Genomic DNA, 57,671 nt, shown 5'->3' on the forward strand with positions numbered 1-57,671 from the left:
GGAAATCAATATTTGACAGCAATTGTTGGTAGTCGCCTGTTTCAGGCCCGGTCCAGGCGTCCCCTCCGAAGTTGCCCGACAACAGGTCTGAACCATCACCGTCGGATTGGAATTCGACGCCGTTGATTGTGAGTGGGTTTGTCACAGCCGTGGCGGAACCGTTGAGAGCCGTGTGCGTCACGCCAGTACTGACGACATCAGTGTCGCCTGAAATGGAAGCTACGCTCCAGGTGATTGTGGCAGCTCCAGCGTGGGCGGAGATGAGGCTCAATGCCAGAAGAACGCTAATCGAGGGGTTTTTCATAATAGGGGTTTTGGTTAGAGTTTGGGTTTGGGGTTTGGGTTCGTACCAACTGCGATAATGAGGGATCCGGAGCCTTGGCGTCTGTCCTCCTTTTCGAGGACAGACGCTCTCAGAGCCATTTGATCGATGATTGGGTGATGTTGGGTTCGATGCCGGTCATTTTTCCACCACGGCCATTCGGCCAAAGAGTTTGCCGTCGACGGCGAGGCTCTTGCTGAGGGTCACTGTGATCGTCTGAAGACCCGCCGAAGGCGTTCCCAGACTGACTTCCGGCGCCCCGGTATCGAGGGGGATGTCGCCGCCATCGCTGAAGGAGAGGTCGGTGCTGTATTGGAAGGTCTGGACTGTGTCCGTGGCGGATTCCACCCGGCGGGTAAGGCTGAAGACGAAATTGGCGCCCGAAACGTCCACGGCGGGCAAGTTCGGATTGTCCAGATCGGCCACGGTCGGATTTCCGTCGAAGACGTATTCGAGCAGGTTGACAATCCCATCCCGATCATCGTCTCCATCAGTGGAAGCATCGGAGATACCCGGGTAGCTTGAAATCCAGGTCACATAGCCCTCGGTAGGCGCACCCGCCGACAGGCTGATGGCTGCACGCAAGGCGGTCTCATCGCCACCGAAATTCCCATTGCTTCCCACCACGAAACTGAGCGTGTCGCCTGCAGAAACCGCGATGCCGGTCAGATCGAAGCTGCCGTCCACCTCTAAAAGTCGGCCTTCAGCACCCGTGGTGCTGAAGAGGTTCGTTCCATTGAGGTAGATCTCGGCCACAACCGAATTCCCGCCTCCTCCGGTCGTGCCACCGGAAAGATCACGGAAGGTTCCCGAAACCCTGGCGGTGGAACCGAAGCTCGTAATGTCGGCACCGTCGAAAGTGTAGCGGGCGATGACGTGGTCATTGGTCTCGGCACTTCCCGGGTGGAGCAGCAGGTCGACGCCGACGAGCGCGGCATGGCCCGGCGCGCTCGCATTGCCCTCCTGACCATCTGAGAAGATCTCGAAGTCCGCGCCTCCCTCGATAGACCCAAGAACCCCGGGCACGTCAAAGTTTCCTACGGCGTCAGCGTGTCCCGCGTTTCCACCGTTGCCGGTCACCGTCGAAGGAGTCAGAGCATACTCGGTTCCACCGCTTGCCTCATTGGAGGCAAGATAAACCCATTGGGCCGGCAAGTTCGCCGCATCGGCATAGTCGAATGCGGCATCGCCCACGACAGTCGAGGGAACCGCCACGACATCGACGGTCACCGTCACGGTCGTCGTGACGAAGCCATCACTCACATCGACATTGAATGTGTCATCGGTGGCCGTGCTGTCTGGGACCGGGAAGTAGGCGAGCTTGGAGCCATTGAATCGGATTGTCGCGCCGCCGACGCTGATCGCGTCGGCATTGGTGATGGTGAGTGGGTCCGCATCACCGTCGGTGGCCAGATCATCGACTTCCAGAGTGAGTGTCACATTCTGATTGGTCATCACATGCGGAGCGCTGGAAATCGGCGCATCATTCGTCCTCACCGTGATCGTGGCCGGGATGCTGAATACGTCACCGGCGCTGTTGCTCACATAACAGTCGTAAACCCCGGCGTCATCCAGGACCACCGAGGGGATGGTGAAGGTGTCGCTGTCCGCCCCGGGAATTTCGGCAAAATTCTTGGCCCACTGGTAGGTGAGGGGCGCGGTGCCCTCGGCAGTGACACTCAGGTTCAGGGTGTCTCCGACAGTCAGTGTCTGGGAGGCGGGATGGGTCGTCACGGTAGGCGCTTCGATACTGACCGTTATCGTGGCCGCGGCACTGGCATCCGACCCGAAGGCATTGGTGACCACGCAATCATAATCACCCGCGTCCGCCTCCCCGAGTGATGGAATGTTGAACGATGAACTCGTCGCTCCCATGATATCGACCATGCCCTTGCGCCACTGATAGGTGAATGGCGGCGTGCCGCTCACGTTGACGCTCAGGGCCAGGGCCTCGCCGACGAAGAGGTCCTGACTCACCGGGTCAGTCGTCACCGAGGGCGGCACGCTGACCGGAGCGGCCCCGATGTCGATCGAGGCCTGGAGTGCGGTTTCATCACTGGAGAAATTTCCATTCCTGAAAACCACGAAACTGACCGTGTCTCCTTCCGCAGCGAGAGTCTCCAGACTGAAGACACCGCTTGGAAGCGATCCGTCCGCATAGAGTCTGCTGAATTCGCCCGTCGCGGAGAATAACTCGGTTCCGTTCAGAAGTACCGAGGCGACAATCGAGTTGTTGCTGCCCGCATTATTCGCCCCCTGAAGATCCCTGAAGCTCCCTGTGATGGTGGCATAGTCGCCGTTGGTCATGTCGGCGGCGGAGAGCGTATAGCGGGCGATGATATACTCGGTAGCGGCGTTGTTGCCGGGGTGTAGCACGAGATCGGTGCCCACCACGCCCGCGTGACCGAAGCCACTGAAGAGCCCGAGATCGGTTCCCGTGCCCGCGATGCTTCCCAGCACGTTGGGTGTTCCCGAGCCGCCCGCCGTACTGCCGAATCCCCTGTTTCCGATATTGCCGACGGCGGAATCGGCGCTCAGAGCCACTTCGGTTCCTCCGGTGGCTGCGTTGGAGTAGACATATTCCCACCCGGACGGTGGTGCAGTGGGAGCGGTGCCTGCCCCGATGCCGGGAGCTGTCTGATAGTCAGCCGCCGCATTCGCGACTTCGACGGCTTGAGCTGAAGGGCAAATGACCCCTGCAATGAACAGGGAGAGGACGGGAATTGTTCTCATTTTCGGGCAGTGGGTTCTTGGGTTGGAGGGAAGGGTTGCTGGATGCGCCATGATCCTTCGAAAACAGCGATCGATCTGTTTTCAGGGTCGTAGAATTGGGAAGTCGGACTCGCATGGGTATCCTCCTTTTGGGGGACAATTTCGCTTCGGGAATCGAACTCATCCTGAAGACCGGGCTAGGAGTGATTGAATCACTGGAGGTCTGACATTGCCTCAAGCCAAAGCAGTCATGCCCATCTAGCTTGAACCTGCGGAACCTTCAGGTTCTTGGAAATGGACTTGAACAGGACGGGTCCGTGCGAGGGTTCAGATCGTTGTGGCGGCTGCCGGTGAGGACATGCCGACGGTCAAATCTGGAAGGCCAGTTGGGCCGGTTCGTCGCCCGGCTTTTCGAGCGCTATCGTCCCGACTCTCGGCTTCGCCGCATCTGATGTGCTCAGGTGGGATGAAGGAGTTGAAGACTCCGTCTCCCTATTCAGCGGCCGTTCCAAGTGAGGGATTCGCCCTGGGCGAGTTCCTTGTCGACGACGGTCTGGCCATACCGAAGTTGCAAGGGCTTACCGCTGAGCGAGTGAATCTTCGCCTCGCTGAACTCGCCGTCTTTCCAGGTGATATCGACCTCGAAGCCACCGCGGGCGCGCAGGCCTTTCACCGAGCCGTTAGGCCAGTCTTTTGGCAGGGCGGGGAGCAGGTGGATCTCGCCGTTGTGGCTCTGGAGCAGCATTTCGGCGATGCCGGCGGTGGCGCCGAAGTTGGCGTCGATCTGGAACTTCTCGCTGCCATTGAAGAGGTTGGTGGCGAAGCGCGGCATGACGTTCTCTGTTAGAGATTTCAGTGCCTTGTCGCCGTCGCCGACGCGGGCCCAGAGGGCGATCCGCCAAGCGCCGGACCAGCCGCCGGAAAAGCCGCGCTGGATCAGCGAGGTGGTGGCAGCCTTGAAAAGCTTGGGAGTGTCGTAAGGGTTGATCTGGGCGCTGGGAAAAAGGCCGTAGAGGTGGGAGACGTGGCTGTGCTGGTCCTCGGGGTTGTCCCAATCGACGAGCCACTCCTGAAGCTGGCCGTGCCGGCCGATCTGCATTGGCTGGAGGCGCTTGCGGGTCGCGGCGACCTTCTCGCGGAAATCCTCGTCGACTCCGAGTGTTTCAGAAGCCGCGATGGTGTTGGCGAAGAGGTCGTTGAGGAGTTGCAGGTCCATCGTTGGGCCTTCGCAGAGCGAGGTGCCGTCGCGGCCGACGCTGAGGCCGTCCTTGGTGCCGCCGCCGTGGCTGTGCTCGGGGGAAAGCGAGGGCGAGGTGATCAGGTAGCCCTTCTCGTTTTCGATCAGCACGTCGAGGTAGTACTCCACGGCGCCCTTGAGAATCGGGTAGCTTTCTTCGAGGTGCTCGCGTTTGCCGGTGTAAAGATAGTGTTCCCAGAGGTGCTGGCAAAGCCAGGCGCCGCCCATCGGCCACATGCCCCACTGGGGGCCGTCGACCGGGGCGGTGCCGCGCCACAGGTCGGTGTTGTGGTGGGTCATCCAGCCGCCGGCGCGGTAGTGGGCTTCGGCGGTTTTCTTGCCGGGTTCCTGCAGCTCGGCGGCCATCCTCAGCAGGGGTTCGTGGCACTCGCTGAGGTTGCCGACCTCGGCGACCCAGTAGTTCATCTCGATGTTGATGTTGATGGTGTACTTGCTCGACCACGGTGGGCTCATCTCATTGTTCCAGATGCCCTGCAAATTGAGCGGCTGGGTGCCGGGACGGGAGCCGGCAATCATCAGGTAGCGACCGTATTGAAAGACGAGTGCCGCGAGGCCGGGGTCGTGCTGGCCGTCGCGGGCGTGCTTGAAGCGTTCGTCAGTGGGCAAGCTGTTAGGCTTGCTGCCGAGATCGATCGAGACGCGTTCAAAGAGCGAGCTGTGGTCATCGAGGTGAGCCTTGAGGACGTCGTTGAAAGGCTTGTTGCCGATGCTTGTTAGATCGCGGCGGGCTTTGGCGATGGCGTCGCCGCTGACGTCCTGATAGTTCACGAAGCTGGTCGCGGCGCAGTAGTAGAGCGTGACTGCGTCGGCGTTCCTGACGGTGAGTTGGTCACCATTGGCGGTGAGGGATCCACCTTCGGTTTGGACCTTGGTGGTGGCCGCGAATTTGGTGCCCGGCGTGTCCCAGTCGGCGGTGAGACCGTGTGAGCCACCTGCTCTTTTCCCGGTTCGCGGGGCGATCTGGCCGCTCATGCTCAAGGTGCCATCTGCGCTGGCCTGCGACTCGAAGGGATGAGGGCTGGAGTTGGTTAGGTCGAAGCTGATCCGGCCGGGCTGGCTGCATTCGAGACGGATGACCACCGTCTGGTCGGGGTGGGAGGCGAAGATCCGGCGGGTGAACTCGGCGTCGCCGACCTGATAGGTAACACTGGCGATGCCGCTTTCGAAGTCGAGTTCGCGACGGTAGTTGCTGGCTTCGCCCTGGTGCTGGAATTTCAGGTGAAGGTCGCCGAAGGGCTGATAGGCGGCCTGGTGGATCGGCACGCCCATCATCTTGCCGGCGAGTTTCTCGGCGTCGGCATACTTGCCTTGCCGCAGGAGTTTGCGGACCTCGGCGAGGTGTTGGTACGCCTCGGGGTTGTCGTAGCAATGCGGGCCACCACTCCACAGCGTGTCCTCGTTGAGTTGCAGGCGTTCGTTTTCGATCCCGCCATAGACCATCGCGCCGAGACGGCCATTGCCGATCGGAACGGCATCAGTCCATTCCACGGCAGGTTGGGCATACCAGAGAGTGGTGTTGTTGGCTTCCGCAACGAGGACAGTGGCGGCAAGGGCGAGCAGGATTTTCATGAGTGTCTGGCGTTGGGATGGATCACTTCGGGTGTACTTGGATAGACGAATTCGCGGGGGACCCCTGACGTCTTACAATATTCGAGCAGTTTCTGTCCAAAATCGATGGAGTGGGTGAGGTCCGGCTCCCCGCCGTTGTCTCAGCCCGTCGCCTGGGCCGTGCAGTCATGATCGAGGACCGGGAATTTCAGGACCCGCTTCATCAAGACCGGTCGTGCGTGGCAAAAGGCCTGTACCGAAAGCGGCAACTTCCGATTCCTCGACGGGTTTTCTCAAGCTGCGGATCCTCGGGCGGTGCTTCACGACGAATGAAAATTCGACGTCGAGGGCTTTTCCGCGTATTCCTCGGGTTATGTGGCGTCTTCTGGTGCTCCTTTTTTGTCTCAGTGCCACCATCGAGGCGGTCGGTCTGCGAGTCGTGAGTTTCAATATTGGCGCTCATTTCACCTCGGGCGGCTATCCTGACTATTCGCTTGGAGGTGTTGAGACGATCGACTTCACCAGCGTGCGGGATGTGCTGGGACGGATCGATGCGGACGTGGTGGCACTGCAGGAAGTCCATTCTTCGGATGTCTCCGGGAATCCGGATGATCTCGATGCCCTTGCTGCGCTGCTTGGTCTGCCCCACATTTATATGGCGTCGACTTCTGGTTCGTTCGACACGTCATTGCGGGTGGTTTTCCTTTCCCGCTATCCGTTCATTTCGACCGATGATGTGCGTTCGCCCAGTGGCGCGAAGGAAATCACGCGGCACTTTCCGGTGGTGAAGGTGGACGTGCCGGGCACCAGCAATGACCCTCTGCTGATCTCCGGTCACTTGAAGGCCGGGACGGGATTGGATGATCGATTCCGGCGCGCGGTCGAGATGAAGCGTTTGGCGAAATATCTGGATGATCAGGGACTTCAGGCCTCGGATAACTTCATCATCCTTGGCGACTTCAATCCATCGAGTGTCGACCGCACCTTTACGGCGCCGCCCTCGGGTTTGCCTTCGACCTATGTGCTGGGAGACGATTTCAGCTTTCCGATCAGCTATTCGACGAATCTGCTTTCCTATTTTTCGGGAGTGGTGCCGACCCAGCTGGACCCCCGACAGCTGAATGGAGACGACGGGACCTTTCAGTATGGTCAAAGGCTCGATCTGATACTGGTGTCACCGGCGCTTGCCGGAAGGCCTCATGCTTCCGAGATCTATCGCTCGACGCTTGATACCTCGAATACGAGTGGCTTGGTGAAGACGGGGCAAGCTCTGGCTAACAATGCGAGTTTGGAGGCATCGGATCACTATGCGGTTTTTGCCGACTTCGAGCTGGATCAGGACTTCTCTGAACTCGGACTGGCGATTTCGGCACCCTCGGTGGTCGAGGGCGATGACTCCGGCACCGTACGGTTGACGGTGAGCCTTCCAATGCCCCAGGGTTATGAGATCCATGTCCAATTTGCCACTGACGATCCAGCGGTCGCTCCATTGCAAGGAGTGCTGACGATTCCACCCGGGCAAAGCAGTGCGACCACCAGCGTGCAGACCACGAGAAATTACCTCGTCGATGGCAATCGCAGGGTGACCTTCACGGCGATGGCGCCGGGCTACGATCCGGCATCGGTGATGTTAGATGTCATCGACGCCGACGGCGCCTATGTCTTCGAGGCGGTCGAGGAAACGATTGTAGAACGCTTCGATGGATTCAATGGAGCTCATTCTCCTGCTCCATGGATTTCGAATGCGAGTGCTTGGATCGGTCCTGATGATGGATCATTCGAAGCCGTTGGAGGGCGATCTTATGGCATGGGGGGTGAGCACGCGCTTGGTTTCCTCGCTGGTTCCCAGGCACTTGAGTCCAGGGCTGTCTTCAAGAATGAATCGGGCGAAACCCTGAGCATCCTGGATATCGCCTACACGGCCGAGCAATGGCGTGCGGTGACTGGAGGCAGAGCCGATCAGCTGAGGGTTGAGCTTGAAAGCGGAGGCGTGATTAATGAGCTAAGCCCATTGGGCTTTGTCGCACGCACGGACCTTGCAAGTGGGCCCTCAAACCATTCAGAGAGGAAGTCGCTGCGAATTTCGGGCTTATCCATACCGAACGCTGACGAGTTCACGCTAACCTTCACCTTGGTACCGGGAGCAGCGGCGGGAGTGCCTCCGGATGAGGTGTTCATCAATGAATTCCACTACGACAATGAGAGCAGCGATACCGGCGAGTTTGTGGAGATTGTCGTGGGTCCCGGATATCATGGGGAACTCACGGACATTCTCCTCGTGTTCTACAATGGAAGTAGCGGCAAAGAGGGTAGTCGTCATGGGCTCGAGTCATTCACCCCGGGTGAAATAACGAGTTCCGGTCACCGGATCTTCTCCAAATGGATCCCAGGCATTCAGAATGGAGGGGATGATCCGGACGGCATGGCCCTGGTGGTGGGAGAGTCCGTCGAGAGCTTTCTTTCCTATGAAGGTTCCTTTCTGGCCATCGACGGCCCGGCAAATGGTCGGACTTCAATCGACGTCGGCGTGTCTCAAGGGACCAGCGAGCCGGTCGGGATGAATGCGCTCGGGTTGATCGGAGCGGGAGGCTCGCCAGGTGACTTCGTCTGGGAAAAAATCCCGGGGCCCCACAGTCCCGGTGTGGTGAATGCCGGGCAAATGCTCGAGGTGCCCACTTTGTTGCCTCAGGGCCTGGCGATTGACGACTTGATGGTGAGCTTTATTGCCGACAGCGATGGCGACGGAATTGGAGACGATGAAGACCCGGACGATGACAACGATGGGCAAAGCGACGAGTTTGAATTGGCATTTGGATCCGACCCATTGAACGCGGGCTCGGTTTTCAAGGCGAGACTGAGTGCAATACAGGAAGGCTATCAGCTTTCGTTCCCTGGAGCAGAAGGCGTGCTCTATCAGGTGCAGATCAGCCATGACCTGAAAATCTGGGCACCGCTCTCAAGTCATCTGGGAGAGGGTGCCGATCTTCACGTGGCACTGCCATCGGATGGAGAAGGAAGTTTCTTCAGGGTCAAGGTCGACGAGTGATCATGGGGGATGGAAGGGAGCTGTTGGAGCGACCGGGAGGAGAGGCTATGACAGTCCTAAGGAGTGTTGAGTCGATTTGTCCTATGAGGAAATAAGTGTTCGGTGACGATTCCGAGAAATGATCCAATAAGACGATTTGTGTGACGAAGATGTTATCTTCGTCTTCGTTACGTAAGCGTTGCATTGCATCTCTCGTCGCAGGTGCCGGGATCGCTTGTTCTCCCGGCGTCATGAGAAAAAATATCATAACCGCCTCAATGGCGGGAGTTTGTTTAACCGGAGGGCTTTCCGCGTTGGAATTCGGGAAGCTCGACGTTACGCAGCTCAATACAACTAATAACCCACTGGATGACCCCAACCCTGCGGTTTCCATCTCGGTCGCTCCTGGAAGTTCCCCGAAATTCGCGGTATTTGGAGCGAATCGTGGTGATTATAATGTGGATTTCGGAACGCCTGATGACCTGCTGAGCGGTGCGATGATTACAGCCGTTAGAGAGAACGGTCGCGACAACTCGGCTGGCGGTGAAGAGCCAGGACTGGTTTACGCCACATCATTTTCTGAAAGAGGCGGAGATGGACGCTTTTATATTCCGATTCAGCCGACTCCCCTGGGCGCGGGAGAATTCAACATCAACGTGGCTGCCGTGCATTTTCCTTTTGCTGAAGAGTGGCTGGCCGGGCATTCACGGAATTCATCCGGCACCAATGCAGGCGTGCAGAACGAACTGGTTGCGACACCGGGGATCAGCATTGGTGAACAATTCAAGGACGATGGCGGTGGAGTCTTCACGCTGGACCTTACCGGGATCACGAACTTCGGCAGCCTGGCGACTTCTCAAAACGGAGTGCTGCTGGTGACGGGGCACAAGAACGAAGACAACTTCGCACTTTCCTCCGCCAATGACGACGGCACCTTCACCATAAAGCTCAAGGATAACGGCTCGAATGGTTCGGGCACTGAACGTGATCCGGTGGCTTTCGCCTACGTTCCGGTATCCAAGGTGGGTCCGGACCTGGTGAGCGCTCTGGGCCGCATCCTGAGCGATGGTTCAGCTGAGGTTAGTGGAGGCAATTTCACGGTGACCAAACTCGAAGGGCCGATCGGTAGTGACAATCAGGTCACCGCGCGTCAAACGACGGGAACATTCACCGCCAATGCGAAGGTCATCACCACGGCGGTCATCAACGAGACCGCCAGTGATATCGAAGTGGCGGATGCCACGGGCATCGAGTCCGGTCAGCGGGTCAGTGGCCCGGGCATCCCCGATGGCACGAACGTTGAGTTTGTTTCGGGTAAGCTGGTCGGACTCAGTGCGGCGGTCACCGAATCGGGCACTGATGTTGAGCTGACGTTCACCGCGACAAGTGCTGATGATGTGCATGTGACGGTGGCACAAGCCGACGGCATTCAGGTCGGACAAAAAGTTTCCGGAAGCGGAATCGCAGAAGGTACCACCGTGACATCGGTGGACGGAACAAGCATCGGCATCAATCAAGCGGTCACGGAAAGTGGCACGGATGTCTCACTTGGATTTGCAACTCCTGGACGCTGGTTGTTGCAGGTCGCTGGGAAGACCGATGAAAAAGGGACCTTGATCGTATCTCCTTCAACGGGCGGTGTGAACAATGAGGACAACGTGATTTCCTATGAGTGGAATGAAGCGCTTGCAGGCTGGGTCATTGAAAGCCGGGACATTTCTCCTGGAAATGGACCGCTCACTCTGGAGGACGGAGCGGTAGCGGATGAGGAGATGTTCAGCTTCGTGTTCTTCACGACCGAACCTGACAACGCGCAGCCTGTGGTGTCGGTGTCATCGCCGGCGTTCGGAGCCGCGGTGACACGGGGTAGCAGTGTGACGATCACGGTGGATGCCAGCGATGCCGCTCCAGGCAGCATTGCTCAGGTTGAAATTTACCTCAATGGCGAGTTGGTGGCGACGGATACCGAAGCCCCTTACGAATATACCACGTCATCCTATGATTCCCTTGTGAACGTCACGGTGGAAGCCATTGCCCAGGACAATGAAGGAGCTCGTACGACCTCCTCACAGACCTACTATTCCATCGTTCCTCCTGCAGGTTCGGGCGGAATGTATTTCAACGGAGTCGATGACTATGTTGAGTTGGGTGATCCTGACGCTCTCGATCTATCGACCTTCACTCTGGAGACCTGGTTTCACCGGGTTGGCCAGGGGACCCCAACCGGCACCGGCGGCTACTCCGTCATTCCTCTCGTGACCAAGGGGCGTGGTGAGTCGGATCAGTCGAATGTCGATATGAACTACTTCCTCGGCATTGATGCCGAAACCGGAGTGCTGGTAGCAGACTTCGAAGATATCAATCTTGGGACGAATATTCCCATCGCCGGCAGGACACCTGTGGCGATGGATGAGTGGCAGCATGCGGCCGTCACATACGACGGGGTTGAATGGCGTCTTTATCTGAATGGCAACCTTGAAGGGGTGCTCGCGACCGATGGTCTGCAGCCACGTTTCGATAGCATTCAGCCTGGTGCTCTGGGCTCGGCACTGAATTCCGAAAATGAACCAGCGGGCTTTTTCCACGGTTACCTTGATGAAGTCCGGATCTGGGATTCGGCGCGGAGTCAGACCGAACTGCGTGCGGGTGTGAACTTCGAGATCCCTGCTGAAGAAGGCCTCGTGGCCCGCTGGGGAATGACCGAAGGAAGTGGCACGAGCTTGACCAGCACGGCGAGCGGATCGCTGGTTGGAACCCTGATCAGTGAGCCGGTTTGGGCCGCAGGCAAGGGCTTCAACAGCAATATGAAACCGGCGGTGGACATCACGTCTCCCCTCGGTGGTGAGCGCTTCCTTTTCGGAGATTCGATTGCCCTCACGGTGAGTGCGAGTGATCCGGATGGAAGCATCAGCCAGATCGAATTCTTCGACAATGGTGTGTCGATCGGCACGGACACAACGGCTCCTTACGAGCTGAATTACGCCAATGCTCCCTTGGGTGGCCTGCACCGCTTATCTGCCGTAGCCACGGACAACGGAGGTGAAATTTCCATCTCCGATCTTGTGATCGTGGATGTCACGCTTCCTGCGCCGATGCTTCCGGGTTTCACCCTGGGCGTGATTGACGGGGGCGACTTGGATGCGGATATCCAAACTCCCGCCGATCCAGCCGTCTGGGTGATTGAGTCAACGACCGCCTCGCCACGGGGTTTCGATAACCCGGGTAGCAACACTGGCGACCTCGCCGTGAACGTCAATGGCGCACCGGTTCCGGTGACCTCGGGTCTCATGATGGCCACCAACTACTCGTCGATTGGCAACCTCGGTGCCATCGACAACATGGTTTGGCCCTATGGTGCGACCAATTATACGATAAGCTCGGAGGATAATGAAAATCCGGGTGCCAGCAATCCGGCGACACCGGAGGAATCCTCACGTTTCTCACTCGGCTACTTTCCCTATGCGGACGGATGGGTGGGAGGCAACTTCGATGTTGATGGCGTGGTTCGTGATGGCAGTTCGAATTTGCCTGAAGGTGTCACCATCACCCAGGGCGTGACTGGCCGTTACGAGATCACCGGCTTGCCGACAAGCGGCAACCTCCTTGGATTCAGTGTCGGCAACGGCAATGACAATGTTGCGGCCGTCGCCCAATTGGATGACAGCTGGGTTGTGTCGAGTCGTGATAATTCCGGTGGACTTCAGTATGAGTCATTCGGCTTCCTCTACGTGCCGACGACGGCACGTCAGGTTTATAGCGGACTCGTTCGCACCAATGGCGAGTTGGTCATGCTCAATGACGACCTTGAAAAGGCCGGAGCTTCGGTGAATCTCGGAACCCAGGGTTATGAGATCACGATCGGTGATGGCAGTGTGATCAATCCGAGCAACTCGGTCATGTTCATCAGTGCGGACTTCGATGAAGGCAACGCGGGCGACAACATCATGTCCTACTCCGCTGTCGGCAATGTATTCGTGGTGTTCTCCCAGGATCTGCCGGGTCTCAACTCCCAGTTCCAGACCGGAGGCTTCCGCTTCCTGATTGCGCCAATTGATTCCGTGGTGCTGAACGGTGACGAAGTCAGCATTCAGGCGACCGACGGAATCGCGACAGAAAATAGCGATGACGACATCCTTCTGACCTTCCGTCGTGAAGGAGACAGCAGTGAAGCCCTTACTGTGCCGTATGCTCTTGGAGGAACAGCTACGGAAGGGTCGGATTATCCGATGCTTCCGAAGTCGGTGACATTCCCGGCGGGAGTGGACCTCGTCCAGGAAACGATCTCGGCCAATGGCGACGTCGAACTTGAAACCGATGAGACGATCATCATCACGCTGCTCGCCGGAGAGGGCTACTCACTCGGGGTCTTCGGATCTGCGACGGTAACCCTGAAGGAAGGCGCACCTGAGATTCCAACGACAACGCTGACTTTCCAGGAAGGCGTTGATGGTTACACCGGACAGTTCGAAATGGCCGTTAATGAGAATGGCTCGACGACCCTCGGTTCGGAGGTCCAGCAGTACTACCTCGATGGAACACCGGGAAATGCCGCAAGTAACGACACCAACAACTTGCTCCGCTTCGACAATCTCTTCGGCGACGGACCGAACCAGATTCCACCTGGGGCCGAGGTTATCGATGCGCGTTTGTTCATCACCACCACATCGGGTGGCGACTCACCAACGGGTGGACCTTACCTGGTGGACCGACTGTTGGTCGAGTTTGATGAAAATACGACCTACGCGCAGCTGGGCATTGATACGAAACCTACGACCTTTGATGGATTCGAAGGAGCACGTGGTTCTTCAACCCGGGCACCGGTTTCGGGCTTCGGCGCGATGACCCACGGAGATGTCGGTGAAGCAGACGTGACCAAGCTGGTTCAAGCCTGGGCAAAGGGTGAGCAGAACTTCGGTTTCTCCATCTACACCGGTGGAACATCGGATGGCTGGCAGGTAAATACGGTGGGTAATACCAATCCGGTCCTGCGTCCAAAGCTTCAGGTGACCTACACCACGCTGGCCGTGAAAGAGTATCTCTATCCGGCCGATCTATCAGCCATCCTCAACACTCGGGGATTGCCGGAGGGTGGGACCCTTGATGGTTCCACGATTGAGACCCAGTTCCTCGACCTCAATGACGCAAACACCGGAACAACCGAACTTCTACTGAGGTTCCCGGTGGAGTTTGGTGAGGTGGGAGAGGGGATCATCCCGATCGGTGAAGAAGTGGTGAAAGCGGAACTGGTCATGGTGACCAACTCGCCGATCTTCTTCGGCAGCGGAAATGCTCAGACGGGCGGCGCCTACGCCATTCATCAGGTAACCCGCGATTGGGACACATCGACCTACTTTGGCAATCTTGGCCCGGTGGTTGGCAGTGACATTGAGTCGGCGGTCACTCACTTCACCGGCATGGGGTGGGGGTCTGCCAGCTACATTGATATCACTTCGGTGGTTCGCAACTGGCGCGCTGGTTCCGACAACTTCGGAGTCAATGTGAAGCCCAATACGACTGATGGATGGCAACCGTTCTTTCCCGGTGTCGTCAACAATCCGAGACTCAGGAACGCGGCACCGATGCTTCGCATTCAGACCGCGATCCTGACTCCAAGTTTGTTCGATGCCTGGGCAGCGGAGCACAATATTCCGAGTTCGAACTTCAATGAAGATGCGGACGGAGATGGCATTGTGGCCTTGCTTGAATACGCGCTGGGCTATGATCCGCTGGTCAAGGATAAGCTGCCGATGTTGCAGTCTGACCTCAGCCTGACGTTCCCGAAAGGGGCCGCAGCAGTGGCAGACCCATCCGTGGTCTACAAACTTGAGTTGAGCAGCGACCTCAAGGACTGGACTCCGTGGACACCCACCGTGGACAGCGACACAGAGATCAGTGGCCAGCTGCCGAGCGATATGGGAACGGTCTTCGGCCGTCTCAACGTCGACTACGTCCCTGTCTCGAACGAATAATACGAACTTGCCGTAACGAAAATGAGCCGCCTCCGTAAGGGGGCGGCTCTTTTTGTTGCCGATCTCCCGGTCCAAAATAGGGCGAGGCTCCTCGCCAGTAGGAGCGGCTGGAAGCAGAGGCTCAGCGTGGCGGTGTGCAGCCCGTTCACGGAGAGGGTCGTTTGCCAGTCGGGAGCTCTCCCGGAGTATTGATCGTCCAGCCGACCCCGAACTTGTCGGTGCCCATGCCGTAGCAGGGGGACCAGAAGGTTTTTCTCAGGGACATTTCGACGCTTCCGCCATCGGATAGGGCTGCAAGGAACCTGCCAACCTGGGCTTCATCCTCGGGGCAGATCGACAGTCGGAAACCATCGAGATGCCCCTCCTCGGAGCTGCAGCCGCCGGACATCCTACTCGTGCACTCGCCGGTGGTTATGGCAGCGTGCATGACCTTCCTTTTCCAACCCGGCGCCAGCGCTCCCTCGGGTGGAGAGTCCGGAGCCTCCTCGAAACCCATCAGCGTCACACGTTTCGCGTCGAGAGCTTCCTCGTAGAATCTTAGAGCCTCCTCGCAGCCGACTCAGAAGAACCAATAGGGCTCGATGGTTGGTTTCTTCATCGTCATTCAGCGCGATCAAGCTGGGGGAAGGATCTGAACCAGGATGGATGAGATCGATGGGATGGATTCAATGCAATCTAACAATCTTGATGATCGTCATCATGTTTGAACCTCGATTCTAGCCTTAGGCTGAGGTCAATGACTCCAAGACCCCACTCATCCTATCCATCTTGCTCCGTATAATCTGAAATGGAATCGATTATCTCCCGAGCTTGATCGCCCTTGATGGTCATTTGGGGTTCGTTTGATCTTGTTAGTTGCTTGCCTGAGTAACGCATCTTGCCGGCTCTGCTTCGACTGGGGAGAAGTCTTAGCAAGCGGCAAGCGATATGCATGATTACGACAAATGATTTTGCCGATTCACGACAACGCAATGAAGTTTTGCTCAGATCAATGGTATTGGAGAGGGCGGTTCTTCCGCGTGGGATGACAAACACGCCCGTCTCCCATGCCTGGAGTCAGGCATAAAAAATCGGGAAAGCCCGAAGGCTTTCCCGATCGAATGTTTCAGTGGTCGCTGTTGGAGGATTAGATTTCTTCGCGGCTGAGCCAGCGGAAGCGCTTCGTCACGAAGCGACGGCCGAAATCAATGGGAGCCTGGGGATCTGAGTTCAGGCCGGAGTTGTCGGGGTTGACTGGATCGATCGTGCGCTGCACCACTGCCTCGCACCAGGCTTCGGCGACGACTTTTCCCGAGGGATCAAGTGAGTTTCCATAGGCACGAACGACGAAGGAATCGGAGCGGGCTGTCAGGACGGGACCGAGCGATTGCAGCAGGTCGGCCTGAGTGAGGTGACCCAGGGCACCCCACGCCGTGGTGTTGGGTTTCGCTGTTTGATTGATTCGTGTCGGGTCCTTGATGTTGTCCGGGTGGTTGAAGTCGGGAAGTTCCTCGTGATTGTTGAGGGGCCAAATTTGCTCGAAGGATTGATTGATTCCTGCGCGGGTGATGGCTGCTTCGAGGGTTCCGGAAAGTCCTGTTTCATCGTCCCGAAGACGGCGATTGACGAAATCTGAGAGGCTCAGGAATGGACCGCGCCGGCGAACTTCTTCGACGATGGCTTCGGCCAGTGTGCGAACTTCATCGCGCTTCAGGACACGCTGGCCGCTCCAGGCAGTGGTCTGGTGCGGTCCAACCCCATTCCATTCACCCTCCTTGGGTTTGAGGATGCGGGGGAACATCACCGAATCCGGGCCGGTGCGCACGCCGGCGGCTGAAAGAAGCAGGGACTCCCAAGCAAGTGGATTGGTCGAATTGACGTTGAATCCGCCATCAAGAGTGAGGGTTGCTGCCGCTCGGTGATAATCATTGAGGTCGGCGAGTTCACTCTCGGGTTGCAATCGGAAGCGGCCGTTAGGGAGCGGGTATTCGTCGGGTGCCTCCATGAAGTTCTTCTTTTCCGAGGAGCTTCCTGTCGAAAGAAAGTAACGATCCCACAAGCTGTGATTGAGTTCATAACTCAGGTCGAAAATGACATTTTGCTCCTGAACCGTCTGTTCAAGCAGGCCGCGCGCATGGTGGGCCCAGCTGTCGGAGTTATAGGTGTTCGGATTGTTGGAGCGACCGTCGGTCGTGTATCCGATGGTGTCACGGTTCCAGCCGCCTTCCCAGTTGTTGATCCGTTCGGCAAAATTGGGCTCCGTCATGGTGAGGTCGATCCGCGGATCGGCGATGGAGTTTCCGAAGGCATACGTCGGATGCCAGATGAACTCGGAGAACTTCAGGTGCTGAAATGCCCCGAGGGAGACGACTTCGGCTCCCTCACGGGGGAGATCGAAAAGAATTCTGCGGACGCCACTGATCGGCTGGTTGAAGGCATCGCCAAGCTGCAGGCCACCCGATGAGCGTGGGGTCATGGACGACCAGTTCACCGCATCGTCGAACAGGTCGCGGGTATACACTCCGAAGAAGTGGGGTGCGATGTCGGTAACGTTCTCAAAGTTCGAGCGGAAGGAGTAGGAGGCACGCACATTCCAGTTGGCGATCGGTGCGGTTTGCAAGTGGGGTGTGCCCGCGAGACTTCCGGATCCGTAGAGATTCGAGGGGTGCTCCTCAAACCAACGCAGGCGGAACCCGTCCCGAGTTCTCCGGTCCGGTGTCTGAAGGGTGACTCCGGCGGTGTCGGACTTCGGCAGGGGAACCGGGTCGCGCGAACTCCATTCGACCGGCAGTTCATCCTCATCTCCATACTGCAGCGAGCAGTTCACAAAGCGGCCGTGGGGAAGGTCGCCAAAGTCACGAAGGTCGATGTGATTGCTGCTCGTGCCCTTGATGGGTTTCCAGTACATGTAGTAGTTGTCGGCCTGGGTGTAGCCGCTGGCCTGAACGCTGCCCTGAGGTTTCGGTGGCACGAATTCCCGCCATTCAAGAGGCACGCTTGCGAGTCGGTTGGCAGAGATCCCGGGAGTGGGTGGGTAAGTCTGCTGCGCATCAAAGAGCGGATCGCCATCACTGCGCTTGTCCAGAAAGAAGCTACGGCTGGGGTCAGGTGGGAGATTCGGGGTGAGCTGGTTGGCGGCGAAATTCGATTCGTCATACTGCTGGTTCCGAGCGGGTGAGAAAACTAGGGTCTCGCCGGGTTCGATGGTCACGCCATCGAGTCGGAAATAGTGAGTGCCGCGACGCCAGCGGTCCCAACTTCCGTACTCATTCTGAAGCTGTCCCCAGCTCATTTGAAATGCCTGGGTTTGCTTGTTGGCGAGTGTGACTTCGATCTGCTTGGAACCATTGATCTGCATGCTGATCATCGATGGTTCTAGCTCGAGGGCGATATTGTAAGGATTCCAAAGGGCGACCCGGGGGTAGAGGTGGAGGCGAAGTCCGAGGCTCTGGCCCGGCTGGGTGTCACCGGTGTCGTAGTAACTGATGTTATAGTAGACCGACCCTTCGGCGAGCACTGGTGAGACATCGGACAGACTGCGGTTCTTGTATTCGACAGGAAAATGGTTGTCGCCCGAGTAGCTGCTGATCTTTCCGTTTTCCATAGGCCGGGTTTCCGGGTGAGCGGCAAACATCTTGGACTTGGAAAAAGGTGTGGCCGGCGCACGAATCGCCCAGTGCCTGAGCAGTTTGAAGGTCGGCGAAACCATGCTCAGGCGGTCGGCCTGGTCACCGTCTTCAAGAAGGTCTGCGGCACGGTCGTTGGCAGGACCGATGAGGCGATCCGTATCGCTCAGGCCGAGCGAGGCCAGTCCATCATTTCCCAGATCGGGAATGCTGCCGGAGCTGGTGAGGTAGGCGGTGAGGTCCTTTTTGAGGCCGCCGTCACGCACATCGACAAGGATCGATTCCGAATCGGTGGTAAAGTCGTGGAAGTGCGGTTTGAGCACACCCTTTTTTCCGGTGCTGAGTTCCACTTGAGCAGGGGTCACCAGTTTTGCGCGCTCCGAGCTGGGAATATCGGCGAGTCCGGTGACGGCAGAGAGCGACTGGTCCTGCGCGATCTGGAGTTGGCGGATCTCATTGCCGGAGGCGCCTTCGAATCGGTCAGGGGTGGCCACGTTTGCCTTGATTCCAAGATCTCCGACCCACCAGGCATACTCGCCGACGGGCTTCGCATCCTCGACGAGCTGCACCCGAGGGGCGTGGACGTGAGTGTCGTCGGGATTGGTGTCTCCCCCCACACTTCCGGGGCCGACGAGGAGTTCCATCATCTCCGTGGAACCTTCTTCATCGGCGCGGTGGATGAGTTTCGCTTCGTTGCCGCTGACCAGCTGAGTCAGCATCTCATCGTCCGCATCCCAGTCTTCGAGGTAGCGCCTGTCCCTCAGTCCGCCATTTTGTCCATCGCGACGAATGACGCTGCCGTCGTCGGGCATGGTGGATTTCCAAACGCCCGTCCAGCGGGGGTGGGGGATGCTGGCGTTATTCTGAGAACCACCGAAGTGGGTTTCTCCAGTGATCCTCTGGTCAGGGCCGACATTTTTCTGGAGCTGGGCAATGGCAATGCTCAGGGCAAGCCGTGCGTTGGCACGCGCCTCGTTCATGGCATTGCTGCGTGACGAAGAGCGGGTTTCAACCGAGGCGAGCCCGAGCATGCCGACCGCGATTAATGATAATAACATCAACATCATGACTGCGACGACGAGTGCAAAGCCGCGCTCGCTGTGAGATGACTGTTGGAATTTGGTGACCTTTTTCATGCGAAGGCCTGCATCCTCACCAGTGTCGAACTTTTATCAAAATATGAGGTGTTACATCTTCGTTGCTCCGATGGGGGAGGATGTTTCTTGGATGTCACAAAATTGTTCCTTTCTCAACCTTTCGTGGAGGGAGGTATCAGGCTTGATGATCGGAAAGGTTGGCGGCGGTGGAGAACCGCAGCGCAGATCTGAGCATTTTTATGAAAAGAGAATCTCTACTCGGAAGTGTCGCCCGCTGCGGGGCGGCCATGATCATTTCGGTATCGGCCATGGCTGCGGAAAAAACGAGCACGCCTCACCAGTTGAGGATCCTGGCGGTCGGAAGTCGCGCTCCGTTCAAACAGGAACTGCGCGATGGCGTGCGCTATGAAATCGATCCTCCCGCCGGCAGCCTGCCGCCGCGTGAGATTCAGGTGGGAGTGGTGGACAGTGAAGGAGAGCCGGGCGATGTCGGTGATCAGGCTCTCCGGCTGCGCTTGGGTGAGCCCTCATCACCCGTCGCAGTTCCCGCTCCAAACGATCCGGATAGAAAATTGATTCTTCGCGATGATGAATCGGGGCTGGTGTGGTTGAAGCCTGCATTGAGTCCAGGGTCATCGACCATGTTGCTGGTGTGGCGAGCGGGGAAAACATGGAGCGAGGCGAAGTCGCGTGCGTTTGACGATTCGAGCACGGCCGTGCCACCGGGAAACTGCCGGGTGATCAATGTATCGCCTGCGAATATCGGGGTGACGTGGGGAGACAAACGGATTGTTGTGCGTCCCGGAAAGCAGCATCTGTTCTCATTCCCTAGCGGTGCCTCCGCTGGGAGAATTCGCCTCCAGTATGCTCATGGTGAGGAGTTTGTGACCTTGATGGATACTGAGGTTGGGAATGATTCCGGGATGAAGCGGCAGTTCGTCGTGTTCCGCTCCGATCAGGCCGATGCCCGTCAGCCCATCCAAGTCATCCCCTTGGTCGAACGGCGCTGAAGCGCTCACTGAGTCAATCGCTCACGAATGAACTCGGGCCGGTTGGTGGTGATCGATGCGGCACCGAGTTTTTCAAAGCGATCGGCTTCCTCGGGACGATCGATGGTCCAGCAGTGATACTCGAAACCGGCGTCGGCGATGGCTTGAATGAATGCCTGATTGAGACGTGGATCCGCTTTGGAGCTGAAGCCATCGGCCCCGATTGATCGCAAGGTCTTGATGACGGCATCAGCGGATGGCTTGAGTGGGCTGGATTTGTCGAACGATGACAACCAGTAGGCCTTGTACTGCGGCACTTCCTTTTTCACCGTCTGAATCACTTTGGGATCAAAGGCGATGATCACCACCTGCTCGTCGGTGAGTGTGGACTGTGCGAGTTCGCGGATCAGTACTGGCACGATTTCCGGTCCACACTTGAGCTCAACATAGAATTTTCCGCCAACGGGGACTGTCGCCGCGACCTCAGAAAAAAGAGGAATGTGGGTGCCCTTCCATTTCTCGGCGAACCAGCTTCCGGCTTCCAAGGCGGTAAGGTCTTCATAGGTAGAGTCCTTCACGATCTTCTTCGTTCCGGTGGTACGAGCGGTGTCGTAGTCGTGAATGCAGACGATTTTGCCATCGGCGGTCAGGTGGAAATCTCCCTCGATGGCATCGGCGCCTTGTTTCCATGCGAGTTCGAAGGCCGGCAGGGTGTTCTCCGGAGCGTCATGGGAGGCTCCGCGGTGGGCGACGATGAGGGGAGTGGCCATGAGTTGGAGGGCGCTGGCGAAGTAACAGATGAAGGCTTTCATGGTGTTAGAACAATCCATGGGGCCGCATGGGTAATCTTGTTTTTTGTGACTATAATGTCTTATAGTCTTTCGGGAATTGTGCGACTTTATTGAAACAATATCGATGGGGTCGTTGACCGATCAAGACTTTAGCAATGGCCGGGTATGAAAACGACACACACAATTGTGCTGCTGGCGGCAAGCTGTTGGGCTTCGGCTTTCGCAGATGAGGCTCATGTGAATCCGAATATCGGCCACCGCCACCATCACCACCACCATCATGCGGAAAAACTTCCTACGGAACCCGCAGGAACGAGCCGCTTCATGACATCGCGTGAAGCTGCGGCGGCCTTACGCCTGCCGAAGGAGGAAGATGCCTTCAGTTTCGTGGTATTTGGTGATCGCACGGGAGGACCGGATGACGGCGTGGGAATTCTGGCCGATGCCGTGCGCGACGTGAATCTTCTCGAGCCGGATCTGGTGATGACCGTGGGTGATCTCGTGCAGGGTTACAATCTGGAGGACCAATGGAAGGTCCAGGTGGATGAGTTCAAGGGCATCATGGGCGAGCTGAGCTGCCCGTGGTTTCCGGTGGCCGGAAATCATGATGTTTACTGGCGTGGTCCCAAGGGAGTGAAGGCTCCGGCCGGCGGCCATGAGAAGGGATACGAGGTGGAATTCGGTCCGCTCTGGTACGCCTTCGAACACAAGAACTGCTGGTTCATCGTGCTCTATTCGGATGAGGCGAATCCAGAGACCGGTGAGCAGAATTTCCGTAAGCCGGAGTCACAGAAGATGAGCCCGGAGCAGTTCGAATGGCTCGGCAAAACGCTCGATCGTGCGAAGGATGCCGAGCATGTCTTTCTTTTCCTCCATCACCCCCGCTGGATCGGCAACAACTATGGGGACGACTGGGAGCGGGTGCACGAGCGGCTCAAGCAAGCCGGAAATGTGAGTGCGGTGTTCGCCGGACATATTCACCGGATGCGCTACGATGGTCCACGCGATGGGATTGAGTATGTGACCTTGGCGACAACCGGTGGGCACCAACCGGGTCTCGTGCCCGATGCAGGCTATCTCCACCACTTTAATATTGTGACGGTGAGAAAAGAACGCCTCGCGCTGGCGGCGGTGCCGGTAGGCGAAGTGATTGATATTCGGGAAATCACGGCCGAGATGGCCGAGGAGACCAGCCGCCTTTCGGCGCAGCCGCTACGACCGCATCCGTCGATCGATCTGGCAGCGAACGATGGAGCACCGACGGAAATCATTCTGCCGATCTCCAATCCGACCTCCCGCAAAGTCGACTACACTGCGGGCGGCTCTTCGAAGGACAATCGCTGGCGCTTCCACCCGGATCACATTCACGGTTCGCTTGCCCCGGGGGAAACGAAGGAGCTGAAGTTCTCCGTTAGCCGCCCCGTGGATTCGTTGGACGATTACTTTGATGAGGCATTCGTCTCGCTGGAGATGGATTATTTGGCTGAAGGTTACCGGTATGCGATTCCTGAGCGTTCCGTGTCGCTTCCGGTCACCTTGCCGGGCCGCAAGGGGCCTGCTGCGGACAAGCTGGCGATCGACCTGAATGGTGAGGACGAGTGGCTGAGCATCGACTCGGACCGGATCGAGATCGGCAAACCTCTGACCCTCGAGTGCCGCTTCAAGGCACGCCGTTTTGATGACCGCACCGGTCTCGTGACCAAGACCGAAGGATCGGACTACGGCATTTTCCTGAATAAGGGTCGACCTCACTTCTCCATCTTTGTTGGAGACTCCTACCTCACGGTGGCGGCAGATGCTCCGCTCCTGAAGGCGGATGTCTGGCACCATGTTGCCGGAGTTTACGACGGCAAGGAAGCGAGGTTGTATCTCGATGGCAAGCTCGTCGATCGCAAGAAGCGCAAGGGTTATCGCAAGACCAATGACCTGCCGCTGGTGATCGGTGGTGACACCTCGAAAAACGGCGCGACCTCTCACTTCAGCGGTTGGATTGATGAAGTGAGGCTCTCACGTGGTGCCCGCTACAAAGGCGAGGTTGCCGAGCCGGACGCAGGTCAGCCTGCCAGTGAGGATACGGTGATTCTGCTGGATTTCAGTGAAAAGATCGGACCGTGGGTCCCCGATGCCTCGGCGAGCCGGGCTCACGCCACGCTGCATGGCGCGGCGGTGCTTGTCCCGTCTGAGGGTTGAGAATGGTGCTAAGCTCCCGCAGGCGATACCCTGCGGGAGGCTGACATTTCAGAAGTCCCCGTCCTCGGGGTGCGAGAAAGCCGGACGGTTTCGTCCGGCTTTTTTGATGGAGTTGAAGAACAGATTGTCGCGGCGCTCCCGTTTTTTTCCGGATCTGGGTCGGAGAGCCGACATGGTGACGGAAGTCATGATTGAAGATTGTCGCCAAAGTAGGTATGAGCGGCCTGTGCCATCCTCATCCGTCTCTCTGAGATTCTTAAAGTCTCTCGCTCTTCTCCTCCTTCTATCTGGCAGCGCTGGGGCAGCGGAATTTTCGTCGTCATGGGAGGGATCGCGGCGATGGATCGGGCCGGAATACTGGGCGAGCCCGATGTATGATTGGAAGATGGATGAGGGGGCGGTCGAAGTGGAGTTGATGAGAGGGCGGCTGCTCCATCTGCTGACTCACCGGATCGACGCGCCTGAAAAAGGGCTGGTGATGGAGGCGGAGGTGGAGATCGTGGCCGACAACGAGATTCTGAATCCGGCATCGGTGTGGCTGGGCTTCGCAGTGGGTGCGTCGGGTTTGATGGACGACCCACGCCATGTCGCGGTGGCAACACTAAAACGGACGAATGTGGGCCTGAAGGCGGATGGTCGCCTGATGATTGGCAAATCGGTTTCGAAGGAGGCGCTCTCCGGAAAGGGGTCGGCAAAATTGAAGTTGGTGGTCGGGAAGGACTCGCTCGAACTCTCGGCGACGCGAGACGGAAAGACGATCATGATGAGGTCAAAGGTGAGTCCGGAGCTTATCAAGGGCAACGTATGCCTGGCGGGCGAGTCGCCACGAACTTCGGGGCACTCGATGGGGCCGATTCGCGGGAACTTCCGTGGGTGGAAGATTTCAGGTGAGGGGTTTGTTAGAAGTGGCGTCGCGCCTTTTGGTCCGATCCTTTGGACCCAGTACACGCGACAGGAGAAAAAGGTGAAGCTCTCGGTGCAGATGCCTCCATTGGGCGAAGAGGATGACCCGAGGGTTCGCCTGGAAGTTCGGAAACAGGGCGGTGAATGGATGGCGGTGGGAACGGAGGAGATTCACTCGCTGGCGCGGACGGCGGTCTTTTCCTTCGAGTTGCTGACTGCGGATGGAGTTTGGGAATACCGGGCCGTCTACCCTTGGAAGGGAGAGAATCATGAGTGGACGGGCAAGTTGATCGAGGATCCGGCGGTGGCGGGTAGGCCGATGAGGATTGGTGTGTTTTCCTGTGACAACGGCTATGCGTTTCCGCTGCCAACGATGACGCGAAACGTGGCTTTGCAGGATCCGAACCTGATGTTCTTCGCGGGGGATCAGATCTACGAAAGCTTCGGAGGCTTTCAGCTGGTGAGGAAGCCGGTGGAGAAGGCGATGCTCGACTACCTGAGGAAGTTCTATCAGTTCGGCTGGACCTGGCGTGAGCTGATGAAGGACCGACCGACGATCATTCTTCCGGACGATCATGATGTGTTCCAAGGCAACCTTTGGGGAAGCGGAGGCCGCGCCACCGAGCTGGATACGGAGGGCGGCTACGTGATGCCGGCCGAGTGGGTGAAAGCGGTGGAGCGGACTCAGACGGCCCACCTGCCCGACCCGGTCGATCCCGAGCCGATCGAGCAGGGGATCGGAGTTTACTTCACGCAGATGCGCTGGGGTGGTGTGCCGATGGCGATTCTCGAGGACCGCAAGTGGAAGTCGGGACCGAAAGACGTGCTGCCGGAGAACCCCTACGGGAAAAGTGCGATGGAGCTGGATGTCGCAGGCGCCAGTTTGTTGGGTGAGCGACAGGAGAAGTTTCTAACAGAGTGGGCGGAAGCGACAGCAGATGAGCCGCTTCGCATGGTCATTTCCCAAACCATCCTCTGCAAGGCGACGACCCATGGCACGCCGGAGATGAAGAAGAGCGGCTATGATTTCGACAGCAATGGTTGGCCGCAATCCGGGAGGCGTCGGGCGCTACTTCCGCTGAAAGGCGACAACACGGTGATGCTGCACGGTGATCAGCACCTGGGTCTGCTTGTTAGACAGGGTGTCGATGACTGGAACGATGGTCCCTGGGCCTTCATGGTGCCGGGAACAGCCAATGGCTGGCCGCGCGCGTGGTGGCCGGACAAGGGGGAAATCACGGGGGATTTCCGAGATCCTTTTGGAAACAGGTTCTCGGTTCTGGCCGCAGCGAACCCTGAGAAGGGGAGCAATTTGCTGAACCCCTTCAAGACCGACCCACCGGAGAAGACAGCCCAGCTCAAGGGCTCGGGGCACGGGATCGTGGAGGTTTCTGCGGATCGAAAAACGGTGACGTTTTCAATGTTTCACTATCTCTTTGATGCGGCGAAACCGGGTGAAAGCGATCAGTTCGAGGGCTTCCCCCAGACGCTGGAGTTTGGGGTTAAGTAAAGGTCAGTGCCGATGAAAGGCGCGGGATTTGGAGTTCTGGGACCTTATGTTCTCGTGCGGGAATTTTGTGGATAGATGAGTCACTCGGCAGCTCGGAAAGCGGTGTCGATGCTCGAAGACACGCTCTGCCACCGCACTCAAAAGAAAAAGCCGGACGGTTTCCCGTCCGGCTTTGTGATTTGGTGGTGACGGCTGGATGCCGTCACGCGGATGATTACATCATGCCGCCCATGCCACCCATGCCGCCGTGGTCATGGCCGTGGCCTCCACCGGCTTCTTCCTTTTCAGGGAGGTCGGTGATGACGCACTCGGTGGTGAGCAGGAGACCCGAGATCGAGGCGGCGTTCTGCAGTGCGGAACGGGTCACCTTGGTCGGGTCAACGACACCCGAAGCAATGAGGTCTTCGTAGGTGTCAGTAGCGACGTTGTAGCCGTGACCTTCAGGATTGTTCTTCACCTTCTCAACGATCAGGGCGCCTTCGCGGCCGGCGTTGGCAGCAAGTTGGCGAAGCGGTGCTTCAACCGCCTTGGCAACGATGCCCATGCCGGTCTTCTCATCGGCATTGGAGGCAGCATCGCAAGCGTTGCTGTCCTGACAAAGCTTCAGAGCGCGGATGAGGGCGGTGCCACCGCCAGGAACGATGCCTTCTTCCACCGCAGCGCGGGTGGCGTGAAGGGCGTCTTCCACGCGGGCCTTCTTTTCCTTCATCTCGGTTTCGGTCGCAGCACCGACGTTGATGACGGCCACACCACCGGCGAGCTTGGCAAGACGCTCCTGGAGCTTCTCGCGATCGTAGTCGCTGGAGGTTTCTTCGATCTGGCGGCGGATCTGGTTCACGCGGCCAGTGATGGCTTCGGAAGTGCCGGCACCTTCAACGAGGGTGGTGTTTTCCTTGGTGATGGTGACGCGCTTGGCTTCACCGAGGTCTTCGAGTTCGACGGAGTCGAGCTTGATGCCGAGGTCTTCGGTGATGACCTTGCCACCGGTGAGGATGGCGAGATCTTCGAGCATGGCCTTGCGACGGTCACCGAAGCCAGGAGCCTTCACGGCGGCGATGTTGAGGATGCCGCGGAGCTTGTTCACCACGAGGGTGGCGAGGGCTTCACCTTCGACGTCTTCAGCGATCACCACGAGTGGGCGGCCGGTCTTGGCAACCTTCTCGAGAAGTGGAAGCATGTCCTTGAGGTTCGAGATCTTCTTCTCGTGGATGAGGAGGTAGGCGTTGTCGAAGTTCGCTTCCATGGTCTCCGCGTCTGTCACGAAGTACGGGGAAAGGTAACCCTTGTCGAACTGCATGCCTTCCACCACGTCGAGAGTGGTTTCGATGCCTTTGGCTTCTTCCACAGTGATGGTGCCGTCCTTGCCGACCTTGTCCATGGCTTCGGCAATGATGGTGCCGATCGTGGAGTCCCAGTTGGCGGAGACGGTGGCCACCTGCGCGATTTCCTTGGTGTCGTTGACCTGCTTCGAGATCTCCGCAAGCTTGGCGACGATGGCTTCGGTGGCCTTCATGATGCCGCGCTGAAGCGAAATCGGGTTGGCACCGGCGGTCACGTTGCGAAGGCCTTCCTTGTAGATGGCTTCGGCAAGTACGGTAGCCGTCGTCGTTCCGTCACCCGCGATGTCGGAAGTCTTCGAGGAAACTTCGCGGATCAGCTGGGCACCCATGTTTTCATAGGGATCTTCGAGCTCGATTTCCTTGGCAACCGAAACACCGTCCTTGGTGATGGTTGGGGAACCGAATTTCTTGTCGAGGATCACGTTGCGACCTGCTGGTCCGAGGGTTGCCTTGACGGCTTTGGCGAGCTTTTCGACGCCACGAAGAAGGGCGTGACGAGCTGCTTCGTCGAATTGGAGTTGTTTGGCCATAATTTAGATGATGGTAGGTGTTAGATGGTTGATTCTTGATTCAGGAAACGATGCCGAGGATGTCGGACTCCGACATGATCAGGTATTCCTGACCGTCGATTTTAACATCGGTGCCGCCGTATTTGGAGATGAGCACCTTGTCACCGACCTTGACGGAGAACTCGATGGTCTTGCCGTCATCGTCCTTGCCGCCGGTGCCGAGGCTGACGACTTCAGCTTCCTGTGGCTTTTCCTGAGCGGTGTCAGGAAGAGCGATGCCGCCAGCGGAAAGGGCTTCAGCGGCGAGGCGCTTTACGAGAACGCGTTGACCGAGTGGTTTGATGTTAGCCATGTGTGTGTTGTTCGTTTGTTTCGTTTTTGCTTAGAAGCCGCCCCGCGGATGCGGGGCGGAAAGTGATTAATCGACGACTTCAGCGTCGACGACCTTGCCCTTGGCCTTTTTCGGCTCGTCGGAGTCGGAGCCTTCGGCTTCCGGTGTGTCGACATCGGGTGCGGCACCGCCAGCAGCTCCAGCGGCAGCCTGGGCGGCGCTGGCGAGATCCTGAAGGGCGGCCTCGAGAGTCGAGGTGGCCGACTTGATCTGGTCGAGGTCGTCGTTCTTCAAGGCGTCCTTGAGGGCATCGACCTTGGCTTGGATGCCGGACTTGATCTCCTCGGGCGCTTCGGCGGGAAGTTCTTCGAGCTGCTTCTCGACCTGGAACACGAGCTGTTCGCCCTTGTTCTTGGTGTCGACTGCTTCGACGCGTTTCTTGTCCTCTTCCGCGTGGACTTCGGCTTCCTGTCTGGCTTTCTCGATCTCTTCCTTGGAAAGACCTGAGGATCCCTGGATGGAGATCTTCTGTTCCTTGCCGGACTGCTTGTCCTTGGCGGAAACGTGGAGGATGCCGTTGGCGTCGATATCGAAGGTCACCTCGATCTGTGGCTCACCGCGACGTGCGGGGGCGATGCCATCGAGCTTGAAGTTTCCGAGCAACTTGTTGTCGTTGAACATCGGGCGTTCGCCTTGGCAAATGCGGATGTCGACGGCAGGTTGGTTGTCCGAAGCGGTCGAGAAGATCTGAGACTTCTTGGCCGGAATCGTGGTGTTGCGCTCGATCATCGGAGTGGCACGCGAGCCTTCCGTTTCGATCGAGAGGCTGAGCGGAGTGACGTCGAGAAGAAGCACGTCCTTCACGTCGCCCTTGAGCACGCCGCCTTGGATCGAGGCGCCGATGGCCACCACTTCGTCAGGGTTCACACCACGGTGTGGTTCCTTGCCGGCGAGGGCCTTGGCGGTTTCGAAGACTTTGGGCATGCGGGTCATGCCACCGACGAGAACGAGCTCATCGACGTCGGACGAACCGATTCCGGCTTCCTTGAGGCAGTCGGTGACAGGCTTCTTGGTGCGTTCAAAGAGGCTGTCGGTGAGCTGCTCGAGTTTCGAACGGCTGAGTGAAAGCTGGATGTGCTTCGGACCATTCTGATCTGCGGTGATGAAAGGAAGGCTGATGTCGTAGGACTGGGTCGAGGAAAGCGCGATCTTGGCCTTCTCGGCTTCTTCCTTGATGCGCTGAAGCGCGTCGGGCTGACCGGAGAGGTCGACGCCCTGGTCCTTCTTGAATTCGTCAACGATCCAGTTGATGAGGGTATTGTCCCAGTCGTCACCACCGAGTTGGGTGTCGCCATCGGTGGCGAGCACTTCGAAAACGCCGTCGCCGATTTCCAGCACGGAGATGTCGAACGTTCCACCGCCGAGGTCATAAACGGCGATCTTTTCATCCGACTTCTTGTCGAGGCCGTAGGCGAGCGCTGCGGCGGTCGGCTCGTTGATGATGCGGCGGACGTTGAGGCCGGCAATTTCGCCAGCGGCCTTGGTCGCGTTGCGCTGGGAGTCGTTGAAGTAAGCAGGGACGGTGATCACCGCGTCGGTGATGGTTTCGCCAAGCTTGGCTTCGGCGTCGGCCTTGAGCTTGCCGAGTACCATCGCGGCGATTTCCTGGGGCGAGTAAGTTTTGGTTTCGCCACCGGCTTCCACCTGGATGTGGGCGTCGCCGTTAGAAGCTGCGACGATCTTGTAAGGCATCTTCTTGTCGGCCTCGGAGAGTTCCGAGAACTTGCGACCGATGAGGCGCTTGGCGGAGAAGATGGTGTTTTTGGGGTTGGTGACGGCCTGGCGCTTGGCGGCCTGACCGACGAGGCGTTCGCCGGACTTGGTGAAAGCCACGACGGATGGAGTGGTGCGAGCACCTTCTGAGTTTTCGAGAACCGTTGGCTCCCCGCCGTCCATGACAGCCATGCAGGAGTTAGTGGTTCCGAGGTCGATACCGAGAATCTTGGACATGATTAGTGTAGTTGAGGTTGGTTTGCTTGCGTGTGATTGGGCGCAGTTTGCTGAAAAGCCTTTCGCAGGCTCCGTGCCACCGAGGGTGAGGTGGGTCGTAAGGCGCTTAGAGTGAGGGGGAAGCAAGTGTGTCTTCTTGGGATGGTGAAACGCTCAGAGGGGTGATTTGTGCCAAGCTGTCACAGCTGGAGTGGTCAGATTGTCTCAGAGGCGACAATCTGCGCAGGGGAGATTTTTCCCTGTGAGATGGGCGCCGAAAATATCGGTGAGATTCGCATTGCCAAGCTGGGGCAGGCTTCCTAGGGTCCGCGCCTCCCGAAAAAAGGGCAGGTGCCAGAGTGGTCGAATGGGCTCGCCTGGAAAGCGTGTGTGCTAGCAATAGTACCGAGGGTTCGAATCCCTCCCTGTCCGCCATTCGTTTGCCACGGCTTTGAGTGGCACACCATCGCCCCTGCTCAGCGCGTCTGAGTAGGGGCGATGGTGTTTTGAGTGGTCGCGTTTTTCGCGAGAGGTGGCCTGATAGGCTAGCGGGTTCGCTCCTCCGACTTCTAGGAAGGGTGGGAATTCTGGGGATGGTGACAGACCAACTTGCCGATGATGGGGAACAGTCTGTGGGGTCCTGGAAACTGTCTGACGAGATTTCCGGAGGTGAAGGTTCCAAACGCAGGAAGGGTCAGGATGGGTCCCGATAGGAGAAAGCAGCGAACCCTGATGGCGGGACCGGCCTGGGTGCCGATGCGACAAAGTGGATGGAGATGACCGGTGATCGTGGGAGAGTCGGGTGGGGCGTCGGACGGATCGTGGACGAAGTGAAGGGCTCTTCGCTGATAGGCCGGGGTGGCTCGGAGTAGAGGGAAGTCGGTCAGCTTGCGCGCGGAAGGGTCATGATTTCCTACGATGAGGACGACTTCAGAGGGGAGCTCGGTGAGCCATTGGTTCAGGGTCGTTTTGAACTGATCTGTCAGGCTGATGCTGGAATGAAAGAAGTCACCCACGATGATCAGGGATTCAGCTTGGAATCTTGAGACGAGTTGGGTGATTCGCCTGAGGTCATCAAGGGTTTCACCTTCAGGAACGGGCAGGCCGTGTGAGCGGAAGGTGGCGGATTTTCCGAGGTGAACGTCGGAAAGAATCAGCGTGCGGGTCGCGGTCCACCAGATGACACCTTGAGGATGAAGATGGAGCTCTTCGCCTTGGAAGTCGATACGAAGTGGGGTCTCACTCATGCTTTCAAGGCCTTTTCTGCATTCTGTTCGAGTTCCTTCAGCATTTCTTCCATGAGGGTGATGGCATCCTTGGTGGAGATGATCGAGTAGAGCCGTTCGGCCCAGAGGGGAAAGGAAAACGGACTGAGTCGGGTGAGCTCGATGAGGCGAAGCGGCTTCCTCGAGATCCCGATGAGTACTTCATGCATGCGTGAGAATTCGAGTTGGCCTTCGAGGATTTCACGTTTCGATTGGTCGAGTAGGAGATTCTCCGGATCGTAACGGTTGAAGACTTCAAAGAGTAGGCTGGCGGAAGTCTGAATGCTGCGCAGTTGCTTCATCCGGCCTGGCTGGGATTGCTGAATTAAGCCCGCCACACGGGCAACCTCCCGGAATTTCCTGCGGGCGAGTTCGTGGGTGTTAAGGCAGGCGAGAAGGTCCTCGAGAAGTGATTCAGGTCGGAGGATATTCCGGATGATCGGCTCATCCAGCGGGATCTTCCCGTTCGATGTGAGGGCGAAACCATAGTCGTTCTGGGTGACCTGGATGCTCTGGGACTGACCGTCTGTTAGGCGGTGGGCGGCAAGAGTGCCGATCCCTTCGTTCACCAGCCGCCCTGCAAAGGTGTAGATGAACAGGTGCTCACCTTGTCGCGAATGGCAGTGCTCTACCTGCAGGACCTCATCGTTGGGGATCTGCGACCACTTTCGCTGGATTGAGAGGATGTCCTCGATGGCTTTGAGCTCTGGTCGTGCCGGGAGGGTCGAGGTGCTGAGGCGTCTGGCGACGGCATGGGCCAGTTCGGTTGAAAGCGGCATCTTTCCACCATTCCAGACGGGGATTTCGCCCTGGGCTTTCCTGGTGGTCGATGGCTTGACGGTGGCGACAAGATCGCGGACGCGGACGAGTTCCAGAAGCCGTCCGGAGAAAAAGAACGGGGCTCCTGGTTTGAGTTTGGTGATGAAGCTTTCCTCAACGCTTCCCAGGCGCTGCCCATTGCGGAGCCGCACGCTGATGGAGGTATCCGAGACGATCGTGCCGATGTTCATGCGGTGCAGCTGGATCATTCTCTTGTCGGTGAAATGGAGAACTCCGTTTTCCCGCTGAATCCGTTGATATTGGGGGTAGGCGTGCAGCGCGTCTCCGCCGTTGGTGACGAAGCCGAGAACCCATTGCCACTCGGCTTCGCTGAGGGTGGAGTAGCTGTGGGTCGAGGTGATCTCCTTGCGAAAGTCATCTTCATCAAGCGCTTCGCCTATCGCGCAGGTGCTGACGTGCTGGACAAGAAGATCGAGCGGTTTTTGCAGCAGTCGACGGGATTCGATTTCACGGGCGTCGAGGGCATCCTGCGCCGCCGCGAATTCCAATAACTCAAAGGCGTTCGTCGGCACGCAGAGGAGTCGTGATTTCTTGCCAGGCTGGTGGCCTGAGCGGCCTGCTCGTTGAAGAAGTCGGGCGACCCCTTTTGGGCTGCCGATTTGAATCACCTGCTCAACGGGTGCGAAATCGATGCCGAGATCGAGTGATGAGGTGCAGACGACTCCAAGCAGCTCTCCCCGAAACAAGGCATCTTCGGTGGCTTGGCGTTCTGCTCGGGAGATCGAGCCGTGGTGGATGCCGAGGCGGCCCTTGAGCGTGGGATCGGTGTCGAGTAGCGTCTGATGCCAGACTTCCGTTTGCGATCGGGTATTGGTGAAAACCAGGCTCGAACTCGCGCGGTGAAGCGTCTTCGCCACTTGCTTGACAAGTCTCGTCCCGAGATGACCTGTCCAGGGGAAGTGCTCGATCTCCAGGGGAATCAATGTCTCGACCTGGAGCTTTTTCTCGAGTGTCGAGTGCACCGTAATGCTGTTCCGATGGTGGATTCCGAGGAGGCTTTTCCGGGCGTCGTCAAGGTTGCCGAGGGTCGCGGACACGCCCCAGGTGCGAATTTGTGGTGCCCAGGTTCTGAGTCGGGCGAGACAGAGCTCCGTCTGGACCCCGCGTTTGGTGCCGAGGAGTTCGTGCCATTCATCAATGACGACGCATTTCAGGTCAGAGAGTTTGGTACGGGAGTCCTCGTAGGTAAGCATCAACGACAGGCTTTCCGGCGTGGTGACGAGGGCGAAGGGGAGCTTTTCGCGGAGTTTGGCTTTTCGATAGGCGGACACATCGCCAGTCCGAAGTGCGACTTCGAGAGAGCTTCCGAGCTGTGTTAGAGGTTCCTGAAGTGAACGCGCCGTGTCTTTGGCGAGTGCCCGCAGCGGCGTGATCCATAGGACCTGACATTGGCTGGGGGGCTGAGGGGCGGCGAGTGCTTCATCGACCGGGCCCATCCACACGGCGAGGGTTTTTCCGAGCCCGGTAGGTGCGTGAAGTAGGCCGGATCGGCCAGCGGCATACGCTTGCCATGTCTCCTTCTGGAAGTCGTGTGGCTTCCACCTCCGTTGCTTGAAAAAGGCGTTGATCGACGAGGTGGCGGACATTAGCTGACGAGTGTCTGGGCAAACTGCAAGGTGTCGATTTCCTCGGGCGATTTGTCGCGACGGATCGCTTTGATCCGGGGGAAGCGCATGGCGAGGCCGCTGTCGTGGCGCTTGCTGGGACGGATCGAATCGAAGGCGATTTCGAGGACGATCTGGGGCTCGACCAGATGGACGCGGCGCTTGATGTCGATGGTGGTTTTCTTGAAATGCTCGGTGAGTTCTTCGATTTCGGCATCGGTGAGACCACTGTAGGCCTTGCCGATCACTCGCAGCTGGCCATTTGCTTCATCGCGCACCGCAAAGGTGTAGTCGGAGAGCAAGCCGGCACGTCCTCCATGACCTTGTTGGGCATGGGTCACGAGGCAGTCGAGAGTCACCTGCACCTTCTTGAGCTTGAGCCATGACTGGCCACGTCGACCGAAGTGGTAGGGGCTCTCGGGGTCCTTTGCGATCAGTCCCTCGTTGGCCCTGGCCCTGGCTTGTTTGAAATGGGTATCGATCTCCTCCGCGTCCGCGGCGAGCATCTGTCTGGCGCACTCGAAGGGGGCCTGCAATTTGATGGCTTCGAGCTGGGCACGTCGCGTTCGCAGGGGTTTCTGCCAGAGCGATTGTCTGTCGTGATGGAGCAAATCGAAGGCGATGAATCGGACAGGGGTGTCCTGCGGATGAAAGAGATCGCCCTGACCACGGTGCTTCTGCTTCCTTCCGAGGCGTTTCTGGAGATCGAAGAAGCTGAGTTGCCTGCCTTCTTCAAAAGCGATGATCTCTCCATCTAACAAACAGTCGGGAAGATTGGTCGCCGCTCTGATCAGTTCGGGAAATTCCGCGTCGAGGGAGCGGAGATCGCGGGAGAAGAGGTGCACGTTATCACCTCGTTTGTGAAGCTGGGCGCGGATGCCGTCGAATTTGTCTTCGAGCCAAACGGTGCTCTCGGGAGTCGCCAGTTTCGCGTAGATCGCGGTGGCATCCGGTGCGGGCGAGGCGAGCATGACTTTCACCGGCGTGCCAATCTGCAGTTCGGCTTCGTGGCACCTCTTCTGCTTGGCGAGCACCGCCGTGCTTCCGAGATCTCCCGTGAGCATGTGGGCACGTGCCACTTCCCTGGGGTCGGCGCTGAAGGCTTCGGCGATGGCTTCCTCCAGCAGGCCTTCGCGGCTTCCGATGCGAAATTCGCGAGTCAGGACGCGCAGGACAAATTCGACCTCAGGCGGTGGTAGCCGACGCAATGTTCCAGCGAGCTCGTGGATGGCATCGAGCTGAACTCTGCAATTCCTCAGGAAGTCGATCAGCGATGAAAGGTCGGGGGCGCTGAAGGGCGTGCTGGATGCCTTCCAGTCGCCATGGAGCCCCGAGAGAATCCGCGCGGTCCGGGCGGCGTCCTGCTGCTGATTGGAGATGCTTCGGTAGTCGGCGAGGGTGATGGAAAAAGCTTTGAGAAGCGCAAGGCGGATCGAGGCAAAACCGAAGCCGAGTTTCAGGGAACGCTCGGAGAGCCAGTCAACAAGCGTGCTGAGCTCGTTTTCATTGAGGGGCGATATCAGTGAGGCGAGAAGCTCTCGCTTGCTTGTCCGGGAGGCAAGGGCCTGAACCTCGTTCAGACGTTCGTTGAGCATGCTGAGGGGGCGGTCGATGCGGTGATGGTTTGTCGCCGAGGGAACCCGGGGGAGCTGCCGGGGAATGAGCTCAAGTTGATCGTCGGTGAAGAGCGACCAGGCCTGTCGGCCACGGGCCCGCAGGTCGGCTGCAAATTCCCGGGTGGAACCGTGGATGGTGTAGATTCGGGAAGGGTCGACGGCGTCGACGAAATCTAACAACTCGCGGTAGTCGGCGTGGTCTGAAAGTGGAAAGACGTGGTCGACCTGGTATCGGTAGCGGGCATTGGGGTGGATTCCCCAGCCGCTGATCATGGCGGTTTGCTTGTTCTTCAGGCGACGAATCACGGTCGAACGGATCGCACTCGGGGGGCAGAGAACGGCGTGCCGTGGGGGGATGGGAGCCTGGATCTTATCTGCTTGAGGGAGGGCGACGCCGAGTTCCCGACAGGCGTCATTCATTTCAATGATGCTGGAGTGGGCTTGGAAGACGATGTCGTGATCGGCAAGCAGCGCCGAAAGCTCTTGAGCCTTTCCAAGGGAGTAGGCGCAGAGGATCGGTACTTCCGAAGCGTCGAATGCGGCATGGATGAAGGTGACGATGGAGTTTTCGACTTCGTGGCGTGGGGGGAAAATGTATTCAGGTCGACCGTAGGTGGTCTCAATGATGAGGGTGTCGACCGAAAGGGGGGACGGGGCCGGGCAGGTGCGGGTGGCCAAGGTTTTGAAGTCGCCAGTGAAGAGCAGTGTGTGGCCGTCACTCTTTCGGCGAAGGTGGAGCATCGAAGACCCGACGACATGGCCGGCTGCCTGAATGCTCAGTTCGAAGCCGTCCAGATCGAGTGTCTGATCGGCTTCGATGATGGTTAGAGAGTCCTTTTTCAGCCCGAAACGGCGAAAGAGGAGGTGGGCGGTTTCGCGAGAACAGAAAGCTTGCTCGGGGCGGGAGTGGTGGTCGGCGTGGGCGTGGGAAATGAAGGCACGATTCTGCTGCCCCCGGGGATCGAGCCAAAGGTCGATTTCAGGAAGGTAGATGCCGGCGGGGCGCGCCTGAATCTGGATTTCCTCCGCCATGCTCAGTTTTCCGGGAGATGGCGGCTCCTTGGCCGAACCTTCAGATCTTCACCTGAGCATTCAAAGCGTCCGGAGGTATTTGCCCGATTCATTCCTCGATCATCGGTCATCTTGACGATGGCGCAACTCGTTCTCTCAAGGTCGCCGGTGAAGGTTCGTCGTTTCGCCCTCGACGATGTTTGTGCTGCGGGAGGACGGAAGCGGAAGAATCGGGGGAATCCGGGCTGCGATCCGCAATTTGTCGGAACACGGGCCCATCGAGCGAAAAACCTTTGAAGCTTGGCACAAAGAATGCCGCTTTCGGAGCAAGGAACGGTTGACGAATCGCGGCCATTCATCTCATCACCCACGAATTCATGGAAGCGCCTCGCATTAACACCTTTGAAGAACCGGATGTCGTATTGATTGGAGGAGGAATCATGAGCGCGACGCTCGGCCTGCTGATCCACCAGCTCGACCCATCACTGAAGATCCAGATCGTCGAGGCTCTCGCCGAAGTCGCCAAGGAAAGTTCCAATCCCTGGAACAATGCCGGAACCGGGCATGCCGCTCTTTGCGAACTCAACTACACCAAGGAGAACGAGGACGGCTCCGTCGATGTCTCGAAAGCACTGCAGATCAACGAGGCATTTGAACTCTCCAAGCAATTTTGGGCGAATCTTGTTGAGCAGGGGGTCCTGCCGGACCCGTCGACCTTCATCACCCACGTGCCTCACATGAGCTTCGTGAGAGGCCGTGAGAACTGTGCTTTCCTCCGTCGCCGCTATGATCAGATGGTGGCCCATCATTTCTTTGCCGGGATGGAATATTCGGAAGATCCGGCTCAGATCGCCGAGTGGGCACCGCTGTTGCTTGCGGGGCGACCTGACAACGAATCCGTAGCGGCCACCTTCGCCAAAGGCGGCACGGACGTGAACTTCGGTGCGTTGACTCAGGCGATGGTCGACAACTTGACGTCACAGGAGAACATCCGGCTGGCGACGCAGCATCAGGTGCGCGACATCAAGCGGCTTAAGGATGGACGTTGGAAACTCACCGTCCGCAATCTTGAGAAGAACCTGAATCGCTCGGTGAAGACGAAGTTCGTTTTCGTGGGTGCGGGTGGCGCATCGCTCCCCCTTTTGCAGAAGTCGGGTATCGCCGAAGGCAAGGGCTTTGGCGGCTTTCCGGTGAGTGGTCAGTTTCTAGTCTGCGACAATCCGGACCTCGCCGAAAAGCATCAGGCGAAAGTCTATGGAAAAGCGGCTGTCGGCGCTCCGCCCATGTCGGTCCCGCACCTCGACAGCCGGATCATCGACGGCAAGCGCTCGCTGCTCTTCGGTCCCTTCGCGGGATTTTCGCCCAAGTTCCTGAAGTCCGGCTCGCTCTTCGACCTGCCCGGATCCGTGCGCCTCGACAACCTTGTGCCGCTGCTGGCTGTCGGAAAAGACAACATGGACCTGACCCGTTATCTCATCGAACAGGTGATGCAGTCGCCGAAAGACCGCCTCGATGCCCTGCGTGAGTTTTTCCCGGATGCGAAACTCGAAGACTGGCATCTATCGACTGCAGGTCAGCGCGTGCAGATCATCAAGCAGCATCCGACGCGGGGCGGTGAGCTCCAGTTCGGAACCGAGATCGTCGCCGCTGCGGATGGCTCCATTGCCGCTCTGTTAGGGGCATCGCCCGGAGCTTCGACCGCCGTCGATGTGATGGTTCACATTCTCGAGAAGTGCTTTTCCGGTCGCATGGACGACTGGGCGCCGAAGCTCAAGCAGATCCTGCCGTCCTACGGTCAAAGTCTCGCGGCCGACGAGTCCCTTTATCGCGCCACCCGCACCCATGCCGATGGGGTGTTAGGGCTTTAGTGTCGGGGCGTGGGGAACTGCTCCTTCAGAGAAGGGTGACGCTCGGGAAGTTCCGGTCAGCCGTTGCCCGGATCGTGCTGATGAATTCCTTCATGAAGGTCTGGCTGGCGGCTGCCCGGGTGGTGGCCGCGAAGAGCGAGGCGTGGAGGCCTTTTGCGGTGATGGGCATCTCGGCGACGTAGTCGCGTTCGAGGTAGGGTTGGACAGCCCAGCGCGGCAAGGTGGCGACGCCTCGGTTGCTTTTGACCAGCTGGAGGATGGCGATGGTGAGCTCGGTGGTGCGACGCTGGGCAGGCTCGATCCCAGCGGGTTCGAGGATCTGGCGAAAGAGATCCATGCGGTTGTCGGGAATCGGGTAGGTGATCAGGGTTTCCCGAAGGAAGTCGCGGGCGGTGACATGCGATTTTTTCAGAAGGGGGTGCTCGTGAGCGAGCAGCAGCGGCATGTCATATTCGAAGAGCGGGTGGTGGAGAATGCCTTTGCGGCGTTTCGATTGAGTGACGATGACAAGGTCCGCACGGTCCTCGTCGAGCAGGCCGACGGGATCCGGGTGAAATCCGGAGACGAGGTCCATTTCCACATCAGGCCAGGCCTCGCGGAGTTCATCCATGGCGGGCATCAGCCAGTCGAAGCATGAGTGGCACTCGACGGCGATGCGGAGGCTGCCGGCGGTGCCTTCGCCAATCCGGGCGAGATCGCGACCGGCATCGGCAATCAGACGTTGGCTATCGTAGGCAAGCAGCAGCAGCCGTTCGCCGGCACGGGTCCATTTGATCGGGCTCGTCTTCCGCTGAAATAGCTCGAGACCGTAGTGGTCTTCAAGGGTGCGCATCTGGTGGGACAGGGCGCTTTGGCTGAGCGAAACCCGTTGTCCGGCGCGGGTGAGATTGCCGGTCTCGGCAAGGGCGATCAGCGATTGGAGGTGTCTCAATTCAAGCACAAGGCGATTGATGGAGGGAAATCATCATGAATGCAATGGTGGATCATCTTGAAGAGCATGCGTTTTGTTCATGAAGAGCTTTCCGTCATGATGGCGGGGATGAAGCAATCATTGACGACACACATATCGGGCTATCCACGAATTGGTGCGAAGCGGGAGTTGAAGAAGGCCCTCGAGCAATTCTGGGCCGGGAGGATCACGGCGGCGGAGCTTGACCGGGAGGGGAAGGGGCTGAGGCAACGGCACTGGATCGAGCAGCAGAGACTCAACTTTGTCGCGACGAACGACTTCAGTTTCTACGATGGCATGCTTGATCTGGCCTGCATGCTTGGCGCCGTGCCGTCTCGATTCGGGGTGGTCGGAGAAGAGGTGTCGCTCGACCAGTATTTTCGGATGGCGCGCGGTCGGGGAGCTGCGAATGGGAATCGACCGGATGTGGCTCCGCTTGAGCTGACGAAGTGGTTTGACACCAACTATCATTACCTCGTTCCCGAACTCGATGCGGATCAGCTTTTCAGAAGGACGAATCGGAAGGCGGTCGCCGAAGTGAAGGAAGCGATCGCCTGTGGTCATCGGCCGAAGCCGGTGCTGATCGGTCCGGTGACGTTCCTGGCCCTCAGCAAGACCCGTGATGGAAGCGATCCCTTGCTCTTGCTGCCCAAGCTGTTGCCGGTCTATCGAGAGCTGCTTGGGGAGCTGTTTGAAGCCGGTGCCGAATGGGTTGAAATCAGTGAGCCGGTGGTGGTGCAGCGCAAGGATGGTGAAGTGCTCACGGGCGTTGCGGAGTCACTCGCCTACTTCAAGGAAGTGAAGGGCCCCAAGTTGCTGCTGGCAGTGCCGTTTGGAAAACTTGGTGGCGCGCTGAACGAACTGCTGGGGATGGAGTTCGATGGTCTCCATGTCGACGCGGTGCGGGGAAGTTCCGATTTGCCATGGCTCTTCACTCACTTTCCGAATGATAAGGTGCTTTCGCTGGGGCTTATCGATGGTCGCGGAATCTGGCGGGCGGACCTGCTCGATCACCGGGTGACGATATCGACATTTCTCGAGAAATGGGGGCCGGCACGGCTTTGGGTCGGGACGTCCTGTTCGCTGCTGCACGTCCCTCATTCGCTGCAGGAAGAAGACGAACTCGATACTGATTTGAAATCGTGGCTGAGCTTTGCCAAAGAGAAGCTGGAGGAGGTGGATCTGCTTTCAAAATCGGAGCTTTCGCCAAATCACGAGGCTGCGCTCATGGCAGCCCGAGACAATCGGTTGCAGCACCTGGGAGTCCGCATCCCAGAGCTGCGACGCGAGGTCGCGGCTCTCGACGCGCAATCGGCGCTTCGGGCGAGCGACATCGAGGAGCGGTTGAAGCTTCAGCGCGCTGCGCTTGGCCTGCCCTTGTTGCCGACGACGACCATTGGTTCCTTTCCGCAGACGGATGAGATTCGCAAGCTGCGAGCTCGGAGGAGAAAGGGTGTTACGGATGAAGCCGGCTACGAGCAAGGTCTCGAGGCCGCGATGCGCGATGTGATCCGTTGCCAGGAGGAGCTGGGAATTGATGTGCTTGTGCATGGCGAGTTCGAACGAACGGACATGGTCGAATACTTCGGTGAGAAGCTCGATGGTGTGGCGATTACCCGCAACGGCTGGGTCCAAAGCTATGGGTCACGTTGTGTGAAGCCTCCGATCATTTGGGGAGATGTCACGCGCCCGAAGACCATGACGGTGGATTGGACGGTCAAGGCGCAGACTCTAACAAGTCGGCATGTGAAAGGGATGTTGACCGGCCCGGTGACGATTCTGCAGTGGAGTTTCGTCCGCGATGACCTTTCGAGAAGGGAGGTGGCGCTGCAGCTCGCTTTGGCCTTGAGAAAGGAGGTTGGCGAACTTGAGCAGGCTGGAACCAAAGTCATTCAGGTCGATGAGCCCGGCCTGCGTGAGGGCTTCCCACTCGAGCTTGGCGATCGCGAAGCCTATCTCGAGTGGGCGGTTTACGCATTTCGGGTGGCGACATCCGGAGTAGCGGACGTTACCCAGATCCACACCCACATGTGCTATGCCGAGTTTGAGGATGTGGCTGAGGCGATTGCCGCACTGGATGTCGATGTGATCAGCCTGGAAGCATCGCGCAGCAAGATGGAGGCGCTCGATTCGGTTAGGACCGGAGGGCTGCGGTCAGAGGTGGGGCCGGGTGTTTGGGATATCCACTCACCGCGTGTGCCGTCTCAGGAAGAAATCGAGAACCTGCTGGAGAGAGCCCTTCAGGTAGTGCCAGCCGAGCGGCTGTGGGTAAACCCTGACTGCGGACTGAAGACCCGGGGATGGCAGGAAACCCGGGAGTCCCTGAAGAACCTCGTCAGTGCGGCGGCCGCACTTCGCGAAAGGGCCGGGCGGCAGGTGGCTGAGCTGGTCTGTTAGATTGGTGATTGCAAAGAGAAGGGGGATGCCCTCGCATCCCCCTTCCTGGGCAACCAACTTGCTATCGCTAGGAAATCAGGCCAATCGTGCGGCAAGAAGCTCGCGTTGGAAGACGAGTTCCTTTGGCATCAGATCATAGAGTTTCAGGAAGAGCTCACCTTGGCTGAGGATCTCATCTTTCCACTCCTGCGGGTTGTAGGCCATGCAGTCATCGAAGCGCTTTTCGTCAAAGCCTTCGATTCCTTCGGCGTCGAAGTCCTCCCAGTGAGGTGTCCAGCCGATCGGGGTCTCATGACCGGCGACGCGACCTTTGCAGCGGTTCACGATCCACTCGAGGACGCGCATGTTGTCGCCATATCCCGGCCAGAGGAACTTGCCATCTTCATCGAGGCGGAACCAGTTCACGTGGAAGAAACGTGGCAGATTTTTCACCAGGCCTCGCATGTCGAGCCAGTGGTGGAAGTACTCCGCCATGTTGTATCCGCAGAACGGAAGCATGGCCATCGGGTCACGACGGACTCCGGCTTTCAGGCCAATGGCAGCGGCGGTGACTTCGGAGCCCATGGTGGCCCCGACGTAGACGCCGTGTGACCAGTTGAATGCCTGATAGACGAGCGGCATTGTCGTCGGGCGTCGGCCACCGAAGACGATTCCGGAGATCGGCACGCCTTCTGGATTTTGCCATTCGGGGTCGATCGTCGGACACTGCTTGGCGGGCGCCGTGAAGCGGGCGTTCGGGTGAGCGGCCTTGACGCCCTTTTCGCCGTCGGCAGGTGTCCAGTCGTTGCCCTTCCAGTCGATGAGGTGGGCAGGCGGTTCCTCGGTCAGGCCTTCCCACCACACGTCGCCGTCATCCGTCAGGCCGACGTTGGTGAAGATGCTGTTTTCAAGCATCGAGTCCATGGCGATCGGGTTGGTGTCGTAGGAGGTGCCGGGTGCGACGCCGAAGTATCCGGTTTCCGGATTGATCGCGTGCAGGTGGCCGTCTTCATGGGGCCAGAGCCAGGCGATATCATCGCCGACGATGGTCGTTTTCCAGCCGGCCTTGGCATACTTTTCAGGCGGCACGATCATGGCCAGATTCGTCTTGCCGCAGGCACTTGGGAAGGCGGCGGAAATGTAGGTTTTCTCACCTTCTGGCGATGTGAGGCCGAGGATCAGCATGTGCTCCGCCATCCAGTCGTGCTCGCGGGCGATGTTGCTGGCGATGCGCAGGGCGAGGCATTTCTTCCCTAACAGCGCGTTGCCGCCGTAGCCGGAACCATAGGACCAGATCTCACGGGTGTCCGGGAAGTGGCTGATGTACTTGTCTTCGTTGCATGGCCACGCCGAGTCTTCCTGGCCGGGCTCAAGCGGTGCGCCGACGGAATGAAGGCAGGGGATGAAGTTGCCATGACCATCGCGTCCGGTGTTGATTTCGCCGGTGGCCTCGCCTTCGAGCCGGTCGAGAACCGCTTTGCCCATGTGGGCCATGATACGCATGTTGACGACGACGTAGGCGCTGTCGGTCACCTGCACCCCGATCTTGGCGAGTGGTGATTCCGGTGGTCCCATGCAGAAGGGAATCACATACATCGTGCGTCCTTTCATGCAGCCCTTGAATTTGGGCAAGAGAAGGGCCTTCATCTCGTGAGGGTCCATCCAGTTGTTGTTAGCTCCGGCGGCACCTTTACGGCGCGAGCAGATGAAGGTGCGGTCCTCCACCCGGGCAACATCGGACGGTGCCGAACGGGCGAGGAACGAGTTAGGGCGCTTCTCCGGGTTGAGACGTGTAAAGATTCCCTTGTCGCAGAGAAGTTGTGTGAGGCGGTCCCATTCTTCCTGAGAACCATCTGCCCATTCGACTGCGTCAGGCTGGCAAAGTGTGGTCATTTGCTCGACCCATGTGGCGAGCTTTTCGTGGCGAGTATTGCTCATAGCGATGACATGAAAGCGATCTTCCCGGGTGTCGGCAACATCATCCGAGAATATGATCGGAAATGAGCCGGATTCGCGGGAAAAGAGTGAGTCAGTGGACAGCAGGCTTCTTCATGTCTCGACGTTGCATCACCACTGCGGCGACCATCAATAAGGCAGCCGCGATGGTACAGATCGGACCGATGATCCAGCCGAAGCGGGTGTAAGGAGTTAAGATGGATTGGCTTGTGATTTGGGTGTCTAACACACCGGGGTCGAAAAGCGGGAGCGAATCGACGCGTTTTCCACTGGGATCAATGACCTGAGTCATCCCTGAGCTGGCCGCGACAACGAGCCATCTGCCGTTTTCCGCGGCGCGATGACGGAAAAGCTCGGCATGTTGGAGATGCTGGCGCGCGGTCCAGTGCTGGGCATCCATGCTGGGAATGAGGAGAAGCTCGGCTCCATTCTTCACCGCCTCCCGAGGCACCGCCGAGTAGTCATTGTCGAAACAGATTGGCGTTGAGATCCTTCCGATGGGGGTCGGCCATGCCGGTGCTTCCACACCGGCTTCGCCATCGTCGAAAAAGTGCACCGGGCGGTTCTTGTCATGACTGCCAAGGATGGTGTCGCGGCCGACGATGATGGAAGTGTTCGACCATGATTTGTCGGGGTGCCTGGTCAGGCTTCCGACGACGAAAACTTCCGCTTCTTTCTCTGCCATCAAATGACGGATACGACCGAGCTTTTCCGGGTTTTCGCGGAGGTCGAAACTGAGGGCATACTCCGGCCAGACGATGGCTTGGGTGGGGGTGGGGATCGAGGCGCTGAGTTCCATGTATTGATCGAACGAAAGCGTCTCGCCCTGAACCGCTGAGACACGCACTGCGACTCCCTTTTCCTGCTCACCGGTTCCACGAGGAATGAATGCAGCGCCAAGAAGAATTAAGACGGCAATTCCTGCGCCCTGGGTTTTTCGCTTGTTAGAGGAGAGCCAGGTGGAGGCCAGGATCACCACGAGTGAGACGCCGTAGACGCCAATGACCTGAGTCAGGGCATTTGGTGGAAGTGCGGTGCCTGGGGTGATCCACGGGAAGCGAAGGGTGAACCACTCGCTTCGGAAATACTCGATGCCGGTCCAGAGCACGGCGGTCATCAGGCCATACCACCATGGTGAAAGCGTTGGCCGATCCAGCGTGTTGAAAATCATCGCGAAAAAAACCGTAAACATCGCGAGGATGAATTGCAGGAGCAGCGCCATCGGCCCGAAGATCTCGGTCAGCCAGATGAGCGTGCCTGAGAATACAAGCATGCCGTGAAGCAGGCCGAGCACGGCTGATGCTTTCGGGCTCGCCCCGCGGAGCGATAGAATGAACGGAAGCCACGCCATCAGGGCCAGCCAATGCCAGTGTAGGGGAGGAAACGCAGCGATCACCAGGGCGGCGCTGAGAAGGGTGAGGAAGGCTCGAGCTCCGAATGGCATTCGCTGTGTCTAGACGAAAGACCAGCCCACTTCAATGTTCGGATGGGGCCGGAATTTTCCAATGGCAGAGATTCTCCTCTGGCATTCTTTCATCAAGTCGAGGTCGGCAGCTCGGCAGAAAAGCCTATGCCGCTTGATCATTACCCTAGGATGGGAAAGCGCAGAGTGATAGCTTGCGCCCATGAAGCTCGCGAGCGTCCTATTTTTCCTAACTTGGTGCTTAGGTTCCTGTCTTCCCCAAACGCGAACCAACGAACTTGTGCCGGTGCTCAGGTCTTCCACCCAAACGGGCAAACCGGTGGTCGTTCACACATCAGGGGGAAATGATGAGTCAATCAGAAAGGGACTTGGAGTCGGCACGGCTGACTTCAAAGCGGCGCTTGAGACGTCTCTGGTGGATACCGGGCTTTTCAGTCACCTCGGTGAGGGCGGCTATCAACTCGATGCCAGGATCCTCAACATGCGCAATCCCGGGGAATCTGCTGTTTTCGAGGTGATCACCGAAATTGAGGTCGCCTACACGTTGCGAAGTGCGGGGGCCGTCGTCTGGGAAAAAACGATTCGCTCAAGTCATCGCACCGAGTCCGATGAAGCCCTCCTCGGTGAGTTCCGCGATCGAATCTCTGCGGAAGGAGCGACGCGTGAGAACATCAAGATTGCCATCAGCTCGATGTCGGAGAGGCTGAAGTGAGCTCTGCCTTCTTCAGTGCTACCGGATCAAAGGTTTCCTATCATTTCAACCACCCCCGCCATGAAATCATTTCGCATCTTCTTCTCCCTGCTGATCCCGTTCTCCATCGGAACCCTTTGCGCAGAGGACTCCAGGGATCGGATCCGACTCCCGCTGCGGGTTCATTTGATTGAAGGGGCGGAAATGGTTCGCGAAGCGGCGAAGCCAGGTGGGGAAGCGACGAGAACCGTGATGGAGATGCCCTTGTCCATCGAAGATGCGACGCAGATCATGAAGCAGGTGAATGAGATCTGGGCACCAGCCGGGATCGAGTGGATCACGAATCCGGCGATGGGAGGGGGTGGCATCATGGCGGAAAAAGCGGGTGGAGGTCGGCTGAGCAAAACAGAAACCCAGAAGCTCGCGCAGCTGGTGGTGGCAAGAGACCGGAAATCGAAATTGAACTACATGAGCAAGGTGTATCCCGCTCTAGCAGATCCGGCGAAGAACGAGAGCATCAACCCTGACGGGTCCCTGAATCAGGACGTCCCCAGAATGTATCACCTCTATCTTTTCCCCTACATCGGTCAGACCCTCCAGGGGACGGCGAGCATCTCTGGGACCATTGCGGTTGTCGGTGTTTATTCGGACAAGAAGCCTAACAAAAACGGCTTTCCAAAGCTACGTCCATCGGTCGTGTCGGGAAAATCCAGACCGCTTCTTTCACCGGAGAATTTTCCAGAAGATGGAGCCCTGTCGGCGACCATCGCTCATGAACTGGGCCATAATCTGAGTCTTTTGCATTTCGATGAGGGGATGGAGGACAACCTGATGAAGGGGCACGTGAAACTGCGCCTCAGTCCTGCCCAGATCAAGCAAGCCCGTGCCCAGGCTCGGAAGGGGCCTCAGCTGGGCAAGGGTGGTGATTCCTGAAGCTGGCGCATCGGGCCTCCGCAGGGAGGAACGATCGTGTGCAAGAAATCCGAGCAGGGCTCCGTTGAGAACCTTGCAGCGCCCGCATTCTGAACCGAATTCCCACTTTGCATTCCTGTCATGAAGAAAATCCACCTTATCCTCGCTTTTCTGTTATCCGCGACAGCCCTGCTTTCTGTTCAGGCTGCGCCGGGAATTCCCGGTTTGAACACCCTAGCGATTGGCGACGCCGCACCGGATTTCGATTTGAAGGGCACCGATGGAAAGCAGCACCAGCTTGCCGACTATGAGTCCGCCAAAATTCTCGTGATTGTCTTCATTTCGAATCACTGCCCGGACGCGCAGGCAGCCGAAGGAAGGCTGAAGAAGTTGGTCACCGATTATTCTCCGCGCGGTGTGGCACTTGTTGCGATCAATCCGAATAGTCCTGAAGGCCTGCGTGCGGACGAGTTGGGATACTCCAAATATAACGACAGCTACGAGGAGATGATTCTCCATGCGAAGGAGCAGGAATTTAATTTTCCCTATCTCAATGACGGCGACACTCAGAAGACGGCCAAGGCCTACGGCTGTCTCGCGACGCCGCATGTCTTCGTTTTCGATGGCGATCGGCGACTGCAGTATAAGGGTGAACTCGATGACTCGCGCTTTGCCGATCCGAAGACCGTCAAGCGCGCTGCGGCGCGCGATGCCATCGAAGCGCTGCTCGCGGGAAAGCCGGTGCCACTCGCTGAGACCCGTCCGCATGGATGCTCGACAAAGTGGTTGGAGAAGAAGGCGAACGTGGGGAAGGAGATTGCCCAGTGGAAAAACAAGCCTGTCGAAATTGAAACGATTGATGCGGCGGGAGTCGCCAAGCTGCGGAAGAACGGCACCAGGAAACTCCGCCTCTTCAACATCTGGTCGACGAGCTGTGCGCCGTGTGTGCAGGAGTTTCCCGAGTTGGTGCAGACAGCCCGGAAGTTCGGCATGCGGCAATTCGAGTTGATCACCATCAGTCTCGATCACCCGCAGGATATCGGCAAAGCGAAGGCTTTTCTTGAGAAACAGAACGCATCCCTGCCGGATCGGCTCAAGGGCTCACTTGAGGCCGAGGGGCGGACGACGAACAACTATCTCTACAGCGCGGCAAGCCAGGACGAACTTGCCAAAGCCCTCGATCCCGAATGGCCCGGACCCATTCCCTACAGCGTGTTGGTCGCTCCGGATGGAAGCATCGTGTGGCGCCACAGTGGGATGGTCGATGGCGATGAATTGAGAACGAAGATCCTCTCGATCCTTGGGCGCTACTACCAACCCTGATCCGGATTGGCGGGGATTGCCGGGAGGCTGTTAGGGGGTGTCTTTTTTGCCGGGCAGCACCAGTCTGAATCCGATGTCGGGCATGCGCACGTTCGGCGTTGCCCCGTCTCTGCGAAACACCAGGCATTCGTCCGCATCAAACTCGTAGCCGCCGCCGCGGGTGATCTTTGCCGTATGAGGACTGGGATTCTCAAAATCGCCCCTCACTGGGTTGGTGCGTGGTTCGGCCTCGTAGGGAATCATGCGTGCGTTATCGTGACAGAACTCCCACAGGTTGCCGGTCATGTCATAAAGCCCAAGTTCATTCGGCTTCTTCTTGCCCGATGGATGACAGCGCCGTTCGCCGTTTCCGGCATACCAAGCCACCTCATCGATGTCGTTTGAGCCACTGTAGAGGTATCCTTTGGACTTCTGTCCTCCCTTTGCAGCGTATTCCCACTCGGCTTCGGTGGGGAGTCGGAATTGCTTTCCGGTCATCTCGTTCAATCGCTTGATGAAGCGCTGAATGTTCAGCCAGCTGACATTGTTGACCGGGTTGCCTTCTGCCGGGAAGTAGCTGGTATCCCAGCCCATGACTTCTTGAAAAAGCTGCTGACTGACTTCGTATTTGCCGATCCGGAAGCCGGACAGGGTCACCTGATGGGCGGGCTTCTCAGCCGTCGAGGCCTTCTCCGAGTTTGAACCCATGGTGAAGGTGCCACCTTCGACCCAGATCATCTCTTTCATTAGCTGGTCCTTCGACTCAGGTGAGAGTGTCCTCGGTGTCGAGGGCTTTTCCTCAGCCGACAGAAGGCCGCCGCCGATCAGCGAGCTGAGACAAAAATGGGAGATCAGGAGAATGCGCATCTGAGTAAGGAGTCCTCCTCCATCACATGGGAATCAAGACTGAATTTCATGGAAGGACCGCAGTGAGATCCGTGCTCACATCGCGGGTGGATGTCTTTCCGAGATCGAGGGCACCTCGGGTTGGCGGTGTGTCAGGCAGTGCTGCGAGCATCGAGTTTGTCGATCTTGGCGGTTGGTTAATCAATTAGGATTGTGAAGCTCATTCGGCATAGGATGGCGGAATGAGTGCGGAGAAGTCGTTTGAGGGGGAAATATCGAGTCTGCGAGCGCGTCTGGATGAGCTGAGCTTCATGCACGCCGAGGAAATCGGTCGAATCCGGAAGGCTCTTGAGGCGCTGGAAGGGAAAATGAGGACAGGGTCAGAGGCAATGGCGCTCGTTTCAGTCCCCGAGGCGGCAGGTTCGAAGGAGGAGGAGATGGAGATTTTCCGTGAGCCTGCTCCCGAGGTGAAGCCGGTGCCGGCCGAACCGGTGAGTACGGTGGCGACCCCGCCTGAGGAGGCACGCGGCTCGTTCGAGCTGCAGTTCGGTCGAGTGTGGCTGGTGCGTCTGGGAATCGCCTTGTTGGTGACGGGCTTGGTGCTGCTCGGCAACTACGCCTATCGTAATTGGATCCGCGAGTTGCCTGCGCTTGTTAGATTGATGTTTCTCTTCATCAGTTCGTTTGGCCTGGTGGCGGTTGGATGGCGTTTCACGTTGAAGGAAGGGATGAGGCGATTCGGGGAAGTGGTGCTCGCAGGTGGACTTGCGTTTTTCTACTGGTGCACGTTTGCCGCCCATCATGTGGAGCGATTACAGGTGGTCAAGTCGCCGGTGACCGCGGGCTTGCTGCTGCTTGGCGCGGCAGCTTTGATCGTCGGAGTATCCCTGAAGCGGGATGCTCGATCGACTGCGGTGCTGGGACTATTGCTGGCTTCGTATTCCACGGTGCTGCAGCCGCTGGGCTGGTTGTCGTCGGTGTCGAATGTGTTTCTGGCGATCGCGGGGGTTGGGCTGATGCGGCGTGCGGGTTGGGCGGGTCCGGGAGTGGCGAGCATGCTGGGAACGTACGCCGCCTTCCTGTGGTGGCAGCTGGTGGGGGCGTCTGGCGGTGCGCCGGACAAAATGGGCTTGTTCTTCCTTCCGGCAAGTTGGGTGGTATTTGCGCTTCCGGGAGTTGCGGGGATTGCCGACAGCTTCCGCTCGTCTTTGTCCGAGCGGGGTCGGGCCTGGTTTGCGGCAGCCAACAACGGGGTCTTCTTCGGCCTTTTTTCAATGCTTTGGCTGATGCTCGACTATGCTGGCTACTGGCGGGTCCCCGCCGTTTTTGGGGCGGTCATCCTGATGATGGGCTCGCTCGGCAGGGGACGGGAATCGTCGGGAAGCACCCACGTCGGACAGGGTCTGGCGATGCTGACTCTAGCGCTGGTTCTGAAGCTCGACGGCTATCAACTCGCCCTCGGTCTGGCGATGGAAGGCTTGATGCTGGCCGGCGCCTTCCTGCGTTTTCGCCGACCGCTGGAGCTGGCGTTTTCGGTGGCGGCTCAGATTGCTGCGGTGCTGATGGTGGTTCGTTTTCAGAACGAAGGTGCCTGGGTGTTTGCTCTGGTGGCGCTGCTGTTGGCCGGGTCGGCGGTGATGATTCGCATCGGACATGACCGCCTCGCTGAGACTGGCAAATTCACGAGGTTGTCTCGGGCAGCATCCTCGCTGGGTCTGGCGGCAGCGAGTGTGGTGGCGATTGTCTGGTCGCTGAACCTTGATGGTCCCTGGAAGTTGATATCGATGGAGCTTCTGGCGCTGGGAGTGACGGTGATTGTGATGAAGCTGGACCGGAAGCATTGGCTGCCGGAACTACGCTTCGTAAGTGCGACGTTTGGAGTTCTTGTGGCTTGTCTGGTTTTTAGCGAGACGCGATCCTTCGATTCGTGGGTTTGGTTGACGAGCATGTTGCTCGCTGGGGCTGCGGGGATTCTCTGGGAGAAATCCGAGCGGAAGATCGTCGGGGTGCTGGGAGTGCCCCAGGCGTGGCTCTTCAGCCTGATCACGGCCTGGTCGTTGATGGTGGGAATTCGGGCCATCAACTTCAGCAATCAGATCCACCTGGGAACGCTCGCAATCATCGTGCCGGGTCTGGCCGTGATCGCGGCGCGGATCCTGCATTGTCCGCGCCTGCGCACATCAATATCCCTGCTGTTAGGGGCGACCTTGTTTTACTCGGTGATCATTGGCCAGGCGTCCGCTCCCCTGCATTTTCTCGTGCCGATTTCGGCTTTGGCCACATTGTTCGGCTCGATTGGCGGTCCGAATCGGGATCGGATCGCGGACGGAGTTCTGGTGATTGGATGTCGTGCCGTGGCGCTGCTCGGTTGGTTCGTGGCCTGGACTGCGGCCTTGCCGGACCACTGGCTGGAGGTTCTCGCACTGAGCGGAGGCGCCTTGATGATTTGGCAGCGCCGCGTGAATGATTGGCGAATTCCCGAGGCGGGAATTCTACTGGCGGTCACGGCCGCAGGTCTCTTGGGGACGCTTGCCGATGCCCATTGGGGACTTCAGGAAAAGGCTGGAATACCGGACGGCTGGGGGGTGGTCGCGGGATTTCTGATGGCGGGACTAGCTCAGCCGAAGTCGGAGCAAAATCCGGTTCGGACGCTTCTCCTGTGGTTGGCAACGCTGGTGAGCGGCCTGTGGTCGACCCTGTTTGTTGTGCAGTCGATGGGATGGTCGGCGGTCGCGATTCTGTGGACCCTGCTCGGGTTCGGTTTTGTGTGCAGTGGCCTTTGGATGCGACTCGCTGCCTGGCGGCATGCGGGATTTGTTTTGTTAGGCATGGCGCTGATCAAGCTGTTCGCCGTGGATGTCTGGGACTTCGGGGCTTTCACCCGAGTCCTGGCCTTCATCGCGCTGGGAGTCGCTTTGGTGGTGCTGGGCTTCTTCTACAATCGCTTCGCCGAAATCCTGAAGCGATTGCTGGAAGGGGATGAGGAACCTGGAGAGTGATCGCTACTTTCTCAGCCGCATCGGGACGAATTTTGAAACGCCGGGCTCTTCCATGGTGACGCCGATGAGTTGGTCGGCAATCTGCATCATGGCGCGGCTGCGGACGACGGCGATGACCTGATTTCCTGAGGCTGTTAGGGAGCGCAGATTATCCAGAACTAAAGATGAAGGGTCATCGATCCCGTCGATCAGGAAAAGGTCTCCTGGTTTTGCGGCCTCGAGGGCAAGGTCGAGCTGGGCGGGATTCTGGAGGAATTGAACCTGGGCTCTCGACGCGAGAAATTCCGGGGGAGGCACGCTATCGGCGTAGTCGTGACCGTCGATGTTGAAGGTGGCCCAGAGACCGTTGACACTGAGGGTGCGGGAAAGACTCATCTCCAGATCGTAAGGGCGAATCTGATAGTCGATGCCCACTTGAGCCCCTTTGGCTGTGAAGTGGCGGGATGAGCTCGAACAGATTTCCGTCGGGTCGAGGGATGCGGCGGGATGAGCGAGGGCCCAGAGGATCCCTCGAATGACATTGCTTTTTCCGCAGCCATCGGGTCCGACGATGGCGGTCATGCCGGAATCGAAGGTGAGAATCTGGGTTCGATAAAAGGATCGGAATCCTGAGAGGGTGATGGATTTGATGATCATGGGGGATGATTTAGCGACGCTCCCACAGATATCTCAGAAGGTCGAGGATACCGGCACGGGGGATGCCGACATAGGCATGAAGAACGTGGAAGAGGAAGTAGTAGAACCGGCAGGCGGACCAGACGCAGATAAGCAGCAATACGGCTTCCTGCCAGGTGGGGAGTTCGGCGAGGAGTTGGAGGGCGGCGGAAAACAGGGCGAGGATCAGAAAAAGAACACCCTTAGCGATGATCCAGCGTTTGTCGGCGAGGTCGGGGCCCATGGGACATGACTAGGCCAACGGGCGTAGCGGCGCAACGATTCAGCCCGGTCTTTTCATGATGGGTTGAATCGGGGTGCTGCGATCCATCTCACTCCGGTTCCCGTGCCGCTGTCCGGCCGGCGACGGGTGAAACGAATCGTGAAGATCTCCCGCTTCCGATCGAAGAGGTGATTTCCCGAAACAGGGCCAGCATCGGCTTCAGGAGAACCGAAGCAATCTTAAGGCCGATCGGCAAACCAGCCGTCCGACGCTTTCGTCGGGGCACCGAGGGCTCAGCAAAGCGTTACTCAGGCGGGTGCCTGGTCGAGGTGGAAGGCATCGTGAACGGCACGGGCGGCGTCTTCGATGCGGGTCTCGTCAACGGTGACGGCGATCTTGATTTCCGAGGTGGAGATCATGCCGATGTTGATGTCCTGGGCTCCGAGAGCCTTGAACATGGTCGCGGCGACGCCCGAGTGGGAACGCATGCCGATGCCGACACAGGAAAGCTTGGCGATCCCGGCTTCGGTCTCGACCTTGGCGCCCTCGCTGATGTCGGCGAGGACTGGTTTGAGCGCGGCCTGGGCACGGCCGAGGTCGTTCGAGTGCATGGTGAACGAGTGACGCGCGAGTCCATCACTGGCGGTGTTGGACAAGATCATGTCGATGTTGATTTCGGCATCGGCGAGCGCGCCGAGGATCTTGCCGGACATGCCGGGTTCGTCCGGGATGTTGGTGATGGTGACGCGGGCTTGGGAGCGCTCGATCGAGACTCCGCGGATGACGACGTTTTCCATAGCAGGGTGTTCTTCGAGCACCATGGTGCCCGGATTATCATTGAGTGAGGAACGGACTTCGAAAACAACTCCGTATTTTTTGGCGAATTCGACGGAACGCGATTGCATGATCTTCGCCCCGGATGAGGCGAGCTCCAGCATTTCGTCATAGGAAATTTCAGGCAGCTTGCGGGCGTTCTTCACCACGCGCGGGTCGCAGGTGTAGACGCCATCGACGTCGGTAAGGATCTGGCAAACATCGGCCTTGATGGCCGCCGCGACGGCGATGGCGGTGAGGTCGGAGCCGCCACGCCCGAGAGTGTGGACCATCCCGTCGAGCGTGCAGCCCTGGAAACCGGCGACGACGAGGGAATTCCCTTCGTCGAGCGACTTCTTCATGAAGGCGGGGTCGATGTCCTCAATGCGTCCGCGGGTGTGGCTGCCGCTGGTGCGGATGCCGGCCTGGCGACCGGTGACGGAAAGAGCTTTCACGCCGAGTTCGTGAAGAGCCATGGATACCAGAGCGATCGACTGCTGCTCACCGGTGGCGAGAAGCACGTCGAGTTCGCGTTCGGCGGGAGAGTCTCCGAACTCCTTGGCCATGCCAATGAGCTTGTCGGTGATTCCCGACATGGCGGAAACGACGGCGACCACCTGGTTGCCGTCGTCGCGGGTGCGTTTCATGCGCGCGGCGACGTTGCGCATGCGATCGATGGTGCCGACGGAGGTTCCGCCGTATTTTTGGACAATGAGGGCCATGTCGGGGGCGGGAGTGAAGGAGAGAGTGAGGCGCTTGGCAAGAACGGGATGCGTCCTTGCGGCGGAGTCGAAATCCTCACGGGCAAAGGCTCGAATTGCCCGGCGATGGGCCGGGCAATCCACCCGACCTCAGCGAGCAAGGATGGAATCGCTGCTTGTCACCCGTCCCCGCCATCGGCCCGTCGCCGATGGATGGGACTTTTCTCCTACATCTCCGCCTCCCTGACTGGGGAAAACGCCCGGTCTGTACCTTCCGCTCTCCCGTTCGATATGATCGAGTGGACTCCCATCACTTGCTATGAAATCTCCGATTCTCATCACAGGCGGCGCTACGGGTATCGGCGCCGCCACGGCACGTCTGGCTGCGGCGAGGGGCCACGCGGTTGCCATCAACTACCGTCGCAGCGAGGCGGACGCGACGGCCCTCGTTGAGGAAATCCGACAGACTGGAGGCTCGGCCGTGGCGGTCCAGGCGGATGTCAGCGTTTCCGCCGATGTGGACCGGTTGTTCGATGCTGTCGAGCGCGAGCTTGGCCCCCTGGGGGCGCTGGTCAACAATGCCGGTGTTTTGGAGAAGCAGTGCCGGGTGGTCGATATGGACGCAGGCCGACTCTCTCGGGTTTTCCAAACCAATGTCATCGGCTCCTTCCTCTGCTGCATTCAGGCCGCGAGGAGGATGTCTCTGACGCAGGGAGGTGCGGGCGGTTCCATCGTCAATGTCTCCTCCGCTGCTGCGCGTCTGGGTGCCGCCGGAGAATACGTTGATTACGCCGCCAGCAAGGGCGCGATGGATACCCTCACCATCGGGTTAGCCGCCGAGGTGGCTGCGGAAGGCATCCGGGTCAATGCCGTGAGGCCCGCCTTCATCCATACGGCGATTCATGCGGCTGGCGGTGAACCGGGGCGCATCGAACGTCTCACGCCGCTCATTCCGATGAGGCGCGGCGGGCGACCAGAGGAAGTTGCCACGGCGATCCTCTGGCTGATTTCCGAAGAAGCCTCGTACACCACCGGGGCGATCATCGACATTGCCGGGGGAAAATGACCGTAAACTGGCATCATGAAGAAGGCACACATCGATTCGGTTCCCGAGGATTGCTGGCAGTCGCCTGCGGGGAAGTATCAACTCATCCGCAAGCACCTTAGCCTGGCGGTTGGTGGAGTGAAGGACGTGGGCGAATGGGGTGGGGGGCATCCCTTCGATGTGGAGTTGGCGAAGTTACCTCCGGGGAAATCGAACTTCCCGCTTCATCGGCACTCGGCGCAGAGTGAATTCTACCTCGTGTTTTCGGGAACCGGTCTGCTGCATGGCGAAGGGGATCCGCAGACGCTCCGGGCCGGTGACATCGTGTTCGCCGCGCCGGGTGAAGCGCATCGGATCGAAAATACGGGTCCATCCGACCTCGAGTATCTGGTGGTCAGCGACCAGCCCCGCGCCGATATCTGTCACTACCCGGAAACGAAGAAGTATTTTCTCAAACCCGAACGAGTCACCCTCAGCGGAGATCAGGCGGACTACTTTGAGGTTGGCGATTGATTCCTGCGGGCGGCAGGAGTGGTGCGTTCCCGCAGGTTTTCCTCCGTCATCCAGCGGGCGCTGATCTCGCAGCCCATGGGAGTGCTCCAGTAACGGCGAAGAAGTTCCTTCCATCGCGGCATCGGGTGGGTTTCTTGCTGATCCCGCCAGTCGGTCGATGCGCAGGCCATCGGCATCAGGTCGCGTTGTGTCTTCATGTCGATGGAGTCAAAGCCAGGTTGCCACGGAAAAACAGATGCAGTCTGATCGATCTGTTTGCATAACAAATCAAATTTGCGAATCTGTACTGCAAGCCCACCCGTGAATCTGCCCCTGTCCCATCGCATGGCCTTGGTGGAAGTCTTTCAAACCAGCATGAGCACGCCCCTTTATCAGGAACTCGCCGACCGGATGAATGGTCTGATCCAGGCCGGAACGTTCACCACCGGCAGCAAGCTGCCCTCGGTGCGACGTTTGAGCCGCGAACAGGGTGTGAGCATCACCACGGCGATGGAAGCCTATGGCCGGCTCGAGGACCTCGGGTTGATCGAGTCGCGGGCCCGCTCCGGCTATTTTGTCAGGCCACCGGTGGTGCGCGACGGCCAGCTTCCAAAGCCGGCCGAGCAATCCCGCAAGCCAATCCCCGTGCAATGCCCGGAGATCTTCCAGGCCGTGATGGAGGCGGTATCCGACCGCAAGATCGTCTCCTTCGGCGCGGCGGTGCCGGGCGATGAGATTGTTCCCCACAAGCGTCTCAATACGCTCACGAACTCGCTGATCCGCCGTCATGGCGCGGCGGTCTACCGCTACTCGATGGCTCCCGGTCGGCGGGAGTTGAGGACGGCGATCTCGCGGCGCCTGCTCAAGGCGGGAATGCATGCTGACCCCGATGATATCGTCACCACCCACGGCGCCACCGAAGCGCTCGCCCTGGCGGTGCGTGCGGTGACCCGGCCGGGCGACGTGGTGGCGGTGGAGACGCCCACCTATTTCGGAATCCTCCACCTCCTCAAGGACCTCGGCCTGAACGTGGTCGAGATCCCCATGGACGCGCAGCAGGGCATCCGTCTCGATGCTCTCGAAGAGCTTTCAAGTGCCTACAAGATCGCCGTTTGCATCGTGCAGCCAAGCTTTCAGAATCCGCTGGGATCCTGCATGAGCGATGCTGCGAAAAAACAGCTCATCGAGCTCGCGGTGCGCGAGGACTTCGTGATCATCGAAGACGATCTCTACGGCGAACTCTGCCACGCGGGGCCGCGGCCGAGCGCCCTGACCCACTTCGACCGAGACGATCGGGTAATCCATTGCGGATCGGTTTCCAAATGGCTCGCTCCGGGTCTGCGGATTGGCTGGGTGATATCGCGGCGCTTCCGTACCGAACTCCGCCGTCTCAAGTCGGTCCACTACCTGTCCTCCTCGGCGCTTTCCGAGCTGGTCGTCGCCGAATATTTCTCCGGTGGTGGTGCTGAACGCCACCTGCGCCGCGTCGGCGGCATCTTCGGGGAATCCTGCGCGCGCATGCGCGAAGCCGTGCTTGCGGAGTTTCCGGCCGGCACCCGCATCAACCAACCGCGAGGGGGATTCGTCTTATGGGTGGAACTTCCCGAGGGGCATGATTCGGAAAAACTCGCCGCCGCCGCCCTCAATCAGGGCATCAGTCTGATTCCCGGACCGATCTTTTCCGCGACCTGCGGGCTGAAGCACTGCCTTCGCCTCAGCTGCGGCGAACTCTGGAGCAAGCGTTCCGCCGACGCCGTGCGGACCCTCGGCCGTCTCGCCGCCGAATGCCGGTCCTGAGCTCCGGTTGGGAAAGGACGAGGGGTCAGCGTGTTAGGCGGAAGAATTGTCGTCCGCTGGGATGGGGAACGACGTGGCGCCAGCGGTCGTCGGCGATTTCGGAAGTCTGATCGGTGAAGGCCGACTCATCCAGGCTGGCTGCTTTCTGAAGGGTCCAACCCGAATACGTGGCCGACCACCAAACCTCGATCGAGCCGTTA

The 57,671-nt window shown here is 58.6% G+C and carries 34 protein-coding genes, 1 tRNA gene and 1 pseudogene (2 of these 36 only partly in view); 15 read left to right on the top strand and 21 right to left on the bottom strand.

All coding sequences use genetic code 11. The features are described 5' to 3' along the window. The 3 genes from ACFQY0_RS11540 to ACFQY0_RS11550 form a co-directional block, all read right to left on the bottom strand. Positions 1-304 carry the 5' end (the start) of a PEP-CTERM sorting domain-containing protein gene (locus ACFQY0_RS11540; RefSeq protein WP_379712468.1) on the bottom strand. Its footprint begins 359 nt before the window's first position, so only the first 304 of its 663 coding nucleotides appear in the window; its start codon is at positions 302-304; its stop codon lies off the left edge, out of view. A gap of 156 nt (positions 305-460) precedes the next feature. Next, positions 461-3,055 carry an immunoglobulin domain-containing protein gene (locus ACFQY0_RS11545; RefSeq protein ID WP_379712470.1) on the bottom strand — a complete coding sequence of 865 codons (2,595 nt, stop codon included), beginning with the start codon at positions 3,053-3,055 and terminating at the stop codon, positions 461-463. 475 nt (positions 3,056-3,530) lie between these two features. After that, positions 3,531-5,861, bottom strand: a complete 2,331-nt coding sequence (locus ACFQY0_RS11550; protein WP_379712472.1) for a glycoside hydrolase family 95 protein — start codon at positions 5,859-5,861, stop codon at positions 3,531-3,533. A gap of 352 nt (positions 5,862-6,213) precedes the next feature. Here ACFQY0_RS11550 and ACFQY0_RS11555 point away from each other — a divergent pair, with 352 nt between their 5' ends. Together ACFQY0_RS11555 and ACFQY0_RS11560 are read left to right on the top strand one after the other, a co-directional pair. Next, a complete protein-coding gene (locus tag ACFQY0_RS11555; protein WP_379712474.1) occupies positions 6,214-8,886 on the top strand; it encodes an endonuclease/exonuclease/phosphatase family protein in 2,673 nt (890 codons plus the stop codon). 230 nt (positions 8,887-9,116) lie between these two features. After that, a complete protein-coding gene (locus tag ACFQY0_RS11560) occupies positions 9,117-14,834 on the top strand; it encodes an Ig-like domain-containing protein (protein WP_379712476.1) in 5,718 nt (1,905 codons plus the stop codon). A gap of 145 nt (positions 14,835-14,979) precedes the next feature. On the opposite strand, the pseudogene ACFQY0_RS11565 reads toward ACFQY0_RS11560, so the two are convergent. Together ACFQY0_RS11565 and ACFQY0_RS11570 are read right to left on the bottom strand one after the other, a co-directional pair. Further along, positions 14,980-15,372, bottom strand: a pseudogene (locus ACFQY0_RS11565) (VOC family protein); the annotation flags it as partial. Between the two features lie 588 nt (positions 15,373-15,960). Then, positions 15,961-19,575 carry a hypothetical protein gene (locus ACFQY0_RS11570; RefSeq protein ID WP_379712478.1) on the bottom strand — a complete coding sequence of 1,205 codons (3,615 nt, stop codon included), beginning with the start codon at positions 19,573-19,575 and terminating at the stop codon, positions 15,961-15,963. A gap of 200 nt (positions 19,576-19,775) precedes the next feature. Here ACFQY0_RS11570 and ACFQY0_RS11575 point away from each other — a divergent pair, with 200 nt between their 5' ends. Further along, positions 19,776-20,546: a hypothetical protein gene (locus ACFQY0_RS11575; protein ID WP_379712480.1), complete on the top strand. Its 771-nt coding sequence runs from the start codon at positions 19,776-19,778 to the stop codon at positions 20,544-20,546. Positions 20,547-20,551: 5 nt separating this feature from the next. On the opposite strand, the gene ACFQY0_RS11580 is transcribed toward ACFQY0_RS11575, so the two are convergent. Then, positions 20,552-21,337, bottom strand: a complete 786-nt coding sequence (locus ACFQY0_RS11580; protein ID WP_379712482.1) for a glycerophosphodiester phosphodiesterase — start codon at positions 21,335-21,337, stop codon at positions 20,552-20,554. A gap of 144 nt (positions 21,338-21,481) precedes the next feature. On the opposite strand from ACFQY0_RS11580, the gene ACFQY0_RS11585 reads away from it, so the two are divergent. Beyond that, positions 21,482-23,506 (top strand): LamG-like jellyroll fold domain-containing protein, encoded by a 2,025-nt coding sequence (locus tag ACFQY0_RS11585; protein WP_379712484.1) that lies wholly within the window; start codon positions 21,482-21,484, stop codon positions 23,504-23,506. A gap of 370 nt (positions 23,507-23,876) precedes the next feature. After that, positions 23,877-25,919, top strand: a complete 2,043-nt coding sequence (locus tag ACFQY0_RS11590) for an alkaline phosphatase D family protein (RefSeq protein WP_379712486.1) — start codon at positions 23,877-23,879, stop codon at positions 25,917-25,919. Positions 25,920-26,133: 214 nt separating this feature from the next. On the opposite strand, the gene groL is transcribed toward ACFQY0_RS11590, so the two are convergent. From groL to dnaK, 3 genes are all read right to left on the bottom strand, one after another. Beyond that, positions 26,134-27,792: a chaperonin GroEL gene (groL, locus tag ACFQY0_RS11595; protein WP_379712685.1), complete on the bottom strand. Its 1,659-nt coding sequence runs from the start codon at positions 27,790-27,792 to the stop codon at positions 26,134-26,136. A gap of 37 nt (positions 27,793-27,829) precedes the next feature. Beyond that, positions 27,830-28,120: a co-chaperone GroES gene (locus tag ACFQY0_RS11600; RefSeq protein WP_379712488.1), complete on the bottom strand. Its 291-nt coding sequence runs from the start codon at positions 28,118-28,120 to the stop codon at positions 27,830-27,832. A 66-nt stretch (positions 28,121-28,186) separates the two neighbouring features. After that, positions 28,187-30,109 carry a molecular chaperone DnaK gene (gene dnaK / locus ACFQY0_RS11605; protein WP_379712490.1) on the bottom strand — a complete coding sequence of 641 codons (1,923 nt, stop codon included), beginning with the start codon at positions 30,107-30,109 and terminating at the stop codon, positions 28,187-28,189. A 324-nt stretch (positions 30,110-30,433) separates the two neighbouring features. Between dnaK and ACFQY0_RS11610 the strand changes: the two genes are divergently transcribed. After that, positions 30,434-30,523, top strand: a tRNA-Ser gene (locus ACFQY0_RS11610). A gap of 134 nt (positions 30,524-30,657) precedes the next feature. Here ACFQY0_RS11610 and pdeM read toward each other — a convergent pair. The 3 genes from pdeM to ACFQY0_RS11625 are packed head-to-tail and all read right to left on the bottom strand — an operon-like array spanning position 30,658 to position 36,445. Further along, positions 30,658-31,335 (bottom strand): ligase-associated DNA damage response endonuclease PdeM, encoded by a 678-nt coding sequence (gene pdeM / locus ACFQY0_RS11615; protein ID WP_379712492.1) that lies wholly within the window; start codon positions 31,333-31,335, stop codon positions 30,658-30,660. Next, on the bottom strand, positions 31,332-33,779 hold the full coding sequence (locus ACFQY0_RS11620; RefSeq protein ID WP_379712494.1) for a ligase-associated DNA damage response DEXH box helicase: 2,448 nt from the start codon (positions 33,777-33,779) through the stop codon (positions 31,332-31,334). Before ACFQY0_RS11620 ends, pdeM begins: the two co-directional genes overlap by 4 nt. Beyond that, on the bottom strand, positions 33,779-36,445 hold the full coding sequence (locus tag ACFQY0_RS11625) for an ATP-dependent DNA ligase (RefSeq protein ID WP_379712496.1): 2,667 nt from the start codon (positions 36,443-36,445) through the stop codon (positions 33,779-33,781). The genes ACFQY0_RS11620 and ACFQY0_RS11625 overlap by 1 nt, the downstream gene beginning before the upstream one ends. 356 nt (positions 36,446-36,801) lie before the next feature. On the opposite strand from ACFQY0_RS11625, the gene mqo reads away from it, so the two are divergent. Beyond that, positions 36,802-38,292, top strand: a complete 1,491-nt coding sequence (gene mqo / locus ACFQY0_RS11630) for a malate dehydrogenase (quinone) (RefSeq protein WP_379712498.1) — start codon at positions 36,802-36,804, stop codon at positions 38,290-38,292. A 25-nt stretch (positions 38,293-38,317) separates the two neighbouring features. On the opposite strand, the gene ACFQY0_RS11635 is transcribed toward mqo, so the two are convergent. Beyond that, complete coding sequence (locus ACFQY0_RS11635; protein WP_379712500.1) at positions 38,318-39,232, bottom strand: LysR family transcriptional regulator; 915 nt, start codon at positions 39,230-39,232, stop codon at positions 38,318-38,320. A 99-nt stretch (positions 39,233-39,331) separates the two neighbouring features. Here ACFQY0_RS11635 and metE point away from each other — a divergent pair, with 99 nt between their 5' ends. Next, positions 39,332-41,638 (top strand): 5-methyltetrahydropteroyltriglutamate--homocysteine S-methyltransferase, encoded by a 2,307-nt coding sequence (gene metE, locus ACFQY0_RS11640; RefSeq protein ID WP_379712687.1) that lies wholly within the window; start codon positions 39,332-39,334, stop codon positions 41,636-41,638. A 75-nt stretch (positions 41,639-41,713) separates the two neighbouring features. Here metE and ACFQY0_RS11645 read toward each other — a convergent pair whose 3' ends face one another. Further along, positions 41,714-43,555, bottom strand: a complete 1,842-nt coding sequence (locus tag ACFQY0_RS11645; RefSeq protein ID WP_379712502.1) for a phosphoenolpyruvate carboxykinase (GTP) — start codon at positions 43,553-43,555, stop codon at positions 41,714-41,716. A 91-nt stretch (positions 43,556-43,646) separates the two neighbouring features. Continuing rightward, positions 43,647-45,017, bottom strand: a complete 1,371-nt coding sequence (locus ACFQY0_RS11650; RefSeq protein WP_379712504.1) for an apolipoprotein N-acyltransferase — start codon at positions 45,015-45,017, stop codon at positions 43,647-43,649. A 265-nt stretch (positions 45,018-45,282) separates the two neighbouring features. Here ACFQY0_RS11650 and ACFQY0_RS11655 point away from each other — a divergent pair, with 265 nt between their 5' ends. From ACFQY0_RS11655 to ACFQY0_RS11665, 3 genes are all read left to right on the top strand, one after another. After that, positions 45,283-45,708, top strand: a complete 426-nt coding sequence (locus tag ACFQY0_RS11655; protein WP_379712506.1) for a hypothetical protein — start codon at positions 45,283-45,285, stop codon at positions 45,706-45,708. 60 nt (positions 45,709-45,768) lie between these two features. Further along, entirely contained in the window at positions 45,769-46,620 is an 852-nt protein-coding gene (locus ACFQY0_RS11660; RefSeq protein ID WP_379712508.1) for a hypothetical protein, read from the top strand. Positions 46,621-46,740: 120 nt separating this feature from the next. Then, positions 46,741-47,922, top strand: coding sequence for a redoxin domain-containing protein (locus ACFQY0_RS11665; RefSeq protein WP_379712510.1), 1,182 nt, complete (start codon positions 46,741-46,743; stop codon positions 47,920-47,922). 30 nt (positions 47,923-47,952) lie between these two features. Here the strand turns inward: ACFQY0_RS11665 and ACFQY0_RS11670 are convergent, their stop codons facing one another. Next, complete coding sequence (locus ACFQY0_RS11670; RefSeq protein WP_379712512.1) at positions 47,953-48,768, bottom strand: formylglycine-generating enzyme family protein; 816 nt, start codon at positions 48,766-48,768, stop codon at positions 47,953-47,955. A 221-nt stretch (positions 48,769-48,989) separates the two neighbouring features. Between ACFQY0_RS11670 and ACFQY0_RS11675 the strand changes: the two genes are divergently transcribed. Then, positions 48,990-51,746, top strand: a complete 2,757-nt coding sequence (locus ACFQY0_RS11675; RefSeq protein WP_379712514.1) for a DUF2339 domain-containing protein — start codon at positions 48,990-48,992, stop codon at positions 51,744-51,746. A 3-nt stretch (positions 51,747-51,749) separates the two neighbouring features. Here ACFQY0_RS11675 and ACFQY0_RS11680 read toward each other — a convergent pair whose 3' ends face one another. The 3 genes from ACFQY0_RS11680 to ACFQY0_RS11690 form a co-directional block, all read right to left on the bottom strand. Then, positions 51,750-52,382 carry an AAA family ATPase gene (locus ACFQY0_RS11680; protein ID WP_379712516.1) on the bottom strand — a complete coding sequence of 211 codons (633 nt, stop codon included), beginning with the start codon at positions 52,380-52,382 and terminating at the stop codon, positions 51,750-51,752. A gap of 10 nt (positions 52,383-52,392) precedes the next feature. Next, positions 52,393-52,644: a hypothetical protein gene (locus ACFQY0_RS11685; RefSeq protein ID WP_379712518.1), complete on the bottom strand. Its 252-nt coding sequence runs from the start codon at positions 52,642-52,644 to the stop codon at positions 52,393-52,395. Between the two features lie 287 nt (positions 52,645-52,931). Continuing rightward, the gene (locus ACFQY0_RS11690) at positions 52,932-54,158 is read right to left on the bottom strand and encodes an aspartate kinase (protein WP_379712520.1); all 1,227 of its coding nucleotides are present in this window, start codon (positions 54,156-54,158) and stop codon (positions 52,932-52,934) included. Between the two features lie 298 nt (positions 54,159-54,456). Here ACFQY0_RS11690 and ACFQY0_RS11695 point away from each other — a divergent pair, with 298 nt between their 5' ends. Further along, positions 54,457-55,203, top strand: a complete 747-nt coding sequence (locus ACFQY0_RS11695) for an SDR family oxidoreductase (RefSeq protein WP_379712522.1) — start codon at positions 54,457-54,459, stop codon at positions 55,201-55,203. A gap of 15 nt (positions 55,204-55,218) precedes the next feature. Continuing rightward, entirely contained in the window at positions 55,219-55,695 is a 477-nt protein-coding gene (locus ACFQY0_RS11700; RefSeq protein ID WP_379712524.1) for a cupin domain-containing protein, read from the top strand. Here the strand turns inward: ACFQY0_RS11700 and ACFQY0_RS11705 are convergent. Continuing rightward, on the bottom strand, positions 55,674-55,892 hold the full coding sequence (locus ACFQY0_RS11705; RefSeq protein ID WP_379712526.1) for a hypothetical protein: 219 nt from the start codon (positions 55,890-55,892) through the stop codon (positions 55,674-55,676). The genes ACFQY0_RS11700 and ACFQY0_RS11705 overlap by 22 nt on opposite strands. Before the next feature lie 157 nt (positions 55,893-56,049). Between ACFQY0_RS11705 and ACFQY0_RS11710 the strand changes: the two genes are divergently transcribed. Continuing rightward, a complete protein-coding gene (locus ACFQY0_RS11710; RefSeq protein ID WP_379712528.1) occupies positions 56,050-57,471 on the top strand; it encodes an aminotransferase-like domain-containing protein in 1,422 nt (473 codons plus the stop codon). A 25-nt stretch (positions 57,472-57,496) separates the two neighbouring features. Here the strand turns inward: ACFQY0_RS11710 and ACFQY0_RS11715 are convergent, their stop codons facing one another. Next, positions 57,497-57,671, bottom strand: the final stretch of a protein-coding gene (locus ACFQY0_RS11715; protein ID WP_379712530.1) for a hypothetical protein. The gene runs 2,456 nt beyond the window's last position; the window shows 175 of its 2,631 coding nt (coding positions 2,457-2,631); its start codon lies off the right edge, out of view — the gene reads right to left on this strand; its stop codon occupies positions 57,497-57,499.

Origin of the sequence: Haloferula chungangensis, assembly GCF_042664875.1 — a bacterium.
Classification (GTDB): domain Bacteria; phylum Verrucomicrobiota; class Verrucomicrobiia; order Verrucomicrobiales; family Akkermansiaceae; genus Haloferula; species Haloferula chungangensis.

Bases quoted from the DNA above. Each gene is read 5' to 3' on its own strand.
- ACFQY0_RS11545 (WP_379712470.1), bottom strand. From the start codon at position 3,055: ATGAGAACAATTCCCGTCCTCTCCCTGTTCATTGCAGGGGTCATTTGC.
- ACFQY0_RS11550 (WP_379712472.1), bottom strand. From the start codon at position 5,861: ATGAAAATCCTGCTCGCCCTTGCCGCCACTGTCCTCGTTGCGGAAGCC.
- ACFQY0_RS11555 (WP_379712474.1), top strand. From the start codon at position 6,214: ATGTGGCGTCTTCTGGTGCTCCTTTTTTGTCTCAGTGCCACCATCGAG.
- ACFQY0_RS11560 (WP_379712476.1), top strand. From the start codon at position 9,117: ATGAGAAAAAATATCATAACCGCCTCAATGGCGGGAGTTTGTTTAACC.
- ACFQY0_RS11570 (WP_379712478.1), bottom strand. From the start codon at position 19,575: ATGAAAAAGGTCACCAAATTCCAACAGTCATCTCACAGCGAGCGCGGC.
- ACFQY0_RS11575 (WP_379712480.1), top strand. From the start codon at position 19,776: ATGAAAAGAGAATCTCTACTCGGAAGTGTCGCCCGCTGCGGGGCGGCC.
- ACFQY0_RS11580 (WP_379712482.1), bottom strand. From the start codon at position 21,337: ATGAAAGCCTTCATCTGTTACTTCGCCAGCGCCCTCCAACTCATGGCC.
- ACFQY0_RS11585 (WP_379712484.1), top strand. From the start codon at position 21,482: ATGAAAACGACACACACAATTGTGCTGCTGGCGGCAAGCTGTTGGGCT.
- ACFQY0_RS11590 (WP_379712486.1), top strand. From the start codon at position 23,877: ATGTATGATTGGAAGATGGATGAGGGGGCGGTCGAAGTGGAGTTGATG.
- ACFQY0_RS11600 (WP_379712488.1), bottom strand. From the start codon at position 28,120: ATGGCTAACATCAAACCACTCGGTCAACGCGTTCTCGTAAAGCGCCTC.
- dnaK (WP_379712490.1), bottom strand. From the start codon at position 30,109: ATGTCCAAGATTCTCGGTATCGACCTCGGAACCACTAACTCCTGCATG.
- pdeM (WP_379712492.1), bottom strand. From the start codon at position 31,335: ATGAGTGAGACCCCACTTCGTATCGACTTCCAAGGCGAAGAGCTCCAT.
- ACFQY0_RS11620 (WP_379712494.1), bottom strand. From the start codon at position 33,779: ATGTCCGCCACCTCGTCGATCAACGCCTTTTTCAAGCAACGGAGGTGG.
- ACFQY0_RS11625 (WP_379712496.1), bottom strand. From the start codon at position 36,445: ATGGCGGAGGAAATCCAGATTCAGGCGCGCCCCGCCGGCATCTACCTT.
- mqo (WP_379712498.1), top strand. From the start codon at position 36,802: ATGGAAGCGCCTCGCATTAACACCTTTGAAGAACCGGATGTCGTATTG.
- metE (WP_379712687.1), top strand. From the start codon at position 39,332: ATGAAGCAATCATTGACGACACACATATCGGGCTATCCACGAATTGGT.
- ACFQY0_RS11645 (WP_379712502.1), bottom strand. From the start codon at position 43,555: ATGAGCAATACTCGCCACGAAAAGCTCGCCACATGGGTCGAGCAAATG.
- ACFQY0_RS11650 (WP_379712504.1), bottom strand. From the start codon at position 45,017: ATGCCATTCGGAGCTCGAGCCTTCCTCACCCTTCTCAGCGCCGCCCTG.
- ACFQY0_RS11660 (WP_379712508.1), top strand. From the start codon at position 45,769: ATGAAATCATTTCGCATCTTCTTCTCCCTGCTGATCCCGTTCTCCATC.
- ACFQY0_RS11665 (WP_379712510.1), top strand. From the start codon at position 46,741: ATGAAGAAAATCCACCTTATCCTCGCTTTTCTGTTATCCGCGACAGCC.
- ACFQY0_RS11670 (WP_379712512.1), bottom strand. From the start codon at position 48,768: ATGCGCATTCTCCTGATCTCCCATTTTTGTCTCAGCTCGCTGATCGGC.
- ACFQY0_RS11675 (WP_379712514.1), top strand. From the start codon at position 48,990: ATGAGTGCGGAGAAGTCGTTTGAGGGGGAAATATCGAGTCTGCGAGCG.
- ACFQY0_RS11680 (WP_379712516.1), bottom strand. From the start codon at position 52,382: ATGATCATCAAATCCATCACCCTCTCAGGATTCCGATCCTTTTATCGA.
- ACFQY0_RS11685 (WP_379712518.1), bottom strand. From the start codon at position 52,644: ATGGGCCCCGACCTCGCCGACAAACGCTGGATCATCGCTAAGGGTGTT.
- ACFQY0_RS11690 (WP_379712520.1), bottom strand. From the start codon at position 54,158: ATGGCCCTCATTGTCCAAAAATACGGCGGAACCTCCGTCGGCACCATC.
- ACFQY0_RS11695 (WP_379712522.1), top strand. From the start codon at position 54,457: ATGAAATCTCCGATTCTCATCACAGGCGGCGCTACGGGTATCGGCGCC.
- ACFQY0_RS11700 (WP_379712524.1), top strand. From the start codon at position 55,219: ATGAAGAAGGCACACATCGATTCGGTTCCCGAGGATTGCTGGCAGTCG.
- ACFQY0_RS11705 (WP_379712526.1), bottom strand. From the start codon at position 55,892: ATGAAGACACAACGCGACCTGATGCCGATGGCCTGCGCATCGACCGAC.
- ACFQY0_RS11710 (WP_379712528.1), top strand. From the start codon at position 56,050: ATGAGCACGCCCCTTTATCAGGAACTCGCCGACCGGATGAATGGTCTG.